Origin of the sequence: Peribacillus saganii, from assembly GCF_003429095.1 — a bacterium.
Lineage (GTDB): Bacteria > Bacillota > Bacilli > Bacillales > DSM-1321 > Peribacillus > Peribacillus saganii.
The window spans coordinates 1-45,167 of record NZ_QVTE01000020.1 but is presented as its reverse complement, the minus strand read 5'-3'; the positions used below and the strand labels follow the sequence as shown (position 1 = coordinate 45,167).

The 45,167-nt window shown below is 39.4% G+C and carries 37 protein-coding genes and 4 pseudogenes; 16 read left to right on the top strand and 25 right to left on the bottom strand.

Annotation, left to right across the window (positions count from 1 at the left end):
- The 3 genes from D0469_RS08660 to D0469_RS08650 form a co-directional block, all read right to left on the bottom strand.
- Positions 1-232 (bottom strand): hypothetical protein (locus D0469_RS08660; RefSeq protein ID WP_199478427.1); only part of this gene is annotated, 232 nt, incomplete at its 3' end.
- A 443-nt stretch (positions 233-675) separates the two neighbouring features.
- Positions 676-891, bottom strand: coding sequence for an NUDIX domain-containing protein (locus tag D0469_RS21590; RefSeq protein ID WP_233522994.1), 216 nt, complete (start codon positions 889-891; stop codon positions 676-678).
- 377 nt (positions 892-1,268) lie between these two features.
- Entirely contained in the window at positions 1,269-2,252 is a 984-nt protein-coding gene (locus D0469_RS08650; RefSeq protein WP_117326348.1) for a Gfo/Idh/MocA family protein, read from the bottom strand.
- A gap of 154 nt (positions 2,253-2,406) precedes the next feature.
- Between D0469_RS08650 and D0469_RS08645 the strand changes: the two genes are divergently transcribed.
- Entirely contained in the window at positions 2,407-3,189 is a 783-nt protein-coding gene (locus D0469_RS08645; RefSeq protein ID WP_117326347.1) for an SDR family oxidoreductase, read from the top strand.
- Positions 3,190-3,296: 107 nt separating this feature from the next.
- On the opposite strand, the gene D0469_RS21050 is transcribed toward D0469_RS08645, so the two are convergent.
- The 3 genes from D0469_RS21050 to D0469_RS08635 form a co-directional block, all read right to left on the bottom strand.
- Positions 3,297-3,443 (bottom strand): hypothetical protein, encoded by a 147-nt coding sequence (locus D0469_RS21050; protein WP_158553397.1) that lies wholly within the window; start codon positions 3,441-3,443, stop codon positions 3,297-3,299.
- A 204-nt stretch (positions 3,444-3,647) separates the two neighbouring features.
- Entirely contained in the window at positions 3,648-4,682 is a 1,035-nt protein-coding gene (locus D0469_RS08640; protein ID WP_117326346.1) for an aromatic acid exporter family protein, read from the bottom strand.
- A 185-nt stretch (positions 4,683-4,867) separates the two neighbouring features.
- Positions 4,868-6,820, bottom strand: coding sequence for a methyl-accepting chemotaxis protein (locus tag D0469_RS08635; protein ID WP_117326345.1), 1,953 nt, complete (start codon positions 6,818-6,820; stop codon positions 4,868-4,870).
- A 799-nt stretch (positions 6,821-7,619) separates the two neighbouring features.
- Here D0469_RS08635 and D0469_RS08630 point away from each other — a divergent pair.
- Positions 7,620-8,975: a helix-turn-helix domain-containing protein gene (locus D0469_RS08630; protein WP_117326344.1), complete on the top strand. Its 1,356-nt coding sequence runs from the start codon at positions 7,620-7,622 to the stop codon at positions 8,973-8,975.
- Between the two features lie 350 nt (positions 8,976-9,325).
- On the opposite strand, the gene D0469_RS08625 is transcribed toward D0469_RS08630, so the two are convergent.
- The gene (locus tag D0469_RS08625; protein WP_117326343.1) at positions 9,326-9,589 is read right to left on the bottom strand and encodes a hypothetical protein; all 264 of its coding nucleotides are present in this window, start codon (positions 9,587-9,589) and stop codon (positions 9,326-9,328) included.
- Between the two features lie 498 nt (positions 9,590-10,087).
- Between D0469_RS08625 and D0469_RS08620 the strand changes: the two genes are divergently transcribed.
- From D0469_RS08620 to tatA, 3 genes are read left to right on the top strand one after another with little or no spacing between them, the layout of a single operon-like run.
- Complete coding sequence (locus tag D0469_RS08620) at positions 10,088-10,852, top strand: gluconate 2-dehydrogenase subunit 3 family protein (RefSeq protein ID WP_233522993.1); 765 nt, start codon at positions 10,088-10,090, stop codon at positions 10,850-10,852.
- 18 nt (positions 10,853-10,870) lie between these two features.
- Complete coding sequence (locus tag D0469_RS08615; protein ID WP_117326341.1) at positions 10,871-12,589, top strand: GMC family oxidoreductase; 1,719 nt, start codon at positions 10,871-10,873, stop codon at positions 12,587-12,589.
- 21 nt (positions 12,590-12,610) lie between these two features.
- Positions 12,611-12,823, top strand: coding sequence for a twin-arginine translocase TatA/TatE family subunit (gene tatA / locus D0469_RS08610; protein ID WP_117326340.1), 213 nt, complete (start codon positions 12,611-12,613; stop codon positions 12,821-12,823).
- Between the two features lie 78 nt (positions 12,824-12,901).
- On the opposite strand, the pseudogene D0469_RS21585 reads toward tatA, so the two are convergent.
- From D0469_RS21585 to D0469_RS08590, 4 genes and pseudogenes are all read right to left on the bottom strand, one after another.
- Positions 12,902-13,099: pseudogene (locus D0469_RS21585) on the bottom strand (hypothetical protein); the annotation flags it as partial.
- 122 nt (positions 13,100-13,221) lie between these two features.
- Positions 13,222-13,365: a hypothetical protein gene (locus tag D0469_RS08600; RefSeq protein ID WP_233522992.1), complete on the bottom strand. Its 144-nt coding sequence runs from the start codon at positions 13,363-13,365 to the stop codon at positions 13,222-13,224.
- 166 nt (positions 13,366-13,531) lie between these two features.
- Entirely contained in the window at positions 13,532-15,361 is a 1,830-nt protein-coding gene (locus tag D0469_RS08595; RefSeq protein WP_158553396.1) for a DL-endopeptidase inhibitor IseA family protein, read from the bottom strand.
- Between the two features lie 176 nt (positions 15,362-15,537).
- Positions 15,538-16,329, bottom strand: coding sequence for an alpha/beta fold hydrolase (locus tag D0469_RS08590; protein WP_117326338.1), 792 nt, complete (start codon positions 16,327-16,329; stop codon positions 15,538-15,540).
- A 307-nt stretch (positions 16,330-16,636) separates the two neighbouring features.
- Between D0469_RS08590 and D0469_RS08585 the strand changes: the two genes are divergently transcribed.
- Positions 16,637-18,397, top strand: a complete 1,761-nt coding sequence (locus D0469_RS08585) for an alpha-glycosidase (protein ID WP_117326337.1) — start codon at positions 16,637-16,639, stop codon at positions 18,395-18,397.
- A gap of 1,316 nt (positions 18,398-19,713) precedes the next feature.
- Here D0469_RS08585 and D0469_RS08580 read toward each other — a convergent pair.
- The gene (locus D0469_RS08580) at positions 19,714-20,040 is read right to left on the bottom strand and encodes a hypothetical protein (RefSeq protein WP_117326336.1); all 327 of its coding nucleotides are present in this window, start codon (positions 20,038-20,040) and stop codon (positions 19,714-19,716) included.
- An 844-nt stretch (positions 20,041-20,884) separates the two neighbouring features.
- The gene (gene sstT, locus D0469_RS08575; protein WP_117326335.1) at positions 20,885-22,123 is read right to left on the bottom strand and encodes a serine/threonine transporter SstT; all 1,239 of its coding nucleotides are present in this window, start codon (positions 22,121-22,123) and stop codon (positions 20,885-20,887) included.
- Positions 22,124-22,680: 557 nt separating this feature from the next.
- Between sstT and D0469_RS08570 the strand changes: the two genes are divergently transcribed.
- Together D0469_RS08570 and D0469_RS08565 are read left to right on the top strand one after the other, a co-directional pair.
- Positions 22,681-23,373: a molybdopterin-dependent oxidoreductase gene (locus D0469_RS08570; protein ID WP_117326334.1), complete on the top strand. Its 693-nt coding sequence runs from the start codon at positions 22,681-22,683 to the stop codon at positions 23,371-23,373.
- A gap of 61 nt (positions 23,374-23,434) precedes the next feature.
- Positions 23,435-23,749 carry a molybdopterin-binding protein gene (locus tag D0469_RS08565; RefSeq protein ID WP_117326333.1) on the top strand — a complete coding sequence of 105 codons (315 nt, stop codon included), beginning with the start codon at positions 23,435-23,437 and terminating at the stop codon, positions 23,747-23,749.
- Positions 23,750-23,854: 105 nt separating this feature from the next.
- Here the strand turns inward: D0469_RS08565 and D0469_RS08560 are convergent, their stop codons facing one another.
- The 3 genes from D0469_RS08560 to D0469_RS08555 form a co-directional block, all read right to left on the bottom strand.
- The gene (locus D0469_RS08560; RefSeq protein ID WP_117326332.1) at positions 23,855-24,904 is read right to left on the bottom strand and encodes an LLM class flavin-dependent oxidoreductase; all 1,050 of its coding nucleotides are present in this window, start codon (positions 24,902-24,904) and stop codon (positions 23,855-23,857) included.
- 406 nt (positions 24,905-25,310) lie between these two features.
- A complete protein-coding gene (locus D0469_RS21045) occupies positions 25,311-25,469 on the bottom strand; it encodes a hypothetical protein (protein WP_158553395.1) in 159 nt (52 codons plus the stop codon).
- Positions 25,470-25,782: 313 nt separating this feature from the next.
- On the bottom strand, positions 25,783-25,980 hold the full coding sequence (locus D0469_RS08555; RefSeq protein ID WP_117326331.1) for a DUF1450 domain-containing protein: 198 nt from the start codon (positions 25,978-25,980) through the stop codon (positions 25,783-25,785).
- A 244-nt stretch (positions 25,981-26,224) separates the two neighbouring features.
- Here D0469_RS08555 and D0469_RS08550 point away from each other — a divergent pair, with 244 nt between their 5' ends.
- Positions 26,225-26,893, top strand: coding sequence for a hypothetical protein (locus tag D0469_RS08550; RefSeq protein ID WP_117326352.1), 669 nt, complete (start codon positions 26,225-26,227; stop codon positions 26,891-26,893).
- Positions 26,894-26,965: 72 nt separating this feature from the next.
- On the top strand, positions 26,966-28,507 hold the full coding sequence (locus D0469_RS08545) for a glycine betaine uptake BCCT transporter (protein WP_117326330.1): 1,542 nt from the start codon (positions 26,966-26,968) through the stop codon (positions 28,505-28,507).
- A 157-nt stretch (positions 28,508-28,664) separates the two neighbouring features.
- Here the strand turns inward: D0469_RS08545 and D0469_RS08540 are convergent, their stop codons facing one another.
- The 3 genes from D0469_RS08540 to D0469_RS08535 all read right to left on the bottom strand — a co-directional run bounded on the left by D0469_RS08540 (position 28,665) and on the right by D0469_RS08535 (position 32,762).
- Entirely contained in the window at positions 28,665-30,071 is a 1,407-nt protein-coding gene (locus D0469_RS08540; protein ID WP_158553394.1) for a cytosine permease, read from the bottom strand.
- Entirely contained in the window at positions 30,071-30,223 is a 153-nt protein-coding gene (locus tag D0469_RS21040) for a hypothetical protein (RefSeq protein ID WP_158553393.1), read from the bottom strand. The genes D0469_RS08540 and D0469_RS21040 overlap by 1 nt, the downstream gene beginning before the upstream one ends.
- 1,036 nt (positions 30,224-31,259) lie before the next feature.
- Positions 31,260-32,762: a malate:quinone oxidoreductase gene (locus D0469_RS08535; protein WP_117326328.1), complete on the bottom strand. Its 1,503-nt coding sequence runs from the start codon at positions 32,760-32,762 to the stop codon at positions 31,260-31,262.
- 1,211 nt (positions 32,763-33,973) lie between these two features.
- Here D0469_RS08535 and D0469_RS08530 point away from each other — a divergent pair.
- The 4 genes from D0469_RS08530 to D0469_RS08515 all read left to right on the top strand — a co-directional run bounded on the left by D0469_RS08530 (position 33,974) and on the right by D0469_RS08515 (position 38,340).
- Positions 33,974-34,663: a response regulator transcription factor gene (locus D0469_RS08530; RefSeq protein WP_117326327.1), complete on the top strand. Its 690-nt coding sequence runs from the start codon at positions 33,974-33,976 to the stop codon at positions 34,661-34,663.
- A complete protein-coding gene (locus D0469_RS08525) occupies positions 34,660-35,895 on the top strand; it encodes a sensor histidine kinase (RefSeq protein ID WP_117326326.1) in 1,236 nt (411 codons plus the stop codon). Before D0469_RS08530 ends, D0469_RS08525 begins: the two co-directional genes overlap by 4 nt.
- A 116-nt stretch (positions 35,896-36,011) precedes the next feature.
- Complete coding sequence (locus tag D0469_RS08520) at positions 36,012-37,040, top strand: alpha/beta hydrolase (protein ID WP_233522991.1); 1,029 nt, start codon at positions 36,012-36,014, stop codon at positions 37,038-37,040.
- 643 nt (positions 37,041-37,683) lie between these two features.
- Positions 37,684-38,340 (top strand): DUF4352 domain-containing protein, encoded by a 657-nt coding sequence (locus D0469_RS08515; protein ID WP_117326350.1) that lies wholly within the window; start codon positions 37,684-37,686, stop codon positions 38,338-38,340.
- Between the two features lie 521 nt (positions 38,341-38,861).
- Here D0469_RS08515 and D0469_RS21035 read toward each other — a convergent pair.
- The 6 genes and pseudogenes from D0469_RS21035 to D0469_RS08490 form a co-directional block, all read right to left on the bottom strand.
- Positions 38,862-39,014 (bottom strand): hypothetical protein, encoded by a 153-nt coding sequence (locus tag D0469_RS21035; protein ID WP_158553392.1) that lies wholly within the window; start codon positions 39,012-39,014, stop codon positions 38,862-38,864.
- Between the two features lie 242 nt (positions 39,015-39,256).
- Entirely contained in the window at positions 39,257-39,859 is a 603-nt protein-coding gene (locus D0469_RS08510; RefSeq protein WP_117326325.1) for a PepSY domain-containing protein, read from the bottom strand.
- 20 nt (positions 39,860-39,879) lie between these two features.
- On the bottom strand, positions 39,880-41,298 hold the full coding sequence (locus tag D0469_RS08505) for a sensor histidine kinase (protein WP_117326324.1): 1,419 nt from the start codon (positions 41,296-41,298) through the stop codon (positions 39,880-39,882).
- A 1-nt stretch (position 41,299) separates the two neighbouring features.
- Entirely contained in the window at positions 41,300-41,995 is a 696-nt protein-coding gene (locus tag D0469_RS08500) for a response regulator transcription factor (protein ID WP_233522990.1), read from the bottom strand.
- Positions 41,996-42,503: 508 nt separating this feature from the next.
- Positions 42,504-42,706 (bottom strand): annotated as a pseudogene (locus D0469_RS08495) (FMN-binding negative transcriptional regulator); the annotation flags it as partial.
- A 16-nt stretch (positions 42,707-42,722) separates the two neighbouring features.
- Positions 42,723-43,174: pseudogene (locus D0469_RS08490) on the bottom strand (GNAT family N-acetyltransferase); the annotation flags it as partial.
- Here D0469_RS08490 and D0469_RS08485 point away from each other — a divergent pair.
- Positions 43,163-43,409 (top strand): annotated as a pseudogene (locus D0469_RS08485) (hypothetical protein); the annotation flags it as partial. The pseudogenes D0469_RS08490 and D0469_RS08485 overlap by 12 nt on opposite strands.
- A gap of 339 nt (positions 43,410-43,748) precedes the next feature.
- Positions 43,749-44,966 (top strand): IS110 family RNA-guided transposase, encoded by a 1,218-nt coding sequence (locus D0469_RS08480; RefSeq protein ID WP_117326323.1) that lies wholly within the window; start codon positions 43,749-43,751, stop codon positions 44,964-44,966.
- Positions 44,967-45,167: the final 201 nt, after the last annotated feature.

Genomic DNA, 45,167 nt, shown 5'->3' with positions numbered 1-45,167 from the left:
CTTGGTCGCGGTTGTTTCTTTCCTGGTCGCGGTCATTCTTTGCTTGGTCGCGGTTGTTTCTTTCCTGGTCGCGATTATTCTTTGCTTGGTCTCTGTTGTTTCTTTCCTGGTCTCGCTTGTTTCTTTCTTGGTCGCGGTTATTCCTTCTCTGCTCCCGATTATTTCTTTTTTGATCTCTGTTATTCTGTTTTTGCTCCCAATTGTTTCTTGCCTGGGCATTATTGTTCCCCATAATTTACCTTCTCTCATTTAAATATTTTTTTATGAACACCGGTGACTAATGCATTCAAAAGACAATATTCAAGTTTGCAGCTTCTGCAAACATCTGAGTGTAAATTACAGCGACCTTTTTCAACGTAATATTTGAACCCTGATATATATTCATTGCACTCCAACTGCTCGTAAGCATCAAAGTTCAAGCTTGCGTAACATACACTCGGAATATACTTTCAGACCTCCCTCCCTATTCTGCTTTTATGATATGCAGCATAAACAAAATAGCTTGTACATCTTATAGGTCAACGTATAATTTGAGCGGTTTTTTTTAATTTACTAAAACCAAATATCTAAAAAAACGGCTGTGACACCAATTCCCATCATCATTCTAAAATACTTGTGTTTTTTCCCGCTCTCCCAGCGGTTTCTATAATGATTGGCATACAATTATTTCATTGTTTAAAAAAACATGAGCATAAAACGATCGGTAGTATTGCTATCTTTAATAACACCTACATACTCCAGGTCATTCATGGAAATATCAATTCCAAGTTCCTCTTTGACTTCCCTTATCCCATCTTCAACTGTTTCATTGGCCAGGATATGGCCTGCGGCAGAAATATCAAAAAGACTTGGAAAATCTTTTTTCTCTTCACTGCGAAGCTGGAAATACACATATTCTGTGTTACCCTCCCTGCTAATCAGCCAAGAATGGCAGGTTTCATGCCCATGCCCAAATTAGTGTACTTCCTTACGAGAAGCTACCTCTAGATGGCGATGATTCTCATCAAAAATGTTAAGCATTTCATCGTTCATTATTTTCTCTCCAATACTTTTTTGGTAATAGCAACCATCCTTTATTATCTATGGAAATTGAAGAAAAAAGGAAATGCACTTTTACATTCTGATATAAGTGAGGCAACCTCTATGAGGAAACATTCGTCACTTAAGGAACTTTTACTACAATTTTTGCTTTTCCCGTTCTTTATTAACATGCTCTTCTTATTTCTCATCTGCGTATGCAAAAAGGCTGCAAAATGGCAGCCTTTAGGTTAGCGGTCTCCTGGATATTTAAGTCCGATTTGTGCTCTTGCTTCATCCATGATTTCCATGACAGCCATGGACATCTCAAAGGAATTAATGTCTGACTCATGCTTGCCTGACTTTATTAATTCGATGAATTCCATCGCTTCATAAACCATTGTATTTTCAGCCTGACTTTGAGTAATATCTTCCTCTGTACCATCCCGATAAACAATCTTTACGCTCTTTGGATCAGAAATTTTATCAATCAGGATACTTCCGTTCTCTCCCTGGATTTCAGATGGAACAACTGAATTGGTTATTTTCGAATGAGAAATGATTGCTTCACTTTCCTTGTAGGAAAAAATGATGCTGCCCTGACCATCGGCTCCTGATTCAAGCAGATAGCCATTCGCAAGAATCTTTTCTGGACGCCCCAACAGCATCACAACTGGATAAATGCAATAAATGCCTATATCCATCAAAGATCCACTGGCGAATTCAGGTTTGAAAGCATTCATCACCGTACCTGCTTTATAGGCGTCATATCTTGATGAGTATTGGCTCTGACTAGCTGAAAAACGCCTTATTTTACCTATTTTATGAAGGTTTTTCTGAACGCTTTTAAAGTTTGGAAGGAAGGGTGGCTTCATTGCTTCCATTAGCAGCACATCATTTTCCTTTGCCGCTTGAATCATATCCGCCAGTTCAAACCGGTTGGACGCGATCGGCTTTTCACAAAGCACATGCTTTTTATGTTTGAGAAAGATTAGTGCTTGTTCCGCGTGAAGTGAATTTGGGGTGGCTATATAAACTGCATCAATTATATTGCTCACAGCCATTTCCTCGAGATCCGTAAACAACGAATCAACCCCGTAATTGTCAGCAAATTCCTTCGCACGTTCCATAGTTCGTGAATAAACCGCTGTTAGTTCAAAATCTTCTATATTGCTGGCAGCTTTAATAAAAGCTTCTGTTATCCAATTGGTTCCGATAATCCCAAAACGAATCATTTACCATTCCTCCATGCTATTTTATTCTCATTTCTATAGAGTATCAATTTTTATCAGCTTTTTCCAGAATCCGAGTTGCTGGGTGAGATTGGTGGTTTTTAGAGCGGCCGAAAAGGGGATAGTAAGTTATTAAAAAAAAGAGGAGTGAAGTTAAGTGACTTCTGTTAAGGATAAGGTAGCCCTTGTAACAGGGGCAGGCTCTGGCATTGGCCTGGCTTCTGCTTTGAAACTGGCCCAGAACGGAGCAAAGGTGGCGCTCGCGGACATTAAAGAAGAGAACGCTGTTGATATAAAAAAACAAATCGAAGAGCTGGGCGGAGAAGCTCTAATTATTGAAACAGACGTTTCAGATCCCGCACGGGTGGAAGCATGCATTCAAAAGATTGCTGATAAATGGGGACGGCTTGACATTGTATTTGCAAACGCCGGGATTAATGGAGTTCTTTCACCGATTGAGGATTTGGAACCGGATGACTGGGAAAAAACCTTAAGCATCAATTTAAAAGGAACTTTTTTAACCGTGAAGTATGCAATCCCCCATATGAAGGAACATGGCGGCAGCATCATCATCACCAGCTCCATTAATGGAAACCGTATTTTCCGTAACTTTGGGTTCACTGCCTACAGCACCTCAAAAGCAGGACAGGTTGCCTTTGGAAAAATGGCGGCACTGGAACTTGCTCGTTACAAAATACGTGTTAATACCATTTGCCCCGGTGCCATCGAAACGAACATCGACAACAATACCTTCCCTGAGGAAGAGAATCTGGAAAAAATCAAAATTCCGATCGAATACCCTGAAGGCAACCAGCCACTGAAGCATAAATCAGGATCACCTGACCAAGTGGCAGACCTGGTCCTATTTTTGGCTTCCGATCAGTCCTCACATATTACTGGATCTAACGTTTACATCGATGGAGCTGAATCTCTTATATAAAGCGTACAGGTTAAACACAACTGGCAGACGCGTCTGCCAGTTTTTTGATATCCGTTACAGCCTTCATCCTGCGGCAGCGTGTTCTGCTCCTCCGCCAACTGCTTTTTTCATTCTGAGTCCTGGGTGATTCTTTCTCCAAATCCATGGGGCTGAGGGACGTAATCCAAGTGTTTCGTTCCTTCCGAAGAGACACTGTTTTCATACGAATTTTCCTTTAGTAACTTTTCCTTTGGCTGTTTTTGATTATTTTTCAAACTAATCACCTCCATTTATATAGCGTTTGGAGATAAGCAGAAAATATGCAAAAAGCGGGTTCGAATTGCCTGCAGGCTGGTATCTGGCAGGAGCCGATAAAGATGAAGTGAAAACGGTGCCCGATACAGCCTTCATTCTTAAATATACAAAAAAGCGCCGTCAATCGGCGCTTTCACTGTGCTGTAACATTATAAATCTTCAGTTTACTGAAGATGTGCCGCTTTGTTATACTGCTGCACAAGCCGGTCTAACCGCTTCAAGTGAAAAGAATATTCCACAATTGAGGAAGCAATGATCAGCAAGCGTAACTTACCTTCTTTATCTTCTGGGTATTGCTCGAGGATCCGCTCGAAAAATGCAGCACTTGATTCCATCATCTCATTTTCAAGATGGTCGTCTATCTCTTTCATTTTTCCTTCATATTTCAATAGAAAATATTCGTGGCTTTTAATTAATTGTTCGATATGATGGTCAAATAGCTGGTCTTCCTCGTCGTTTGCATTGCTTTGGAAGTAATGCTCTTCTATGTTCTCCAGCACCTCTTCCCCTTGCTGGAGTGTCTTTAGCATTTGCTTAAAAACAACGATTTCCCTGACATCCAAAGGATTCAGCTTTGACATTTTTCCCCGTTCTTCATCGAAAATCCGGTACAGCTCCTCCAGCCTATCGATGTCACTCCTCAGCTTCTGGCTCAGCTCCTGATATGATTTTTCCTTCAATTCATTAGAAATGGCCGTCCGCAGCAATAGTGACAGATTCTGAAAAACTGAATGGACTTTTTCCAGATAATTTTTTTTATATTTAGGCGGTAAAATCAATAGATTTATCAGTAATGCCGAAGCTATACCAACCAAAATGATTAAAAAACGGTTTAAAGTAAAAAGCAGACTTTCATTTTCAGGGGCGCTCATAATGGCAAGAACCGTAACCAACGAAAGCGGGATTGTACTTTCCATTTTCATTCTTAAGCTAAATGAAATAACGAGGATCATTATCAAGCCGATTGTAATTGGATTATCCCCAAGAAAGTGGATAGAAAGTAGCGCAATCGCTGCTCCCATCGTATTGGTCAGCAGTTGGTCCGACAACTGTTTCCATGAGCGATAAATCGATGGCTGGATCGTAAAAATCGCAGCTACTCCGGCAAACACGGCGGGCGTTAAATCAAAAATAGCACATATGTATAAAGCAATCGTTACAGCAATTCCGGTCTTCAGTACGCGCGGGCCAAGTACCATAAAATGTTTCCCCCATCTGACAATCTATCATAAACTCTAAATTAATCGTTTCATCTAATATTAGAGAATTTCCCCTTAAAAATAAAGACCTTAACCAGTTTTGCAGTTAAGGTCCTTTTTTTCTTAAATCGGTTATATATCCAGGACAGGCACTTGGCCATTCTGCTAGTCTGTCCATTCATAGATTACAACCTAAATTTCGCCAATATCGTTTGCATCTCTTCAGCCAATACGGATAATGATTGGGCTGCGGACGAAACTTCCTCCATCGTTGCTAGCTGTTCCTCACTTGTTGCAGAGTTTTGCTGGCTCGCACTGGCACCTTCTTCAGCAACTTGTTTCACAACATCAATCGCTTCAACAATTTGTTGGCTTCCAGCTGACATCTGATAAATGGAAGATGCAACTTCCTGCACCTTGCCGCTGACATTCGATACGCTTTGTTCAATAACCTGGAATAGCTCGCCGAATTGCTGTGTACGGACAACTCCATCTGCGACCTTTTCTGTTCCTGCATTCATTGAATTTACTGCCTGATCGGTTTCTACTTGAATGGCTCCAATTAAATCGGATATTTGTTTTGCTGAAGCTGATGATTGCTCAGCTAGTTTCCGGACTTCATCTGCCACCACAGCAAAACCTTTTCCATGTTCCCCGGCCCTTGCCGATTCTATGGCTGCATTTAAGGCAAGCAAATTTGTTTGGTTCGAGATGTCGGTGATAATCGAAACGATACTCACGATCTCCTTAGAACGGTCCCCAAGATTCCGGATGATTATGGAAGTGTCTTGGACTGTTTGTTGGATTTCATTCATATGGACAATAACATCCGCCACGCTGCTTGCACCGTTCTTAGAGACTTCCAGCGTATTTTGAGTGAGTTCTGCTACTTCTTCACTTCTTGCAGCTATTTGCTGAATCCCTGCAGACATCTGGTTAATAGCCGTCGCTGCCCCATTTACGCTATTTAATTGCTCATCCGCACCTGCGGCAATCTGCTGTGTTGCGGACGCAATCTGCTGAGCCGACTGGCTGCTCTGTTCGGCAGTAGCCGTTAGTTCTTCTGATGAAGCGATCAATGTATTGGCGGATATATTTACTTGCCCTAAAATCGACCGAAGTGAGTCAACCATTTGATTGAAGCTTTTGCCTAATTGGCCTAACTCGTCATGAGAATTAACTTCAATGGTTTCCTCAAGGTTCCCCTCGTTGATACTCTCCGTGGCTGACATTAATCTTCTTAACGGTGTCATTATAGACTTGATTATAAAATAAACAAGTGCGGCGGCAGCAACCAATGATGCTGCAATAACTATTAATGTAGTGATTAAAATAGACCTGGCCTCTTTATCAATCTCTGCTGAATACATGGTTCCTGAAATTTTCCATCCAGTCATTTTATTGGTTTCAAACATCAGCTTTTTCTCTTCACCATCCAGCATATATGCCGTTGAACCCGAATCATGCTTAAACATGTACTTATGCTCCGGATTGGAAGCGTCTGCTCCAACAGGCTGTTTTGGATGAATTAAAAACTTACTGTTTTTATCAAGTACCTGCGGATAGCCTTCTTTCCCGATTTTTGCTTCATTCACCATATCAGCGAGGGTTTTGATTTTCACATCAAAAGCAACTACGCCGCTATTATCTTCCAGAGTTTTGGCTACAGTAACGATTGCATCCCCCGTGCTTTCGTCCTTACTTGGGTCAGTTATCACTGCATTGCCTGAATGTTCAATGGCCTGCTGAAACCATTCTTTTTGTTCAGGGTTCCCTGCTAGCTTCGTCTCAGATGAACTAAGTAACGCCCCAGATTTTGTACCTAAATATACAGTCTGTATTTCCGGATATACCTTCTTGAAATCTACCAGTCGTGGAACTAAAGCACTTTCAACCTGACTGCTCGTGAAAGATTTTGATAGATAATTGACTACTTTTACCTTATCTTCAAAGAAGAGGTCGATATTTTGATTAATTAAGTTTACGTTTTCTCCAGCTGCGTTGAGAATTTGATCTTCGACTTTACCCTTTGCGGAATTATACGATATAAGCCCAATCAGTAAACTTGGAACGAATAAAATTAAAGCAAAAGAAATGATAAGTTTATTCTTAATAGTTAATCTGAAAAAAGACTTCATGAATATGTACTTCCTTTCTATACTGTTTCAGCTATCAATGTGAGATTTTTTTCAGTAAGTTGCAGAGCATCATTTGGCCCGTTCCTGTATTCGGACAGCCTATTTATTTCTATATTAAAGACCGTCATGACTGAATTTCCTTCAAATTGCGGGTGAAGAATTTCGAAAAATAGCCCTTTCAAACAAATTTGCTCACATGCCTCCCGAAATCATATTGCCCAGCAACCCTGTAAATGAAAACTGCATGGCCTTTCCAGGCGTCGTTCCCCAGCATCCTTTGCCCTATTTATAGATGATTTTTCCGGTAATATTACCTATCAGGCACAATTGACATTCCGCAATCGGTGGTTAACCTGCTTGTCAATGCCCCCAGGTTCAATTGCTACCCGGTTACCCAAGCAGGCCGAGGATCCCTGCATAAGCTCGGTAAGTTTCATGCTCTTTGTTAGGAAATGTTTAAGACAATATCAATCAACTTTCCCTGCAAACCCAAATAATAAAACGCTTCCAAACCTAGATTTCAACTCTAGAAATAGGATGCGCTTTGTTTTTTCCAATATTATTTATTAGTAAAAGAATACGATTGGATAAGATGGCTTTCCTGTTTAACATACGATTTACCTATCCTTTAGTTTAAATTTGTGTGTAATTTTTACTATAACCATCATTATAACAACCAAAATAAAACTTTCAATGATTTTATTGGAAAAAAACACAAAAAATTTCATTTCTGGAAACTAGGATAATTCTTATAGTAAAATAAGGAAAAAATACTGTCCCCTATTCGGAAGGAAAATGTATGAACCAGATAATACCCAGACATAATGAAATTGGTGATAAGATCAGAGCAGCGCGAAAAACGAAGGGTATGACCCTAGAGGAATTGGCTGAGGGAATTTGTTCACTTGGCAAAATGAGCCAGATAGAAAATGGAAGGCAACCTGTAACCGAACAACAATTGACTGAACTCTGTATCAAGCTTGAATTGCCCATGAGTTATTTTTCTGATCCTGACATCAATGCAAAACTGAAGGAAATGGATTATCTCAATCTCAAAATTAGAGATCTGATTGAATTGCAGCAGTGGGAATACGCAAAGAGTGAGCTTAAGCTATTTTCGGAAAAAGTAGAGTCATACCAAATTCCCAGCAGGAAAATTGACTTCCATTTTCTTTCCGGGATTTTTTATCTAAAAACGGATCAATCCCAACTTGCGGAAGCGCATCTATTTCAAGTCATTGATGCCGAGGAAAAAAATAATTACAATTTACGATTGAAATTGGATGCCTATAACCTCTTGGCCAGTATAATGTTCAGCAGAAAAAACATTTCACAAAGTTTTAAAATATTGGACAAGGCCATGGAATTATCAAGTGTAAGTCCGACTGTCACGAAGATAGAGCGGGACAAAATCTATTTTAACCGTGCGATTCTCTACATATGTACAGCATCAAAATATCAAGCTATACAAAATATCAATAAAATCAATCATTACATGATTGCTCATCTGGAAACGGATTACATGAAACTCCTAGTCCAATTACTGGATGATAACTCGCTTGAAGATGTAAGGGAAACTTTGCTATCCTTAAGGGAAAAGCAGCAGCAAACAAATGATGCTGCAGGAATATTGCGCGGATGGGCCCTCACTATTTATACCAGTTTGGCAGCTTACCCAAAAAATGATATCGGGCTGCAGCTGAAGGAGCACTTCCTATCAGACCTGGATATGTTCAAAGACATTCCTGATCAAAGAGAACAATGTTTAGCCGTAATTCAACTTAGCATCTATGTAAGCTTGCACCGGAATGATGACACATCGTTTATAACGGACCTGATCAAGCGGGCAAAGCCCTTCGTCACTAGCATAAAAGATCCATTATTAATTGCTCGTCATTTCTTTTTAGAGGGACAGTTTTACAAGCGAATATTACAAGACACCCTCAGCTCCCACGTCCTTTTCCAAAAGGCCTATGAGACTCTTAAAGATGATGGCCAAAGCATATTAAAGGCTGATATCCTGTACGAGCTTTGTAAAAAAGAAAAATCTGACAGCAAGGTAATGACCGCATTAGACATTTATCACAGTCATTTGGAAAGCCAGTTTCTGTTTACCCATTTTTATGATTTGACACTGCCAGCGTTTAAATATTAGAAAACTCGCCGAATGGCGAGCCGCGTAACAGTAAAGACGAATGCAAAACCTGCGGTCAATGTGTTTACACTCACATAGTCTGTTACGTTTTGGGGTGACAACCTTTCACACATAGTCTGCGTTCTGCTTCATGTGGGTAGACTAACTGATATTAATAGAGAAAAATTATTCCTTGCTATCTGCAGAAAATAGGTCATCATTTGACGATCCTGACAAGAAAAAGGACTTCCGCTATATAATGGGAAGTCCTTTTAATGTTGTTTGTTTGTTTGTATATAAATCACAGCGGTCATACATAGTTATTTTTTATATTTTTTATTAGTAAAAAAATGCTCTACTTTTACAACTGATTAATGGGAAGGAAATAACGCTCCCCAGTTAAATGCTATTGAATAAATTACTGTTGCAGCCAATAATGCAATGTTGAACAGCAAGTATTTTTTTCCAATCCAGCAAAATAGAATGATCGCTAAACCAACAGGTGCTCCCAAGTATGAGAACCATGGGAACGGCGTATTTCCTAAGGACAGAAAATAAGCGTAATTAACAGCTATAAATAATCCTAGCAATATTTGGTTCATCATTCTGATTTCTGATTTATTAAATTCACTCACTTCCATACCCCCTCTCTATAACAAAAACAAAATTCCAAAAAAATCTATTTACAAATAATATTTCAGTAGTAAAATAATACGAGTATCGAAATTGTCAATTAATATATTACTACATTTATGTCGAAATAGGTAAAGTTTTTGGAGATTTTTTTAAAGTTTTTTAGTGAATTTGTCGAATATTGCGTTTTTTTCTTTAATAGTCTTCCCTTACATAATTTTTAAAATTATTTTCGGAAAATTATATATCCTTTTAGATATAAATGGAAAAAAAGGTAACGAAAAAGACGGGATCCTTCTTTTTATGGTGGTTAATAGACGAAATTACTATCTACCGTCGGCCACCCTGAACAGCTTATAGTAAGCGGTTTATATGGTCTGTAATAATACAGCTTTAACGGAGGAGCCTCTTCCTTCCCTTAATTACCTAACCTGCTTTCTAATGTCCCTCTTTAAGTATTTTTAGAGTTTTTCAAACGAACATAGATGGAGGAGTTATCATTGTCTGAAAAAGAAACAGCACCAAAAGAAAAAAATATGACAAGACGTACCTTTATCCGGAATTCCGGTTTGACTGTTGGCGGGCTTGTTCTTGGTGGAGCACTTGGCGGTTTATTGAATAAAAAGCCTGCAGCACCGGCTTCAGCGCCTGCAGCTGGTCATGTAATGGAGGCGTCAAATCATAATCAAGCCCTAATGTATTTCACACCGGATCAATTCAAAGTAGTTGATGCAGCTGCAGAAGCTATTTTCCCGAAAACTGAATCTGGCCCCGGAGCGAAAGAACTATTAGTAGCCTATTATATTGACCACCAGATGGCTGGCAGCTTTGGATTAAATACAAAGGAATATCATACAGGACCATTCTATCCTGGTGAAGCTGTGCCTGAGCAAGGCTATCAACATCACTTGAAGCGCCAAGAAGTATTTGACCTTGGAATAGTTGCACTAGAGTCTGAAGCACAAAAACGTAATAAAAAACGATTCTTTGAGTTAAATGAAGAAGAGCAAGTTGCCATTTTAACAGATTTTGAAGCTGATAAGGTCAAGATGAGCGGCTCGGTTTCATCCAAGTTCTTCTTTACATTACTTCGCAAGGTAACACTGGAAGGCGCTTACGCAGATCCGATGTATGGCGGCAATAAAGATATGGCTGGCTGGAAGATGAAGAACTTCCCGGGACATCAGGGTTCATATACAAATTTAGAAGAAGACAAGTTTGTTGCAATTGCACCAAAGGCTTTGAATTCGCAACACAATCATTAATATAAAGGGTGAAAATACATGGCTAAAACATTGCCAAAAACAGATATAGTCACAGTCGGTGTAGGCTGGGTCGGAGGAATCATTGCTGCTGAGCTGACTAAAAAGGGTTATAAAGTAGTTGGTATTGAGCGCGGAAAAGAACGCTCAACCGAAGATTATTTCATGGCTCACGATGAGCTTCGATACGCTGAACGTAAAGAAATGATGCAGGATATGTCAAAGGAAACAATTACTTTCCGTCATGATATGAAGAAGCGTGCTCTTCCATACCGTGAATGGGGTTCTTTCCTGATTGGTGACGGTGTCGGCGGTTCAGGGATGCACTGGAATGGCCAGACATTCCGCTTCCTGCCATACGATTTTGAAATTTATAGTAAAACCGTAGAACGCTACGGAAAAGATAAAATCCCAGCTGGAATGCAACTGCAGGACTGGGGTATCACCTATGATGAAATGGCACCTTATTTTGATAAATTTGATGCTATGGCAGGTCTATCTGGTGAGGCAAACCCATTGCCAGGTGCGCCGCAAATTAAATATCCAACTCCACCGATGATTGAAACACCGGTTACCAAGCTGTTTAAAGAAGCAGCAAAAAAATTAGGCTACCATCCATATCATATGCCATCAGCCAACCTATCAGAGAATTATACAAATCCTGATGGAATCTCTCGTGGCGCTTGCCAATACTGCGGATTCTGTGAACGTTTTGGCTGTGAATATGGCGCGAAGGCTTCTCCGGTTGTAACCGTTCTTCCAGTTGCAAAGAAAACAGGCAATTTCGAAGTTCGCACTCACTCTGTTGTACGTAAAGTGCTTCATAAGAATGGCCGCGCCACTGGTGTTCTTTACGTTGATACACGTACTGGTGAAGAATTTATCCAGCCTGCAGAGGTTGTCATTGTATCAGCCTATCAGATGAACAATATTAAAATCCTGCTAAACTCTCAATTAGGTAAACCATATGATCCGAAAACTGGAACAGGTGTTGTTGGTAAGAACTATGCTTATCAAACATACCTTGGCCGCGCAAGAGGATTCTTTGATGATAAAGAATTCAATTTATATGGCGGTGCTGGTGCACTAGGAGCGCAAATCGACGATTTCAATGGCGACTTCTTCGACCATACGAATCTTGATTTCTTGCATGGTGGTACTATGCATATTACCCATCTTGGCGACCGTCCGATTGCGAACAACTGGGTTCCGCCTGGCACTCCAACCTGGGGTAAAGAATTTAAAGAAAAATCTACTTTCTATGCCAACAGAAACCTTATCCTGGCTGCACAGGGTGCAAGCTTGCCTTTCCAGGATAATTACATTGATTTGGACCCTACCTATAAAGATGCGTTCGGCGATCCATTATTGCGCATGACTTTCAACTGGAAAGACCAGGATCGCAAGCTTCAGAAGTTCTTGGGAGACAAGTCAGAAGAAGTCATGAAAGAAATGGGTGCAACTCACGTCCTTAAAGGCGGAGACGATATTAAGGATTACGATATCCGCAACTATCAATCTACCCATAACACAGGCGGAGTTATCATGGGTGCCAGCCCTGAAACAAGCGTGTTAAACAGCTATCTTCAAATGTGGGATTGTGAAAATGTATTCGTTCCAGGAGCTTCTGCGTTCCCTCACAACTCAGGCTATAACCCAACAAATACAGTTGGTGCACTGGCTTACCGTGCTGCTGAAGGTATCGAAAAATACTTGAAGCAAGGCGGATCACTAGTATAAAACCCTAAGGAGGGAAAAAATATGGCTAATATCGGAGTACCTGGACTTATATTGATCCTGATTCTGGCATTAATCGTTTTCGGACCTGCCAAACTGCCTCAGCTAGGCCGTGCAGTAGGACAAACCCTTAAAGAATTCAAACGTTCTACTAAAGACATTGTAGATGACGTAACAGAAGAATTTACGCTAGAAGATAAAAAAGAAGTTGATGTAAAGAAGAACACAAACGCATAATCTAAAATAAAGAGCCCGATTCAGCATCCTAATGTGATTGCTGAACCGGGCTTTTTTTGACTTGAAATTAAGTAACTTATGAATTAATGATGCCCTCGAATTAGTAACGCCATTTTCCAGATAAGCTTTTAAACAAGATAGCATATATACCAAACCTTCTTTTTCTCCCATCATTTTGTTTACTATTTGAGGATCATCTTCTTTCAAACCTGATTCTTTTACTTCAATAATTGTACTCATATTATCTAACTCTTTTAGTGTAATGGTAACAAACGTAGTTCTCTATGACTTCAAACACCTAATTACTGGCTTTAGTATTTTAATTTTGTAGTTACTTGGATATCGATAATAAAATCAGCTCTCTTTCGGGCTATATCCCAAACAACGACATTAAAGGCTTAGTCAATTCCGCACCCTGAAGGGCCGACAATCGATACAAAGCTGCCTTTCTCAACATCAAGGTTTATGTTATCAAGCACCTTCACTTTTTCCTTCTTTTCATTAAAAAAGCTCTTTTGAATCCCATCTATTGTTAAATACACAAATTCACCTCATTTTTAACTCGTCCGGATTCTGTGAGACTAGAGTTGTATCTTTATATTCATTGCCCTTTTTCCTCAATTTAAATAGGACTTTCGTATATGAAAGTCCTTTTTACATAGCAAAATAAATCTTTAATCGAAAGCAAAAGTCATTCAATGTACTTTTTTACAAGCTGGGCATATCTTTTGCCGCGGCAATTTTAAACACCATTTCACCTGTAGGCTGAATTACGAAGAACATTTGATTATTGCCATTTTTAAGTGTTCCTTTATATCCGCTTTCCAGTTCCACATAGAAAGTAGCAGTATATTCTGCCTGCAGGCTATTTCTTGTCCGTTCCTTAACTTCCCTTATCTCCAATTTCTTGATTCCTTTTTTAAATTGCTCAACATTAAAGGAATCAGGGTAGATAAATTGCTCCTGCGAGACTTTGGAATTTACAAGCAAGTACTTAAAAAATATGAACGCTGGATTCATGTTGCCGGGTATGTCGAGATCCCGGTAAGGCTCTTTACTAATTCTCCAGCCGATATTGTTAACATACTGATATTCTACTATGAACACAGCCTTCTCACTTGTTTCCCCAACAGGAACCGTAAGCCGGTAAAACTTTGTGTTTTTCTCAGTCTTCATTAAAGCAGCCGTTGCTTTATTCCACTGCAGCAGCGATCCTCCATCTGCTTCCAGCTGCGCCAGCTTTCCGTTATATTCAATGATCCCGCTCTTTTTGAAAAACTGTTCAGCAGCCGAGTACGTTAGCGTGTTCATTAAATACACCATCAATTCTTTCTTACTATCTATATCACCTGATAGGTAGCGATACGTTTTGCCATTATAAACAAATGTTTTATACTCTCCCGGTTTGTGTGCACCTCCTGCCTGGACATAGCTTGATGCCTTTGCAAATTCTGCAGCCCGATAAACTGCTTGGTTGCTGATATTCTCGGAATAATGATCACGAGTTGGTTCCTTGCTTATTTTCCAGCCGATGTTATCTGCATATTGATACTCAACTAAATATGCTTCCTTCTCGTTCGTTTCCCCTACAGGAACTATTAAGCGGTATATCTTCTTATTTTTATCATCCTTCACCATTTCTGCTGCAGCTTTCGCCCATTGCAGCATGGAACCTCCATCGGCCTCTATTTGGGCCAGCTTTCCTTTGTATTCAATGATGCCACGGGATTTAATGAATTGTTCGGCTGCTGATTGCGTCAGTGACTTCTGCAAATAACTCAATAATTCTTTCTTAGTATCAATTGGCTTCGATAAATAACGGTAGGTCTTTGCTTTATACCGAAACGTTTTGTATTCTCCTGGACCATGATGCCCCCCAACCTGCACGTAGCTTGCAGACCTTGCGAAAATACTTGCCAAATCGGTTGCCAGCTTGCTATTTATTGCAGTATATGGATCCTTATAAGGCTCCTTGCTTATTCTCCAGCCAACCTTAGCTGCGTATTGATATTCGACCAGGTATATGGCCTTTTCTTTCGTGTCGCCAACCGGTACAGTTACCCGATAGATCTTTGTATTTTTATTAGTTTTTACATACTCAGCTGTCGCCTTATTCCATTGCAGCAGCGAACCGCCATCCGCTTTTACTTGGGCCAGCTTTCCCTTGTATGAAATAATGCCATGCGCCTTTATAAATTGTTCGGCCGCTGCGGATGTTAACGACTTCTGTAAGTAAGCCATTAATTCTTTTTTCGTATCAATGGCTGACGATAGGTAGCGGTAAGTTTTTCCTTTGTAGCTAAAAGTTTTGTACTCTCCTGTTTTATAAGAACCGCCTGCCTGAACATAGCTTGCAGACTTCGCAAATAATGCGGCCACTTGCATCGCCTGCTTTGATGATAATTCATATTTATAATGCGCTGTTTGTGTTTTCGAAGCTGGCTGTCCCTTGGCGAAAGCTGTATCAGCATTTTGTAAAAAAGGTGTATTTAATAAAGTAACTGCTAACCCTGCAATCATCAATTTTTTCGCATTCATTGTGTTTTTCTCCTCCAATGTTTGATCTTCACTTCTTAGACGCGCGTAAAAGGAAGAAGTTACAAGGAGAAAATAATAAATAAAAAAGATAGGAAAAAAGGGGGTGATTAAAAAAACTGAACCCTGCATGAAAAGGTTTTCAGCTAAATGTATTATTGTTTGGTATCTTTGAAGTATTAAATTTCCTTAAGGAATTCCTCCATTTCAGAGATGAGCTTTCCAGGTGCCTCAAACATACTCATATGGCCCGAATTAGTAATTAAGGATTGCAAAATATTACTTTTTGTAACAGAAAAGGTTTTCTCAGGGGGTATCACTTGATCCTTTTCACCGGCAATCAATAACACAGGCAGTGAAGTTGCTTCAAGAACATTATTGAGGTCCGGACGATCCTTCATCGCTTTTAGCGCTGTGGTTGCGCCAATAGGAGAGGTTAAATAGCCTATTTCTTTTGTTTTTATAACTTCGTCAGCATTTTTATCCTGATTTTCCTGAGCAAAAAGTTTCGGCACCAGCCCTTCAATCAGGGGATGGACTCCCACCTGTTCCACTTTTGCTATATTTGCTTCCCTTGCCGCTTTTGCTTCCTCCGTATCAGGAAAAGCAGTAGAGTGTATTAGAGAAAATCCATTTAGACGATCACTGTACTTTTTTGCAAATTCAAGAGTGATGTATCCTCCCATTGAATGGCCGAACATTGTTACTTCCTGAACATTCAGGGAATCCAAAAAATCCTTTATATGATTGGCCATATCCTCAATAGAAGAAATATGGCCTGTAACAGAGGACCCGCCATGCCCTGGGAGATCAGGGGCGATTAAACGAAAGTTGTTTGACAGCTTAGGGATTACCTTGTCCCAATAGCGGCTGCTTCCGCAAAAACCATGAAGAAGTACGATTGGTTTCCCTTTTCCCTCATCCTGATAGGCAATTGTTCCATTATGCAGCTCAACAGTCTTTAATTTCATTTAAATTTTCAGCTCCAGTCTTTTTTTGCAAATTTTTTTATATAAAAGCGTGCAATATTCTTTTCCCAGGTCACATTGAGGTAAACAAGTAAGTTTGCAGCATAAACAGTTCCACAATACATATTTTATCCCAGAATGTCATTGGTTTGATATGAAATGTATGATGGGTATTAGGGTACATATGTGAATTAGTTAATTAAATCCAGCAGAAAAGAACTTCCGGAACTTTTATTACATAGCTTTATCAACCGTCTTCCTTTTCGATTGGGTTATTTTTTCCCGAAACTTAACTTGGAGTGTGAAAACTTTGCTTAAAGAAGCTCTCTACCACAGACCCAAAAATAATTATGCGTACGCATATGACAAAGAAACGATCCACATCCGTTTACGTACTAAGAAAAATGATGTGGAATCAGTTGATCTAATTCACGGAGATCCTTACCAATTTAAGGATGGAAGTTGGGTAACGGAAAGAACTGCGATGACTGTTACCGGTTCGGATGAACTATTCGACTATTGGTTTGCATCGGTAAAACCGTCCTATAGACGGCTGCGATACGGTTTTGAAATGAAGGACGGCCATGAAACCTTTGTTTACGCGGAAAAGGGGTTTTTCGAAGAAGCGCCTCTTGATGATACGGCCTATTATTTTTGCTTTCCTTTTATTAATCCAATTGACGTATTCACACCACCGGCCTGGGTTAAGGAAACCGTATGGTATCAGATATTTCCCGAACGATTCGCCAATGGAAACAGGAAACTTGATCCCCCAGGGACGTTGCCTTGGGGAAGCGCTGAACCGGAAGTTGATAATTTTTTCGGCGGTGACTTTCAAGGAGTCATCAACCATATCAGCCATCTAGTTGAGCTAGGGATTACCGGGATTTACTTCACCCCTATTTTTAAAGCGCATTCCAATCACAAATACGATACCATCGACTATATGGAGATCGATCCGCAGTTCGGTGATAAGGAACTGTTTAAAAAATTAGTTGAGACCTGCCACCAAAACGGGATAAAAGTAATGCTGGATGCAGTCTTTAACCATAGCGGCTATTACTTCCCGCAGTTTCAGGATGTCTTGGAGAATGGCGAAAAATCTAAATATAAGGATTGGTATCACCTTGATGGATTCCCTTTGGAAACAACACCGATCCCTAACTATGATACCTTTGGGTTTGTTCACACCATGCCAAAACTGAACACAGAACACCCTGAAGTAAAGAATTATCTTCTTGAAGTGGGAAGGTATTGGGTCCGCGAGTTCAATATCGACGGCTGGCGCCTCGATGTGGCGAATGAAGTGGATCATCAGTTCTGGAAGGAATTCAGAAAGGCTGTAAAGGAAATTAAACCGGACGCCTATATACTCGGAGAAATCTGGCATGATTCCATGCCGTGGCTCCAGGGTGACCAATTCGACGCCGTAATGAATTACCCATTCACAACAGCTGTCGTTGATTATCTGGCCAAGGATAAAATAAAAGTTTCTGAATTTACAAATGTGATTTCAACCGTTCAGCATTCTTACCCGAACAGCGTAAATGAAGTCTCCTTCAATTTGCTGGGCAGCCATGATACCCCAAGAATATTGACTGTCTGCGGGGACAATAAAGGGAAAGTAATACTCTTACATGTCTTTCAAATGTCATATACAGGTACACCATGCATCTATTACGGTGACGAAGTGGGATTAACCGGCGGCCAAGATCCGGGCTGCCGAAAATGTATGGTTTGGGAAGAGGAAAAACAGGACCGAGATTTGTTTAAAGAAATACAAAAATTGATTCAGCTAAGAAAACAGCATCCGGCATTCCGGAGCAACGAAATCAGTTTTATTGAAGCAAATGATGAAACGAATCATCTGGTGTACACAAAAACGGACGAAAATTCAAAGTATATATTTGTGTTAAACAACTCCAACAAGGATCTAAACATTAAGCTTCCCGTCAACAGTGACACCGTGCTGGATCTATGGAGTAATGAAAAAGTTCAGCCCGATCAGAGTCTGATTAAAGCGACCCTTCCGCCTTATGGATTTAAAATTTACAGTTTTAAATCTAAGTAAACTAAGTGATAAAAGGAACATCGAACTCTGGCAGGGTTATTATCTAAAGCAATTTCAAACACCAGACAGTGCCAAAAACACTAACACCATTACAACATGAAAATATCGGCGACTTTGTTGAGTGCAACTCTTGTTCCTACGCATTGGACGTTTATAAGGTATGGGCGCTTGAGCGAACTCTCAAAGAAAGGAAATGCACTCAGTCCCATTTTGCTTCCAAAGCCGTATAAGGGCTGTGTGCCGATTTGGAGTTGACGTGCGCTCTTTTGATCATTGCAGCATCAGATTATTTCTTTATGGAACGGCGGGAGAATTCAGTAATTACCTGTAGTTGGTACAACCATATATAGGTGCTGGCGATAAAAAAGATGTTAATCGCCAGCTATGATTACTTCTTTACAAGTGAATAAGATCAGTTCAATCATTTGGAGTAAGGTTACAAAAGGGCTCTCTGTTTTCTTTTATTATCATGTATTTCCCCTATTATCTCTTGTTAACCAGAAGTCGAAGAAGCGCGATGTTCCTGCTGAATCATTCAAGAATCGCCATAATTATGATGATTTTTGCTTAATTTCACATTAAAACAAGTGCTTTTTCTGCTCTTTTGGATGGAATGTAATCTTCCGTCAAAATAGGTTAATTAATTCTTCTTTTTTGACAAAATATAATTGGTTATCAGCAGCTAACACAGACTTTTCGTCAACTTATTGAATGAAATCATCAATTTGAATTCACATGGTGCGGCTTCGCTAATGAAGCCCTCCTCTATATCGGCAACTTCGGAATTTTATCAGCAACTTTGAAAATATATCGGCCACTTTGAAAATATATCAGCAACTTTAAAAATATATCGGTAATTTCCAGAATGTACCCATCTTTCGACAAAAAATGGAAGGTTTTGCATCGAATTACGCAATTAAAGGCCCAGATATATTTTAATATCCTTCTAACTTTATTGGATAAAATCAAGAATCGGTTCCCTGTCCTGCAATGAAATTTTGTTGTCCCTCTAACTTCAAAACATAGCAAATGTAAATACGTTGAGAGAAATACGTTAAAATCAGCTCAACAACGTTTACCCTGTTATTTGCTCTATACAAAAAGAACGTATATTTCGCTCCAATTTCATTAATTTTGCGTTCAGTTTCCAGTACAATATGTAGAAATACATTTGAAAATCAGTACGCAGCGACCAGACCGGATGACCAAATGTATTAAGAAAAAAACCCGTACCCACCTTACTGGCGGATACAGGCCTTTGATTTGAATTTAGAATAGAGAAGGGCCTTATCTGGAATCCTGGGTGGACACAGATTTTATTTCATGACCTCGACTTTTTTAATATTATCGGAGCTGTTTGTTTCCTGTACTCTTGCAGATTGCTCGTTCATCGTATCGGCAGTGGATAATGCCTGACTGTTTGGCGCTGAGAACTCAGCCGGAGTATGATGCTTAACTTGAGATGCACCTGTATTGGAACCTTTAAATGAGCGGACTTTATCCATCACCTTATTACGGGCATCCTGTGGCAGAATTGATGATACTTTACTCATAACTTTATCACGTGATTGCTTATTTCTAAACATATAAGCCGCTGCTCCTAATGCTACCATACCTAACAAACTATTTTTTGAATTTCTCATATTATTCCCTCCTTGGTATATCCCTATTATTCCCGTTTATTATTCTAGTAAACAAGTTTTGGGCTGGTTAAATTTTCACAAAAAATATCCTTAAGCCAGCATTGGCGTCTTGACAATATACTATATAGAACGAGTATTCTAAAAAATATTAATGTTAATTTCATCGTATTGTTCACTTATGTTTAGCCCGCAATCTTGTTAATTTTCTCTTGTGAGTTTTTATGGCTGTTTCTTTACCTTTTAGGCTTTTAGTAATTACTCCATCGCTTTCTACCACAACCAAATTATTGGTTCCGCCTTGATGATTCTGATAGCTTATATACATAATTACCATCCTTTCTTAATGAAACAGTAATAAAATGTACAATTTCATCCTTCTAAAATAATTATAGGGCGTATTTTTTAAGATTGTTTTACAAAACGACAAAGATTTTGAAAACAGCCAAATTTAAATATTGGTTACATCCGGTTAAGCTAACTATTGGTTTAATAACGTGCATTCATCAAAACTGTCACGAAAAAACTTATGAATAGTTGGATACACTAAGTAAAAAGGAGGGGAATAAAGTGGGGTATTTAATAAATAAGGAAATAATTGTAATGGCGGCAATTGTTATTGGATTCGTAGTGTTTACTTGGTTACTTTTAAAATTGGCTAAGAAGTGGGATGACGATGTATTTTCTTGAACTTGTCCTAAATGTTTATCCTAATGTTTTCTAGAAGAACCTATCCCTTTAGGATATTCAAAAAGCAACTTATTCTTGTTTTAAAGTACATAAAAACTGCACCTCCAATTGTAATCAATGGGGTGCAGTTCATTCACAGAACAGAAGATTTTCTTCATTATGCTGCTTTGTGGATATCTAATTTCTTTCCTTCTTTACGCCACTCTTTAAATTCAGCTGCGGCTGTGAAGAGTACATCTGTGGATGAATTAAGTGCCGTTTCAAAAGAGTCTTGTAATACACCTATGATAAAGCCTACTCCAACTACCTGCATAGCAATATCCGCTGGGATTCCAAATAAGCTGCATGCAAGAGGAATCAGTAATAAGGATCCGCCAGCCACCCCTGAAGCACCACAAGCACATATCGCTGAAACTATGCTGAGAAGTATCGCTGTAGGAAGGTCCACTTGAATGCCAAGTGTATGGACCGCTGCAAGCGTCAAAACAGAAATCGTTACAGCGGCACCGGCCATATTGATGGTTGCACCTAATGGAATCGATACTGAATAACTATCCTTACTCAAGCCTAGATTTTCACATAATCTCATATTTACAGGAATATTTGAAGCTGAGCTGCGTGTAAAGAATGCTGTAATGCCGCTTTCCTTTAAACATTTAAAAACAAGCGGATAAGGATTTTGCCTGATGACTACAAACACAAGCATTGGATTGACAACAAGAGCCACAAAAACCATACAGCCAATCAAAACGGCAAGTAATTTCCCATAGCTTAGTAACGCATCAATACCATTTGAAGTAATAGAATCAAATACTAGACCCATGATTCCTAATGGCGCAAACATAATAACCCATGAAACCATTTTGGAAACAGCATCTGAGACATTAGCAATCATCGTTTTTGTCGAATCAGCGGCATTTCTTAAAGCTAAACCAAGGATTACCGCCCAAGCTAAAATACCGATATAGTTTGCATTAACAATTGCATTAACCGGGTTATCAACCACATTCAGCAGCAGTGATTTGAGTACCTCGACAACACCGCCTGGAGGGGTCACACCCTTAGCGCTCTCTGCAAGTGTTAAGCTTACAGGAAAAATAAAGCTTACAATAACGGCAATTAATCCAGCTAAAAAAGTTCCTAAAAGGTATAGGACCATAATGGATTTCATATTCGTTTGGTGACCACTCTTGTGTTGGGCGATGGCTGACATAACCAAGAAGAGTACCAACACAGGTGCAATCGCTTTTAAAGCACCTACAAATAACGAGCCGAAAATAACTACGGGTTTTGCTGCTTCGGGGATCGATACAGCCAGGATAATACCAATAATCAAACCTGCGATTATCTGTTTTACCAGACTCAATCGACTCCATTTTTTCAGTATACTTCTCATTGTTGTTCCCCCACTAGTTTAAGATAAAAACTGCGTAAAGTTGAGCTATTCATTTCTCATAACCCTTCGATAGAATTAAGTCTATTACAAATAGATATAATCGAATAATAGATGACTTTTATTATCATTTTCTCCTTCGTGTCTCTTTCTAAGTTTCTCCAAAGGCTAATCTAATCGAGTCATTACTAAAAGATCAATTTCTTTTATGGATAGCATTTCATTATACTCCACTCCACAAAGACAACTGTCTTTGTGATAAATAGTATTATAATGATGTTTTCGATATATTACAATAGTATTATCTTTATTTAAAAGGTTATAAATATTAAGAATAGTTATAAAACAAACAACACGCACTCCACATGTACCGAGTGTGAAACCAAATTACTTAATAGCAAACACCAATAATTCCAACCCAAAAACCTCATCTAGTTTGGGTACGGTTCATTAATGCTTTAAAGGCAAAAAATAAATGCAGCTCAATTTAAAAAGCCTAATTTGAAAGAAACAACATACAAATAACTGATGACTTACTTTATCTAGTTAGGGGGATAGATATGGTTGACCAAAATGCGGTTAATCCCAATTTAATAACACGCCGTTTACAACCTAAAAATCAGGAAACACCTATTCAGTTTGTCGAAGCTGATAGAGTGCATAACCATTTATTTTTTAGGCGAAACCACTTTTCTTACCCTGCACTTTCCTATTCAAACTTTTGGCTGGCTATAAATGGATTGATCACAACGCCAATACTTCTTTCCATGCAACAAAATATAAAATTGCCATCAAAAACTTTAAAAGTTGTCCTGGAATGTTCCGGAGACAAGCGTGAACTTTTTGAACCTAAAGTATTTGGGGAACAATGGGGAAAGGGTGCTATTAGCCAAGGATATTGGAAAGGCGTTCCTTTATATACATTACTTCAACTTGCTCGCATAAAAGGAGGGGCAAAAGAAGTTGTCGTAGAAGGATATGATTGTGGACAAAAAACCGAATTAGATAAGGTTTATTCCTTCAGCAAGCGTCTGCCAATTGAAAAAGCACTTCACCCTGATACCCTTGTTGCTTATGAATATAATGGTCAGTCAATTCCATTTAAGCATGGTTATCCTCTGCGCTTAATAGTTCCTCAGTGGTACGCAATGGCCTCAGTTAAATGGATTAAACAAATACGTATTATAAGTTCTAATTTTCAAGGGGCCCTTTCAATCAAAGGATTATGTATATTATCCGAATCAAGAGAATGACCACGATGCTTTTCCTGTTACTGCAATAAATGTAAACTCGACTATCCAAAAACCGCTGAATATGGATATTTTAAATACTGGCAAGCATGTCATTACAGGCATTGCCTGGACCGATAAAGGCTCAATAACAAAAGTAGAAATTAGCACAAATAATGGGCATACATGGGTAAATGCGAAGGCCAATTACAATGGCAAAACAGCTTATGAATGGGTTTCTTGGTCTTATGAGTGGAAAGCACAAGAGAAAGGCATGTTTACAATTATGTCATGGGCTACGGATTCATACGGCCGAATTCAGTCTTCAACACCAGCTGCCCAAAAAATAAATTTATTCCCACAAAATCATTTTTCAAGTCACTTTATTAATAAAAAATAGCAGCTCCGTCAAACATGGGCGATCGCTGCTATTTTTTAAGGTTTCATTGTCACCCATTTACAAGAAATCTCACTTGAAAAGATTGTCCTGTTGTAAGTGCTAGGTTTACTGCAAGGCTTCCCATTTGGCGATTTCTTCCCGAACGATAGGGGCCACTTCTTTCCCCAGCAGCTCGATGGCTTTCATCACATCTGCATGTGGCATTGTACCAACCGGTACGTGCAGCATAAAACGTGTGATGCCTACGTTCATTCGGAGGTGAATGATCTTTTTGGCCACTGTTTCCGGATCCCCCACATATAGTGCACCTTCAAAGCTTCGTGCCGCATCGAATGCTGCCCGGTCGTAATGGCCCCACCCCCGCTCCCTTCCAAGAACATTCATGACTTGTTGAGTAGGCGGGAAAAATTTATCTGCCGCCGTCTCATTATCCTCTGCAATGAATCCATGCGAATGGGACGCAACCGGCAATTTGGATACGTCATGACCAGCCTTAGCCGCCGCTTGTTTATATAGCTGGACAAGTGGAGCGAACTGGACTGGGCGACCTCCTATGATCGCCAAAACAAGCGGCAGCCCCAGCAGTCCTGCGCGAATGACCGATTGACTATTGCCCCCGCTCCCGATCCATACAGGCAATGGATCTTGCACCGGACGCGGATAGACACCAAGATTGTTAATGTCCGGGCGATGTTTACCGGACCAGGATACGGTTTCGGACTTTTGTAATCTCAGCAGCAATTCCAGCTTCTCTTCAAAAAGCTCATTATAGTCGTTTAAATCATAGCCAAATAATGGAAAAGATTCAATGAAAGAACCACGCCCTGCCATGATCTCCGCGCGCCCATTCGAGATGCCGTCAAGCGTGGCAAAATCTTGGAATACCCGTACTGGATCTGCAGAGGAAAGTACGGTGACCGCACTCGTCAGCCGGATCCGGTTTGTCTGTGAAGCCGCTGCAGCCAGCACAACCGCCGGAGAGGATGCCGCGAAATCATGACGATGATGCTCTCCTACCCCAAATACATCCAATCCTACTTGATCGGCAAGCACAATTTCCTCAACTACTTCACGCAATCGTTGTGCATGGCTGATCACTTCCCCCGTTTTAACGTCCGGTGTTGTTTCTACAAACGTGCTGATCCCTATCTCCATTAACAATCCCTCCTGAATTTCGTAATTAATTTTGAAAGAAGAGTGGATGTTTAGTTCCTTCTTCCTATTTATTTCAATTTATTTTAATATACCGTACATTCTAAATTGATTCATTAAGAAGGTACTGTACTTACTCCCAATCGTTTTTTATATCCTAAGCACCATCAAACCGAAAGGCCTCCGAGTTTTTATACTAATGCAGCAATTGCCAATGAAGGTATGTGATTATTAACTCAAAAAAGGACATCAGCTAACACACATTAATCTCATATCAATAAAAAAAATAAATAAGGAAAAAATAAAAGCCTCATCCCTTATTTAAAAGGATTGAGGCATCTTCTTTGAACCATCTGTGACCAGGTTGCAACCCGTCCAGCGTCATAATTTTAGACTCAAAATATCGCATTCATTTTGATTGATCTAAACCAACGGTATAGGGTTTATCTTGTTCCCCTACCGTTATCTTTAATAAAGTCCAGCCATCATTTAAATAGCTGCTCAATTCATCCTTATTTACGTCTTTTCTTTGGGTTATATTATGACAGTTAAACTGGTCTTCACTCACATATTTCCACTCCAATCAATATGTATGTATCATTTAACGTTTACATAAATGATGAGATATGTCCAAATTATTTATGGTGCAGGGCTCCTATATTATGCATGAACAATCCCTTTTCCATTCGTAAATTACATAGCGTCCATTTTGATAAAAATTCCTCCGGCATGGTTGAAGCCCAATTTATCCTTAATCGGAATCAAAAAAGAGCCATTGGTGGCTCTAAGACAATAATCCTATTGCATGCTATCAGCTGCAGCTCTCGTTTTTCATCCTCGTTGAGAAAAGCTCTTTTGCAGAAAAATAATCTTATAGCTGTTCATACTGCCTCAGGTACAGCATCCAAATTAGCAAGCAGCTCTGAAAATTTCAAAAAAGAATTCTCACACATTCCACAGATGGAAAGGCAGCTGCTTTCTACCACAGCAACTTCCGGGTATTCTTTTTCCAAAATCTCTTCCAGCGGGATTTCTGTAATCAGGCTGCCATCACAAATTTCAACCACTACAATTCCCATTATGCTTTCCTACTTGTAATGTGTATGGGCACTTTATTGAATTGGCTTACTCGAATAAACACCGCACGGAATAATGCAGATGATTTTCGATGAGTCTCACAGCCTCAACAAAGTTCCAGTATCAACAATGATCCTTAACATAGACTCTCTAAAAAAAGGCATCCTAAAGAAGAAAAAAGATCCATTTCAATTCCAAAGCTTTTATTTAACCTGTTTACACCTAGAAGGGAAGGGAGTTTTAGCTGTGAAGCTGTATCAAGTAAGAAAAGGACAATTTGTATATTATAACAATGAGTTACACAAGGTATATGGAGTTAAGCACATGTATAAACTATCTGTCCATCTTTTGAAGCTGAGGGATTTATCGCAGCATATTACCAATGCGGCAAGTGTGGAAAAATACATTCCAAAGGAACTTGACAGCTTTATTTTCAATCATAAAGCTTATACGCTCATAAATAATCGAAAGCCTGAAGCAGGAGATTATATTTTAATTAACAACCCTGACCCCGATACCCTGGATCATTATTCATTAAATGACATTGAAGTGGTTGAAAAAGTTGATAAAAATGGGATCATCACAAGCGACGCTGACGGAATCAAGCATAATGAGTATTTATTGATGGTACCTGGCCGGGCTCCTGACGGCCGCCCTATCGATTATCAAGACATGGCAAATATTGAAGAAGATAATTTCGATGAAGCGGGACAAATTACATACGGTGAACTATCGGCAAAGTTGGGAGACATCTATAAAAATAAGGAAAGTGATAGTTTATTTGAAGCTATGGTGGTGGCAATCAAAGGGCAAACCGTTTATCTTGGAGGCGGTTTAGGGCTGTCGCAGGAAGAGTTGATGGATACTAATAAGTGGGAATTTCAATTTAATCCCTTTGATAATTCTGATAGTTAAGCTATTACTTGCTTAATAAAGCGTTGTCTAATAAAACCAACAAAATATTTCCCACTTCACCAGGAGGTTTCTATGGATAGTAATAAATGGAAAGAAAATAGTGTTTTTATTATCTCATTATTGCTTACTCTCATTTTTATTATATGGGGAGTTTTCTTCACGGAAAATCTCGCTAAAGTGACCAATGCTGTGTATAATGCCTCGATTGATTACCTTGGATGGGTATATCTTGGCGCTACCTTATTCTTCGTGATATTCTCCATTTATTTATTGTTTTCAAAATATGGTAATATCCGGCTCGGCAGGAAAACGGATAAGCCCGATTTCAGTACCGGATCCTGGCTCGCAATGCTGTTCGGGGCCGGGATGGGAATCGGGATTGTATACTGGAGTGTCGCTGAACCTGTAACCCACTACACAGCCCCTCCCTATGGAAAAGCTTATACTGCCCATGCAGCCAACACTGCCATGAAATTCACCTTTTTTCATTGGGGCCTGGACCCATGGGCAATATACACTGTTATTGGGTTAGCCCTGGCATTTTTTCAATATAACAAAAGGCTTCCCGCGGCCATCAGTTCAGCGTTTCATCCGGTTTTAGGCGATAGAATCCACGGACCGATAGGAAAAACAATTGATATCCTGTCCATCTTTGCAACAGTCTTCGGTATCGCAACCTCTTTAGGACTTGGGGCAATGCAGGTTACCGCTGGAATGCATGACATATTCGGCATCCCTAATACGTTATTTATGCAGCTGGTCGTCATTGGCGTCGCAACAGTCCTATTTATTATCTCAATAAATACAGGCTTGGAAAAAGGAATAAAATACTTATCCAACGCAGCAATTATCCTATCGATTGCCATTATGCTGCTGATTTTACTTGTGGGTCCAGCCTTGACTGTTATTCAAGTGTTTTTTAATACAATGGGTCTCTATATTGGTGACTTTATAGAAATGAGTTTAAGGCTAAACCCCTTTGGGGAAGGAGAATGGATTGCCTCATGGACCTTATTTTATTGGGCATGGTGGATCGCCTGGGCGCCATTCGTAGGCATGTTTATTGCCCGGGTTTCAAAAGGAAGAACAGTAAGGGAGTTTGTAATTGGTGTATTGATATTTCCTACCATAGGAACATGTCTTTGGATGTCCGTATTTGGCGGTTCGGCACTGGAACTTGTTCAAAACCAAGCAAACCATGATTTGGCAAAACATATAGCCGAAAACGTGTCCTTGTCTATTTTTATCTTCTTTGATTATCTTCCATTAAGCTCCCTATTAAGCATTTTAGGATTTGCCGTGGTAGCCATTTATTACATAACTGTTGCCGATACCGCAACTTTTGTTTTGGGAATGTTAAGTGAAGGCGGAACACTTAACCCATCAAACAAAATTAAAATGACATGGGGGGTCATTCAATCTGCTTTAGCCGCTGTATTGCTTACAGCTGGCGGTTTGAACGTATTGCAAACAGCTTCCATTGCAGCCGCTCTTCCTTTTGCCATTATTATGGTCATCATGTGTTTCTCATTGCTGAGAGGTTTAAAAAATGAAGCAGAAGCACAAAAAGGCAATAAAAGAAGCATGGGAATTAACACAACAAAAACTTCCTGATTGTGTCATTTCAGGAAGTTTTTTTGGGTATCCTAACTGGCTTTTAGAATCACGGATGATACTTAAACAACATGATTCCTTTCTTTTGCATCCGTACATTTTCCAAAAATAATTTGACAATGCATTCGGCTTCTGATCCTGGGACACCGCTCTATTCTTATTTATACCCACCCCATCCTCTTGGGATTACGATCCATTTGGTAACTGTCCAATAAACAAATGCGCCTATAAACATTGTGGGAAGCGTTGCTGTAACATATTGATAAGGAGCATTTGATTCATATGTTATTGGATCAAGAAGATATAAATAAGTAAAAAAACCGACAACCATTCCTAAAATACCGGCAGGATTCCAGCCCCTTAAGAAAGTATAGGAAGAGTTTAAAGATGGATTATAAAGCTCTTTAACATCCAATCTTCTGTTCCTAAACAAATGATAATCTACAATCTGTATCCCGATTAGCGGGGCGAATAAAACCCCTGATAAAGTAAGGAAAGTTCCGAAGTTATCAAAGAACACACCTGGGATAAAAATGACTATCAATGCTACCGGCATTAACGCCAAACCAGTCGTTTGATTCCAGGAAAGCTTTTGCATGAAAGGTATATGCCTTAGTCCAAGACTTGAGATATAAACGCCAATAACAGCCGATCCAAAGTTCGCCAACGCAATGAAAAGCAGCGCAATACTTCCAATCACTACTCCTCCAAGCTCCGTCATCCAGCTTGTTGGATCTGAATCTCCGATTACTAAAATAGAGAATAGTCCGATGATGCTCATTATCGCAACAGGTAACCCAAGTCCAAGCATTGCTGGAATGGTAGCCTGGCTTGTTTTCGGAACCACACGAACCATTCCGCCGATATACGGCCACCATGCCATAAGACTCACTAAACCGATTTCTACCCCAGTTACATAATCCCAAAGTTTGTCCCCTGAGGATGCTAATGGCTTAGCTTCAGCAATGCCACTAATCCCAAAATTGTTTATGATCATATAAAACATCCAGGCACCTATCGACATAATGATGACTGCAATAATTTTAGAAATGATCCGGACAGATATTGCACCTTTTCGTAAAGAAAACCAGACAAAAATTAGGGCGATAAGGGTAAGTACTGACATTCCCAGATTTTTTGTACCGGCACTTATTAAGCCAGCTTCTATTAACATTCTGCTGGCTGCTTTTCCGAAAAAGATAAGTAAGATCGAATTCCATCCGATAACAGAAATATATTGTAGGATTAACGCAATGATCCAGCCCCTATTTCCGAAAAAAAGTTTAGAAGTTATAACACTTTCAAGTCCATATTTCGTTGTGATTGGAACAAGAGCGAGTGCCACAAAAAAAATACCAATCATTGAGCCTGCAATTAATGCGATACTGCCCATTTTTGCATTTAGAAAATAACCCGCAAAACCACCCATGAGAAAGCACCAGGTAGCAACAGAATTGCTGATTGAAACTAGTAATAAATCATTCGAACTCCATTTCCTATCCTTTTTAAGAACCGGAAATATACTCTCTGTGTCTGATTTATGATTTTGCGGATAGTTCACCATTAAAACCATCCCCATATAAGCAAAATCATTGGAAAGAAAATACCGAGTGAAATATACCAAAAATAATCTCTAGTTGTTGGGTCTCCCCCCTGATTTTCTGGGAGCATCATTTTTTCAATTCTGTCATCAACTTCATGGACATCATTGCTCAATGTTAAACCTCCTAATCATTTTTCAACCCTTTAATCAGAAGTTTTCCTTAGATGGAAAACTGTTCCACCAAATATCAGATCTTCTGTTTAAGTATCCTGTATTAATAGAATGATGTATTCCTTTCATTAATTGGATACCAGCACATCCTCACTATTACGTTCTCGTCATCTCCAAAAATTCTTAGCACCATGCTGTACCTTATGATGTTATATAAGGTTATGTATAGGCAAAAATGAGGAAAAAAAATAAGACCAAGTACTCTAATACAAGGTCTAACTAGACCCTAAATCAGTAGAAACTTGTCTTATTTATGACATTCATATACCTATTCCTAATGTGTTAATTAGCTGTATCTCTATTTTATGGAAAATTTATAATGGGAATTTTTTAACTGGCATCGAACATAAACATCTTGCCCTTCTGAAGCGACAATCACCTAGCAGGCCCTGTCGGATAGTGATCACCATCCTGAGCCGCCGCTTGTTTATAAAGTTGGACAAGTGGGTCGAACTTGAATGGACGTTCTCCAATGATTTCCAGAACAATCGGCAGCTTCAGAAGGCTTGCGCGTATCACCGATTGATTATGCCCGGCTCCCGATCCATATAGGAAAAGTCCTTACATAGGGCCCGGATAGACAGCAAAATTGTCAATGGCACCATGATGATTTACCGGACCAAGACAAGATTTTACAATCAAATTTATCAGCTAAATATAAGCAAAAAAGCACCCCAACTATTCATATTGATGTGCTTTTAGTATTCATATAAGTAAAAACATGGGACCTCCATCTACTTATGATTCGGTTCACCGTAAACTGTTTAATTTCGAATATTAAAAAAGAGCCTTCAATCCAAAGAATCAAAGGCTCTATGTTTTATTTCTAATCATATTCTATTATTTACTCAATTCTATAAGTAATTTCTTTATTTTATCTCTGTATTTTTCAAACTCTTCATCATAGAAACAGTTTTTCATTGATAAAAAGTTGCTTAAACTTTTTTATTAAAAGCCTTTGTTTCTACATCCAAAGAATTAACTATAGACCGGTTCGTTTTTGCGTTGACAAAGAGCTTGCGCTGTTGAAGTGTGAACTTTTTGAAGAAGCGCTGGGTTTTCCATTAGTGACAACCCATAAGAAGGAATCATTTCTTTGATTTTTGGTTCCCACTCTTGCATTTCTTGCGGGAAGCATTTTTTGATTACTTCCAGCATAACGTGAACTGCTGTTGATGCACCCGGAGAAGCACCTAGTAATGCTGCAATCGAGCCATCAGCAGCAGTAATCACCTCCGTACCAAATTGAAGCGTTCCTTTGCCGCCTGCTTCCGTATCTTTGATAACTTGTACACGCTGGCCCGCTACTACTAAATCCCAATCCTCGCTTTTCGCGTTCGGAATAAATTCGCGTAACTCTTCCATACGCTGTTCTTTCGATAACATTACTTGCTGGATCAGGTATTTAGTCAATGACATCTCTTTTGCGCCTGCCGCTAACATCGTTAAGACATTACTCGGTTTTACCGAAGTGACTAAATCAAACATTGAACCCGTTTTTAAGAACTTCGGTGAGAAGCCTGCAAATGGTCCAAATAGTAACGACTTTTTGTTTTCAATAAATCGTGTGTCAAGATGCGGAACAGACATTGGCGGAGCACCAACCTTCGCTTTGCCGTATACTTTTGCATGATGCTGCGCTACAACTTCCGGATTATTGCATACCATAAATATTCCGCTTACCGGAAATCCGCCAATATGTTTTGACTCAGGAATACCGGTTTTTTGCAGTAAATGCAGGCTTCCGCCACCGCCTCCGATAAAGACAAATTTTGCCCTATGGTGCTTAACGCTACCGCTAAAGACATTCCGCACTTTTAATTCCCACGAGCCATCGCTAGTACGTTTAATATTTTCCACACTATGATTGTATTTGATATCAACGTTTTTAGTCTGTAAGTGGTCAAACAACATGCGTGTTAAAGCACCAAAGTTGACATCCGTTCCAGAGTCGATTTTTGTTGCCGCTATTGGTTCATTCGATGTACGGCCTTCCATGATAAGCGGAATCCATTCCACAAGTTTTGCTGGGTCATTGGAAAATTCCATCCCTTTAAAAAGGGGATTGTTTGACAGCGCTTTAAAACGTTTCTTTAAAAACGTTACATTTTCTTCCCCTTGTACCATACTCATATGAGGCAGTGGCATGATAAATTCCTGCGGATTATTGATCAGCTTGCTGTTTACAAGATAAGACCAAAACTGCGTTGAAACCTGGAACTGTTCATTAATTTTAATCGCTTTGCTAATATCTATAGATCCGTCTGGTTTTTCCACAGTGTAGTTAAGCTCGCACAGTGCGGCATGCCCTGTCCCTGCATTATTCCATTCGTTAGAGCTTTCCTCGCCTGCTTTTTCGAGCTTCTCAAACACTTTAATATTCCATTCCGGTACTAACTCTTTCAAGAGTGTCCCTAAAGTCGCACTCATGATTCCGGCACCAATTAAGATAACGTCTGTTGTTTTCTGTATGCTGCTCATTATAACCTTCCTTATTCCCTATATTTGCAATAAAGAGTAGGCGCTCATGCTACATGTCACAAAAAGCAAGTCACCACCTAGGAAAACATCTTTTCTTTCTCAATTATAACCATATCATATCTATTATAATTATTTATAGAATAAAATATCTACTATTTTCTGATAATTATAAGCTAATTTAAACTGGTAAAAAAGTGAGAAGTCCGTCAACATGGCCCCAGGAACACCCAAAGACCAATGCCTTAACTCAGCTTCTTGCAAGGGTTAAGGCATTGGTTTCCGTTACAAGTGAACCGACAGACACCCTCTAATTTTATTTAACCGTAACTTGTGGTATTGTTCATCACAATAAATCCGGAACAAAATTCCTTTAAAAACAAAAAGATCCACACCCTTGTATAGCAAGGATTTGAAACTACTTTCCTCTCAGATAATCTGTGAAGGGTTCGATCCGACGACCCCTCCCCTGTCAATCTTGTTCCAGAATTAGAAGACATTAACTGAGATAATTAAGTTTAAAAAGATTGATTTACAAAGGTTCAGCATCGCTTCCAAAATCAACTCTGTTAAATGAATAATGCATAGAAAAATTAGAATGTAGCAGTGTTTACCGACCACTACCTTTTAGATATCAGAAGAACAAGCCGTTTTGGTAAATAAAAATGTTACAACTAACACCATCACTAATAATTTCAAACGCATACCATTTATCCGATTTATCTTCTGTTTATATCACCCCTATTCCATAAAATCCCTACAAAGTCTTATTTAACTAAACGAAAAAAATACTATTGGACAATAATTACTGAGTGCCTTTTTTCAAATTAGCAGGATGGGAATCAGGATACCGTTTAAGATTGTTTAAAGACTCAGAAATTGCTTTAATCGCTTTAGTAGATGGACCTCTTGGATTCTCGTTGGATGCTAATTTCACATCCTCTTTTAAATGATTTGGTACCTCTTATATTGGTCTACCAGTTTTATATAAATAGATCCCATTAACTACATTTCATGTTGCTATAGCACTAAATACCCTTCAACTACCAGAGGTAATAGTCGGTATTTTTCACAGCTACCTTGTATTCTATAGATGTGGTCAATAGTATATTCAAATTGCATTCTTTCTAAATGTATGGAAACATAGTGTTCGATTATAAAATTCAGTTCATTGAACAAAAAATGAACTCTTGATATTGAAGGGAAATCGAATTATGGACTATAAAGTGACGGTTTTAATCTGTGATGACAATGTTGCTGTTCACGAAAGTATCAACGCCTATTTGCAAGCTGAAAACATGAGTAGCGTTTCTGCTTATGACGGAGAGCAGGCACTTAAGCTTCTAAAAGAAAACAAATTCGATTTAGTAGTGCTCGATATAATGCTTCCCGGACGTTTTGGGACTGAGGTCTGTAAAGAAATACGTAAAACGAGTGACATTCCAATCATAATGCTTAGTGCAAGAGGAGAAGAAATGGATCGAATCATTGGCCTGGAAATCGGTGCAGATGATTATTTGACAAAACCTTTTTCTCCACGTGAAGTAGTGATTAGAATCAAAACAATTCTTAAACGGGTACAACCCAAACAAGAAGCCCCCAATTACTTGAAAGCAGCCAATCTCTCAATTGATATAGACGGATACGGTGTTATCATTAATAATCAGGAGATTGAACTTACGGCCAAAGAGGTTAAGTTATTAGCATACCTAGTTAAAAACATAGGCAAAGTGATAAATCGTGAGGAGATGCTGTACAAAATATGGGGATATGATTATACCGGAGATACACGTGCAGTAGACACCTTAATTAAACGAATACGGCAAAAAGTTGCAAAGGCATCTCCACATTTTTTAATAAAGTCCGTGTATGGAGTGGGCTACAAGTTTGAGGAAATCATATGAAAAGATTTTTCTCTAGTAAACTCTCAATTGCATTAGTGATTTTATCTATATTTATTTTAGGGCAGCTGTTAGGTGCTTTTGCTATTAAACATTACTTTATACAATCAAAGATTGATGAACTGCAACCTCATCTTACTTTAATAAGAGAACATGTTTCTAATGGAGAAAAAATTAGGAGGAACGATGATTTCCTTATTAAAGCATATAATGTCCACGGAAATGAAATCGATATATTTAAAGAGGACGTTTCCCCATCTTTTTCAGAAACCAAAATGAAAAACGTTTTAAAATCGTATTTACCTAAAATTGTTAGTGGCAAAACAGTGGTCGAAATTAAGGAAATACCCGACTTTTCTTCAAAAGCAATTGTGATCGGACAGTCTATCGTCCAAAACAATAAAGTAACAGGCAGCATCTTTCTCTTAAAACCGGCACGTGCTTACAAGGCTGCCCTTCATGGTTTTTATCTTGTATTCTTTACTACATTAGCAATTGGAACAATCATAATTCTGGTCTTTCTAACTTTGTTTATTAAAGAGAAGAATCAGCTTGAACAAATGCGAAAAGATTATATTGCAAATATAAGCCATGAATTAAAATCCCCTCTTGCGTCTATAAAAGCCTTGACTGAAACACTATCAGACCACGTAGTTAGAGACCAATCAAGAATCGACCAATATTACAGCATCATATTAAGAGAAAGCGCTCGCCTTGAAAAACTCATTTCCGATTTACTAGAGTTATCGCGATTACAAAGCAAGAAAATTGCATTTACTAAATCAGCTATTAATACAAATCAATTAATTGAACGGGTGTCGGAGCCCTTTTCAGTTCTAGCAGATGATATGGATCTTCAATTTCATATAACTGAGCGGGCAAAAAATCTGCCGCAAACATATTCAAATGAAGATCGGATTATACAAGTTCTTACCATATTGCTGGATAACGCGTTTAAGTTCACTCCGGAAAATGGGTTCATTACAATTGATGCAAAAAGTATTAGCAAAAAAGTGGAGATAATGATTACAGATAACGGTCCAGGAATCTCTAGGGAATTTCTCCCTCACATATTTGATCGATTTAATAAAGAAGACCTCTCACATAATAGCGCGGGCAGTGGCCTTGGCCTTTCAATAGCACATGAAATCATGGCGCAGCTTGGGGAGAAGATTAGTGTTAAAAGCCAATTAAATTTAGGAACAACATTTACTATTACCCTTAAAAGAGGATAGAGTTCCCGCCAAAAAAATGTACGCTTTATCTCGTTTTTCTGCCATTTTTGTGCCACATTGTTTTGTTACGATTTTCTTGTAGAAAAATCATCCAAAACAAACAGGAGTGATACGAAATGAAAAAAACTATACCATTATTATTATCCATGTCCCTAGCGGCCACTCTATTTGCAGGCTGTTCAACGAGCAGTTCAGAGGATACAGCAGCCGCAAAAAATTCATCAGCTAACATTTCAAATGAGAAGCCTGATTCTACCGAAAAGTCAGGCGGCGGTGGACCTGAAGAAGAAAGCATAGATACATCAAACATCAAGACTAAGTATAAAGATGTTGCCTATGGCAGCAAATCTGAAATACAAAAGTTGGATATTTATTTGCCGAATGAAGGTGAAGGTCCTTTCCCGGTAATTGTTGCTATTCACGGCGGCGGATTTATGAAGGGAGATAAAACAGGTGCAGACCTTTCTCCTACGCTGGAAGGTGTGAATCGCGGGTATGCTGTTGTGCCGGTTAATTATAGACTATCCGGTGAAGCTATTTTTCCTGCAGCGATAAATGATGTAAAAGCAGCGATTCGATATATTAAGAAGAATGCCAAAGAGTATAACTTGGACCCTAGCAACATTGCTGTATGGGGAAATAGTGCTGGTGGAAACTTAGCGGCTTTAGCTGGTACAAGTGGGGATGATAACTCGTTAAATGGTGAAAAACCTGAAAACCCAAAGTATTCCTCTGAAGTAAAGGCTGTTATTGATTGGTTTGGACCACTTGAATTCTTAAAACTGGACGAGCAATTTGTAGAATCAGGAATTACCCCTAAGTTGGGAGAGAGAAGTTCAGATACATCTCCAGAAAGTAAATATATTGGAGGTAATATAACAGAAAACGTTGAACAAGCCGAAAAAGCGAATCCAGCAAGCTACATTACTAAAAATGATCCGTACTTCTTTATTCAACACGGCACTGCTGACCAAAACGTTCCCACTCAACAATCAATTGATTTTGCAGAAAAATTAACGAACGTTATAGGCAAAGAAAAAGTCACTCTATCCCTTATAGAAGGTGCTGGTCACGGTGGGGAACAGTTTAATTCAGAAGAAAATCTTGAAGAAGTGTTTAAATTTTTAGATAGTGTATTGAAATAATCATTATGCGGGTGGTAATTTACCACTCGTTTTTTAGTTTTAAAATGAAATCCAATTGGCGGCTTTTAGGAACAAGGGAATTTCTTGCAATAGAAGGTTGAACTACAGCTTGTTGGTTCAAATAATCCACGAAAATCCATGGTTCTTCAATTGTATAAAGATTCAGCGGAAAGAGTCATTATAGATTCTAATGTGACCTCAATTCGTTTTATGATTAAACTGCATACACACGCTTCTATCCTGTTTCTGAAGGAGCAGATATTGTAAGTATCTGCACAGTTAAGTCCACCAACCCTAAGACTACACTCGAGGCCTGTGCAAATCTTATTCCAAAGGTGATAAAGAAGTAGCCGATATATATTCCACAACGCATTAGCTATTATTGAGACAGCTAAGAAAAATAACTAACTTAACTTATCCTATTATGATTCCCTTCAATTAATTATTTTTTTGATAAAATACAGCCTGTCTTCTTGAAATAAACTGCGAATTGATAAAAATTATTATATTAATATATCATTATAAAGCTAACATATATAAATAGACTATATATTACCAATATATTTATCTGGAAGTTTACTGTAAGATGATATATGGCTATAACAATAGACTCACATCCTATAGACAAAAGGGGCTAGAATATATAATGTCCAATCTAGTACAATGCAAGGCATGTAATAAAGAAGTTGCCAAGGGAGTTAAAAAATGTCCTCATTGCGGTAAAGATCAGCGCAATTGGTTTATGAGACATAAGATTATGACCTTCATAGTAGCAATCATTCTAATAGCTATCATAAGTAGTGCAGCTGGTGGAGGCGGTTCAGATTCAGCTTCTACATCTGGATCAACGCCTGCTGATAGTTCATCTAAGGTAAAAGAAGAAAAAGTATACAAAGTAAATGAGCCAGTTGTGGTTGATGAAAAGGCTGAAATTGTAATTACTAAAGTAGAAGAAAAAGCTCAAGTAGGTAATGAGTTTATTAGTAAAAAAGCTTCTGATGGCGGCACTTTAGTAGCAGTTCAATTGACAGTTAAGAACGTTTCTGAAAAACCTATCGGAGCATTTTCAACACCAACCTTTAAGCTGGTTGATGAAAAAGGTACAGAGTATGAAACTGACATAGATGCTAGTTCAAACTATTCTGTTGAAACTAACATTGATAACTCTAAGTTAATGAGTGACTTAAACCCTAACATTAAGGTAACTGACGTTCAAGTGTATGAGATTTCAAAAGAATCATACGCATCTGGAAAATGGTTTATCCAAGTTAGTGGAAAAGAAAAGATTCAAATTAAATAATTTCCAAAAAAGGTAGCTGAATTTATCAGTTACCTTTTTTATTTGAAGGGCTCCTACTTTTTCTTTTTTGCTTATGAAAATCTCTTGGATCAACTCTATATCCAATTCATCCTGCTCGTCACGTTGTGCCCTAAAGGTGCAGACCTCAACCAATCATAGTAGCCACTTCGGCTAACACCTGCCAGTTCCAGGTATGAAACAGCTTTATTTACCTGATATATTCTTATCGTTTTCTCGATCAAAGAAAACTTCTCAGTTGCCGTTAGAACCGTTTCTTCTTCAACGCCTGCCTTTCTAACTCTTCCAGCTTTTTTAGGAAGTCATTCTCTGCCTCAAGGAATTAAATGCGTGCCTCAGCTTTCCTTAATTTCTCTTCCGCGGAAAGATGTTTTGAAGAAGGGCCCCTGTACTCCCTTTGCCTCTGTATTCTGTAAGGAAACCTTCCTTCTCTAAACCTTTCATACGAATCCCTCCAACGCTTAAGACAACGTTTGGGTTGTTCCTTACCGATCATGTCTAGGTCAATGCGCTGAAGTTTTTCCATTTTTGTAATCCGTGACTGCTTTTAGCATAAATTCAGGACTATAGGAGATTGACCTTTCAGAAGCGCTCAAAACATTAGGGTTCTTCTCAAGCTCTTTAATTTGGAATTCATTATAAATATTCTTACTCATGATAATTCTCGCCCATATTCATTAAATCTATTGAAACACAAAAACCCCGGATAGGGGCACTTTTTTATCAGTGTCCGCTATCCGGGGTATAGTTCAGCTCGATGTGTACCCCCACAGTGGACTTTCACCACCTAGATAGTTGCCATGCCTGGCACACTAAGAAAAGCCGTCTAAATGACGGCTCTGACCTTTACTTAATCCATCCGTTTTGTTGAAAAGCACCTTAGTAGCATACCTTGGCCCTATTTCTCTTCCTCGACCTTAATGACCTTTCCTGTCCCTGCGTCTACTTTCACATCAAATTCCTTTTGTTCTTGCGAAATTTCAATATCGTATAACAATATTCCGTTCTCTGTTTCGAGTTCACGATCGGTTACGGTACCATTCACTTTTTTCAAGGCCGTTTCTACCGCGGCCTCAACGCTTACTTTTGGCTTTTTGGCTGTCTCTCTGCGTGTGGAATCATCATCTGTGCTATCGATATCGCCTTGGATGGATCCACCATCAGCAAGCTCGTCATCGTCATCGTCCTTTTCAACAGCAATGATTTTCCCTGTTGTCCCATCCAGCTCAACTTCATTATACCCAGTGTCTGTCTTGACGGTCATTTCATATTGTACTTGATTATAATCCCAATCCTTTTCCATTTCGGTTACGTCACCATCTAATTCTTTGCTGACAATTTCAGATGCCTCAGTTTCAGAAATCTTTAACATACTTTTCTCCGCATAGACCGCCGTGCCTGCTGCCCCCAATACGATCAGCAAGAGAATTGAAAAGATAGTGATGATTATTTTCTTTCTTTTTACAGCAGTTTCCCTTATCTTAAGCCATGCATTTTTCATCCTGTATTCCTCCTTGTTTATCAATACTTCAAATTTAAACAGGAAAAATAATAGGAAGATGAAAGTAGCATTAAAATTAGATGAGAATTTTTAATTTTTAAGCATCCAAATATAATCGCAGCCGAGGTTCCTTTTCCCTCCACACTCTTTATTTCCAGCTCTGCCCCCATGGCATCTACCATAGATTTCGCAATCGACAATCCCAGCCCATTTCCTCCTGTCTTTCTGGAGCGGGAACGGTCCACCCGGTAAAAACGATCAAAAATGAAGGCTAAGTCCTTCTGTGAGATTCCAATGCCTTTATCCTCAACGATGATGGCAATCCAGTCATCCTGTTCTACTTTGACGATTATTTCGTCACTGCTATATTTTAAAGCATTATCAAGGAGGATGATTAATACCTGTTCTAGTTTAGTCTTATCGGCAACCATATTTATTTCCTGCTGCGAAGCATTGATCAGGATGGTTCGATTGGAAGCCCTTGATAATGGCTGAGCAACCTCCCGGCAAAACTGGACAGCCTCAAATTCCTCTTTCTCAGCTTCATCCGCATGGCCCTGCGTGGCCGCTTCCAATAAGTGCCCGGTCAATGTCTTCATTCGGTTTGCCTCGTGTTGGATCGCTTCGACAGCTTCTTCCAATATCTTCTTATCCTCCATCCCCCAACGCTTCAACAGGCTGGCATAACTATCAATAATGGTCAGCGGTGTCTTTAATTCATGAGAGGCATCGGAAAGGAATTGCTGCTGCTTAGCATAATTGATTTCTAAGCGGTCCATCATCTTATTAAAGGTGACAGCCATCGCCTTCAATTCATCCTTAGAATCCCCCGCGTCAACGGGGATTGTTTTAAACGTACCATCCCTCTCAATTTCGCTCATCGTCCTGCTCATAATAGAAATGGGAGCAATGATTAATGTAGATAGCCACCTCCCCGCAACAACCGAAAGAATGAGAATGATGAGCGATGCCACCATTAGTACTGTTGAAAGCAGTGACAAACCTTCGAAAACTGATTCCAGGCTGGTCCTTATTTCAATTGTGCCGATCAATTCACCATCAGCACGGTACGGAAGGCGGTAAATCAATCGTTCTTCCCTATAGCGCACATCGAATTCTTCCTCCTTTACAGGCCTGGGAGGAATGACCTCTGCATCATCTTCATCATCGGCATTCATATTTACAACTTCGCTGTCCAGATTAACAATGAAGACCGTGCCGTCCTCTGGAGTATAGGCGGATAATATACTAGAACCGCCGCCGAAAATATCATTCTTTGAATGACTTTCCTTCAAAAGTGCCGCCTGGTCCTCCAGCATTTCTTTTTCCCTCTCCAAAGAAAAACTGAAGAAAAGGAAGGCCAGAAGTACATTTAACAATAGCAGCATCGCGAGTAAAAAAAGACTTGAATATAATTGAATTTTTGTTCTAATCTTCATATCAAAGCTCCTTAATGCTGTATCCTACACCCCGGTAAGTCTGTATCAGCGACTCATCTCCTGCCGAGTCTATTTTCTTCCTTAAATAGCGGACGTAAACATCCACGACATTCGTCTCCCCTATATAATCGTACCCCCAGACATGGGTGAGGATTTGGTCACGCGAAACGACCAAGTTTTTATTTTGAAGCAGGTAGGCTAACAGGTCGAATTCCCTGGCAGTAAGCTCAATCAATTTTCCCTCCTTCAGGACCTCCCTTGTAGGCAAGCCAAGGACGAGGCTGCCGGCGGACAGGCTATCTTGCTTTTCATTTGCTAATTTCGCTGTCGTAGGACTATTTCGCAGGCAGGCACGTATTCTTGCAAGCAATTCCTCCATATCAAATGGTTTCGTAATATAATCATTTGCACCAAGATCCAGCCCGCTGACCTTATCTGGAACCGCATCCCGTGCAGTCAACAGAATAACCGGAGTCGTTATTTCCTTATTCCTCATTCTTCTTAGAACCTCCAGACCATTTAAGCCCGGAAGCATCACATCAAGCAAAATGAGATCCCACTGTTCCTGCGCTCCAGTTGCAAGCCCCTCATTGCCATCAAAGACCGCCTTCGTCTGATAACCTTCGCGGGTCAACTCCAGCGTCAAAATCCTGGCAATCTTTTCTTCATCCTCCACAATTAAAATGCGCTGTACCACTTCGAACTCCCCTTTCATTTCATGTAAGTGTACTTGATAAAAATTAAAATGGAATGAGAAAAGTATGCAAGCAGAAAAAACGTGACGCTTTAAACACGGTATAAGCCACCCCATTCGGTGGCTCCCTTTGCTTTAGAGCCTCCTTATACACTGTTCTATAGCTTTATTTGATAAACACCCAATTAGGTTCTATCAGAAAAATTCAACAACAGCCGCAATTACCATCATTGCCCCCTTCAGCTAAATAAGAAGAACAACTGTTGAAGTCTTAATAATGGCAACAAAAAAGGAACCTCAAAGGTCCTCTGTCAAAACAGCATTTCCTTAATAGAGCTGTTGCATTTCCCCCGAAGTAGCTCAATAGCATAACTTTTCCTTGTAATTATATAAAGAGCTAAAGCATCCTTTACTTTAAGTACAATCTTTCACAATCTGAAGAGAAGATGCCAATATGACAGCTCCGTTTCATCCTTTAATTCTTGCACCTGAGGGTTAAATAAAAGTGGGCTTATATGTGATTTTTTAATCTCTTTTCCATCAGTTCTGCCGTTTGTTTCGAAATTGATTTCTTTCATTTTGTAATTTATCAATGATGTTAATATAATCTGTTTCATTTCAGTTCTGGCTTAATTTATATGCAGCCTGAATTTCTCCCACCTTAATCTTAAATACAACAATTCCTATCGGAGACTTTAAACTATTTACAATAATCCACCTTTCAAAAAATTTAGATGAGTGTTTTGGTCATTATTAAGTCCACTTGTTCTTCATCACCCATATAAAAAGAGTGGGCGCCAGTTTGGACAAACCCCTTTTTCTGATAAAAAGCAATGGCATTTTCATTTTCTTCCCAGACGCCTAGCCAGATTTTCTTTTTCTTGTGTTCCAGCGCAACTTCCATCGCTTTATTTAGCAGATGCTTCCCAAGCCCATGTTTTTGGAATTTCATCTTTACATAAATCCTCTCGACTACAAGTGATTGATCGCCCATTGCTTCCGACTGAGCATTATCAGTATTGACCTTTAGCCAACCAGCGACTTCATGATTAAAATAAGCAAAAAAGAATTGCGAAGAACAATTGGCTAATTCTTTTTCTAATTGTTTCAAATCAAATGCCCTTCCAAATAGGCATTGATCTGTTCTGGTTAATTCTGTTCCTTAAATGTCTCATTAAATGTTCTCTTTTAAAAAGACAAAGACCTGAAGTTTCAGGGTTGTTAACAGCCTTTATCATGGGTATTGGTATTGATATTTGGCTTTTTTTTTTGCACTATTTGATAATACTTGAACTATGGTACACAAACTTTTTGTTTTGGAAGCGGCTTGGTTGTTAAAGGATTAGGGACTGCAACGTATTTACGCGGAAATTTTGCACCGATTCCAGTTGACCGATTAACATTAATCATACAAGAAACTAGACAAATTCTGCCCCGTTTGTACAATAAGAAAAAAGCCGCCATTATTGGCAGCCGGAACGTAAAGTAATGCCCCCTTTAGCCAACCATGAATCGCAAAACCAGCGATTCACCACAGAGAATGAAAATAGCTTCGATCCGTCCATACTGTTTCTAGGCTGGGAGAGGAAGGTCGATCAACTATGGTGCCATAGAGCCCATCCTTTAGTCTGACTCCAACGACCACGGTGCACCACCGACTGTCGCTCCCCTCGCGGGAAGCACTCATGGTAGATTAATCCTAATTCTGGTTGCTGCACCAGCCTCCATTCTAACTAGCCTCGAAAGGAAGAATTCAGTGGATGTAATCATTGAAAGAGCTTGCGGGTTGGATGTCCATAAAGACAATATTACGGCCTGCATCATGACATCTGAAGGAAAGGAAGTTCGGACGTTTTCCACTAAAACTGTTTTTCTCTTAGAGTTAATCGATTGGATTAAGGAACAAGGATGCAGCCACGTCGCGATGGAAAGCACAAGCGTTTACTGGAAGCCTGTGGTCAACCTTTTGGAAGCAGAAGGTATAGAATTCCTTGTCGTCAATGCTCAGCACATGAAGTCCCTTCCGGGTCGCAAGACCGATGTAAAGGATGCAGAATGGATAGCCCAACTTCTGAGGCATGGACTGTTAAAAGCCAGCTTCATCCCCAACCGGACCCAGCGGGAACTCCGGGAACTTGTTCGTTATCGCCGAAGCATTATCGAGGAACGTGCTCGGCAGCACAACCGGATTCAAAAGGTGCTTGAAGGGGCGAATATTAAACTTGGGTCGGTGGTTTCTGACATCATGGGTGTTTCTGCAAAGGACATGCTTCGTGCCATCGCTGATGGTGAGGAAGATCCTTTAAAACTATCAAACTTAGCTCGACGCACAATGAAACGGAAGAAAGATGAACTTGAGCTTGCACTCAAAGGATATGTGAATCCTCACCAACGGCTTATGTTAAAAACCATTTTAACGTATATTGATTTCCTTACTGACCAAATTGAACTGCTGGATAATGAGATTGCACAAAGGGTCAGTCTCTATGAAGAAGATATCGAAAGGCTCGATTCCATTCCTGGCATAGCTAAAAGGATGGCCGAACAGATCCTCGCTGAGATTGGACCTGATGTAGGAACGCAGTTCCCTAGTGCCGCACACCTATGTTCTTGGGCTGCTCTTGTACCGGGCCACAATGAAAGTGCTGGAAAAAGGAAATCTTCGAGAGCCAAAAAAGGCAACAAGTATCTTCGTTCAGCACTAACAGAAGCAGCTCAATCAGTAAGAGGATCAAAGAATTATCTTGGTGCCCTATACAGACGGACAGCCGGCCGAAAAGGCAAGAAGCGTGCAGCCATTGTGGTCGCCCATGCGATGTTACGAATCGCGTATTACCTGCTTGCCAGAAAAGAAATGTACGTTGACCTCGGCGAAGACTACTTTGACAAACAGAGACAGGTCTCCATTGTTCGGCATTCAGTTCGGAGACTGGAAAACTTGGGATACACCGTAACTATTTCGGAAGCATCATAGTCCTTAAATACCCGAATCAATGAACAGACGCTCTCCTTTTAAAAAAATGACTGAGCTGCGTCTATTTAAGTATGGTCATTTTCCTGAAGTTGTAGAATTAAATTTTCATGGTAGTTGAAGAAATTGTTGTCTATTATCTGTGGGATATTAAACAAAGTCGAGTAGAAGGGAACCTCTCTACCTTTTGGTAGATTGTGTTCC

Coding starts and splice junctions, on each gene's coding strand:
- D0469_RS08650 (WP_117326348.1), bottom strand. CDS start 2,252: ATGATTCGTTTTGGGATTATCGGAACCAATTGGATAACAGAAGCTTTT.
- D0469_RS08640 (WP_117326346.1), bottom strand. CDS start 4,682: ATGGTACTTGGCCCGCGCGTACTGAAGACCGGAATTGCTGTAACGATT.
- D0469_RS08635 (WP_117326345.1), bottom strand. CDS start 6,820: ATGAAGTCTTTTTTCAGATTAACTATTAAGAATAAACTTATCATTTCT.
- D0469_RS08630 (WP_117326344.1), top strand. CDS start 7,620: ATGAACCAGATAATACCCAGACATAATGAAATTGGTGATAAGATCAGA.
- D0469_RS08615 (WP_117326341.1), top strand. CDS start 10,871: ATGGCTAAAACATTGCCAAAAACAGATATAGTCACAGTCGGTGTAGGC.
- tatA (WP_117326340.1), top strand. CDS start 12,611: ATGGCTAATATCGGAGTACCTGGACTTATATTGATCCTGATTCTGGCA.
- D0469_RS08595 (WP_158553396.1), bottom strand. CDS start 15,361: ATGAATGCGAAAAAATTGATGATTGCAGGGTTAGCAGTTACTTTATTA.
- D0469_RS08590 (WP_117326338.1), bottom strand. CDS start 16,329: ATGAAATTAAAGACTGTTGAGCTGCATAATGGAACAATTGCCTATCAG.
- D0469_RS08580 (WP_117326336.1), bottom strand. CDS start 20,040: ATGAGAAATTCAAAAAATAGTTTGTTAGGTATGGTAGCATTAGGAGCA.
- sstT (WP_117326335.1), bottom strand. CDS start 22,123: ATGAGAAGTATACTGAAAAAATGGAGTCGATTGAGTCTGGTAAAACAG.
- D0469_RS08570 (WP_117326334.1), top strand. CDS start 22,681: ATGGTTGACCAAAATGCGGTTAATCCCAATTTAATAACACGCCGTTTA.
- D0469_RS08565 (WP_117326333.1), top strand. CDS start 23,435: ATGGATATTTTAAATACTGGCAAGCATGTCATTACAGGCATTGCCTGG.
- D0469_RS08560 (WP_117326332.1), bottom strand. CDS start 24,904: ATGGAGATAGGGATCAGCACGTTTGTAGAAACAACACCGGACGTTAAA.
- D0469_RS08555 (WP_117326331.1), bottom strand. CDS start 25,980: ATGGGAATTGTAGTGGTTGAAATTTGTGATGGCAGCCTGATTACAGAA.
- D0469_RS08545 (WP_117326330.1), top strand. CDS start 26,966: ATGGATAGTAATAAATGGAAAGAAAATAGTGTTTTTATTATCTCATTA.
- D0469_RS08540 (WP_158553394.1), bottom strand. CDS start 30,071: ATGGTGAACTATCCGCAAAATCATAAATCAGACACAGAGAGTATATTT.
- D0469_RS08535 (WP_117326328.1), bottom strand. CDS start 32,762: ATGAGCAGCATACAGAAAACAACAGACGTTATCTTAATTGGTGCCGGA.
- D0469_RS08530 (WP_117326327.1), top strand. CDS start 33,974: ATGGACTATAAAGTGACGGTTTTAATCTGTGATGACAATGTTGCTGTT.
- D0469_RS08525 (WP_117326326.1), top strand. CDS start 34,660: ATGAAAAGATTTTTCTCTAGTAAACTCTCAATTGCATTAGTGATTTTA.
- D0469_RS08520 (WP_233522991.1), top strand. CDS start 36,012: ATGAAAAAAACTATACCATTATTATTATCCATGTCCCTAGCGGCCACT.
- D0469_RS21035 (WP_158553392.1), bottom strand. CDS start 39,014: ATGAGTAAGAATATTTATAATGAATTCCAAATTAAAGAGCTTGAGAAG.
- D0469_RS08510 (WP_117326325.1), bottom strand. CDS start 39,859: ATGAAAAATGCATGGCTTAAGATAAGGGAAACTGCTGTAAAAAGAAAG.
- D0469_RS08505 (WP_117326324.1), bottom strand. CDS start 41,298: ATGAAGATTAGAACAAAAATTCAATTATATTCAAGTCTTTTTTTACTC.